This is a genomic window from Nocardiopsis sp. JB363 (genome assembly GCF_900143625.1).
Taxonomy (GTDB): Bacteria; Actinomycetota; Actinomycetes; order Streptosporangiales; family Streptosporangiaceae; genus Nocardiopsis.
Genome location: NZ_FRFF01000021.1, coordinates 56,631 through 99,593 on the forward strand (window position 1 = coordinate 56,631; position 42,963 = coordinate 99,593).

At 67.2% G+C, this 42,963-nt stretch carries 33 protein-coding genes and 3 tRNA genes; 8 read left to right on the forward strand and 28 right to left on the reverse strand.

Annotation, left to right across the window (positions count from 1 at the left end):
• Positions 1-137: 137 nt before the first annotated feature.
• Positions 138-785, forward strand: a complete 648-nt coding sequence (gene cofC / locus BQ8420_RS04655) for a 2-phospho-L-lactate guanylyltransferase (RefSeq protein ID WP_087096567.1) — start codon at positions 138-140, stop codon at positions 783-785.
• 161 nt (positions 786-946) lie between these two features.
• Here the strand turns inward: cofC and BQ8420_RS04660 are convergent, their stop codons facing one another.
• The 3 genes from BQ8420_RS04660 to leuC all read right to left on the reverse strand — a co-directional run bounded on the left by BQ8420_RS04660 (position 947) and on the right by leuC (position 3,612).
• Positions 947-1,228, reverse strand: a complete 282-nt coding sequence (locus BQ8420_RS04660; protein ID WP_087096568.1) for an HU family DNA-binding protein — start codon at positions 1,226-1,228, stop codon at positions 947-949.
• Between the two features lie 359 nt (positions 1,229-1,587).
• Positions 1,588-2,184 carry a 3-isopropylmalate dehydratase small subunit gene (gene leuD, locus BQ8420_RS04665; RefSeq protein WP_087096569.1) on the reverse strand — a complete coding sequence of 199 codons (597 nt, stop codon included), beginning with the start codon at positions 2,182-2,184 and terminating at the stop codon, positions 1,588-1,590.
• 30 nt (positions 2,185-2,214) lie between these two features.
• Positions 2,215-3,612 (reverse strand): 3-isopropylmalate dehydratase large subunit, encoded by a 1,398-nt coding sequence (gene leuC, locus BQ8420_RS04670; RefSeq protein ID WP_087096570.1) that lies wholly within the window; start codon positions 3,610-3,612, stop codon positions 2,215-2,217.
• 172 nt (positions 3,613-3,784) lie between these two features.
• On the opposite strand from leuC, the gene BQ8420_RS04675 reads away from it, so the two are divergent.
• The gene (locus BQ8420_RS04675; protein ID WP_067602634.1) at positions 3,785-4,471 is read left to right on the forward strand and encodes an IclR family transcriptional regulator; all 687 of its coding nucleotides are present in this window, start codon (positions 3,785-3,787) and stop codon (positions 4,469-4,471) included.
• 156 nt (positions 4,472-4,627) lie between these two features.
• Here the strand turns inward: BQ8420_RS04675 and BQ8420_RS04680 are convergent.
• The 6 genes from BQ8420_RS04680 to BQ8420_RS04705 all read right to left on the reverse strand — a co-directional run bounded on the left by BQ8420_RS04680 (position 4,628) and on the right by BQ8420_RS04705 (position 8,485).
• Positions 4,628-4,700: transfer RNA gene (locus BQ8420_RS04680), tRNA-Glu, on the reverse strand.
• Positions 4,701-4,814: 114 nt separating this feature from the next.
• Positions 4,815-4,887 (reverse strand) — tRNA-Glu (locus tag BQ8420_RS04685).
• Between the two features lie 51 nt (positions 4,888-4,938).
• A tRNA-Gln gene (locus tag BQ8420_RS04690) sits at positions 4,939-5,010 on the reverse strand.
• A 132-nt stretch (positions 5,011-5,142) separates the two neighbouring features.
• Positions 5,143-6,591, reverse strand: a complete 1,449-nt coding sequence (gene gltX, locus BQ8420_RS04695) for a glutamate--tRNA ligase (protein ID WP_087096571.1) — start codon at positions 6,589-6,591, stop codon at positions 5,143-5,145.
• Between the two features lie 98 nt (positions 6,592-6,689).
• Entirely contained in the window at positions 6,690-7,598 is a 909-nt protein-coding gene (locus BQ8420_RS04700) for a GDSL-type esterase/lipase family protein (RefSeq protein WP_087096572.1), read from the reverse strand.
• 86 nt (positions 7,599-7,684) lie between these two features.
• Positions 7,685-8,485 carry a fumarylacetoacetate hydrolase family protein gene (locus tag BQ8420_RS04705; RefSeq protein WP_087096573.1) on the reverse strand — a complete coding sequence of 267 codons (801 nt, stop codon included), beginning with the start codon at positions 8,483-8,485 and terminating at the stop codon, positions 7,685-7,687.
• Positions 8,486-8,681: 196 nt separating this feature from the next.
• Between BQ8420_RS04705 and BQ8420_RS04710 the strand changes: the two genes are divergently transcribed.
• Positions 8,682-9,491 (forward strand): DUF3152 domain-containing protein, encoded by an 810-nt coding sequence (locus BQ8420_RS04710; protein ID WP_087096574.1) that lies wholly within the window; start codon positions 8,682-8,684, stop codon positions 9,489-9,491.
• Positions 9,492-9,653: 162 nt separating this feature from the next.
• On the forward strand, positions 9,654-10,055 hold the full coding sequence (locus BQ8420_RS04715) for a Rieske (2Fe-2S) protein (protein WP_369825468.1): 402 nt from the start codon (positions 9,654-9,656) through the stop codon (positions 10,053-10,055).
• An 89-nt stretch (positions 10,056-10,144) separates the two neighbouring features.
• On the opposite strand, the gene BQ8420_RS04720 is transcribed toward BQ8420_RS04715, so the two are convergent.
• The 14 genes from BQ8420_RS04720 to gatB all read right to left on the reverse strand — a co-directional run bounded on the left by BQ8420_RS04720 (position 10,145) and on the right by gatB (position 31,024).
• Positions 10,145-11,545: an ABC transporter substrate-binding protein gene (locus tag BQ8420_RS04720; RefSeq protein ID WP_087096576.1), complete on the reverse strand. Its 1,401-nt coding sequence runs from the start codon at positions 11,543-11,545 to the stop codon at positions 10,145-10,147.
• A 30-nt stretch (positions 11,546-11,575) separates the two neighbouring features.
• Positions 11,576-12,463, reverse strand: coding sequence for a carbohydrate ABC transporter permease (locus BQ8420_RS04725; protein WP_087096577.1), 888 nt, complete (start codon positions 12,461-12,463; stop codon positions 11,576-11,578).
• The gene (locus tag BQ8420_RS04730) at positions 12,460-13,407 is read right to left on the reverse strand and encodes a carbohydrate ABC transporter permease (RefSeq protein WP_087096578.1); all 948 of its coding nucleotides are present in this window, start codon (positions 13,405-13,407) and stop codon (positions 12,460-12,462) included. Before BQ8420_RS04730 ends, BQ8420_RS04725 begins: the two co-directional genes overlap by 4 nt.
• A 344-nt stretch (positions 13,408-13,751) precedes the next feature.
• Positions 13,752-15,377 (reverse strand): citramalate synthase, encoded by a 1,626-nt coding sequence (gene cimA, locus BQ8420_RS04735; RefSeq protein WP_087096579.1) that lies wholly within the window; start codon positions 15,375-15,377, stop codon positions 13,752-13,754.
• 446 nt (positions 15,378-15,823) lie between these two features.
• Complete coding sequence (locus BQ8420_RS04740) at positions 15,824-16,939, reverse strand: branched-chain amino acid aminotransferase (RefSeq protein WP_087096580.1); 1,116 nt, start codon at positions 16,937-16,939, stop codon at positions 15,824-15,826.
• Between the two features lie 219 nt (positions 16,940-17,158).
• Entirely contained in the window at positions 17,159-18,223 is a 1,065-nt protein-coding gene (locus BQ8420_RS04745; protein WP_087096581.1) for a 3-isopropylmalate dehydrogenase, read from the reverse strand.
• 493 nt (positions 18,224-18,716) lie between these two features.
• Positions 18,717-19,916, reverse strand: coding sequence for a hypothetical protein (locus tag BQ8420_RS04750; RefSeq protein ID WP_087096582.1), 1,200 nt, complete (start codon positions 19,914-19,916; stop codon positions 18,717-18,719).
• A gap of 133 nt (positions 19,917-20,049) precedes the next feature.
• Positions 20,050-21,639 carry a phosphoglycerate dehydrogenase gene (gene serA, locus BQ8420_RS04755; protein ID WP_087096583.1) on the reverse strand — a complete coding sequence of 530 codons (1,590 nt, stop codon included), beginning with the start codon at positions 21,637-21,639 and terminating at the stop codon, positions 20,050-20,052.
• Between the two features lie 175 nt (positions 21,640-21,814).
• Positions 21,815-22,810 (reverse strand): ketol-acid reductoisomerase, encoded by a 996-nt coding sequence (gene ilvC / locus BQ8420_RS04760; RefSeq protein ID WP_200815795.1) that lies wholly within the window; start codon positions 22,808-22,810, stop codon positions 21,815-21,817.
• A gap of 35 nt (positions 22,811-22,845) precedes the next feature.
• Positions 22,846-23,370, reverse strand: coding sequence for an acetolactate synthase small subunit (ilvN, locus tag BQ8420_RS04765; RefSeq protein ID WP_087096585.1), 525 nt, complete (start codon positions 23,368-23,370; stop codon positions 22,846-22,848).
• Positions 23,371-23,387: 17 nt separating this feature from the next.
• Positions 23,388-25,163, reverse strand: coding sequence for an acetolactate synthase large subunit (locus BQ8420_RS04770; protein WP_255404814.1), 1,776 nt, complete (start codon positions 25,161-25,163; stop codon positions 23,388-23,390).
• A 391-nt stretch (positions 25,164-25,554) separates the two neighbouring features.
• A complete protein-coding gene (locus BQ8420_RS04775) occupies positions 25,555-26,442 on the reverse strand; it encodes a hypothetical protein (RefSeq protein WP_200815796.1) in 888 nt (295 codons plus the stop codon).
• A gap of 78 nt (positions 26,443-26,520) precedes the next feature.
• Positions 26,521-29,226 carry a bifunctional diguanylate cyclase/phosphodiesterase gene (locus tag BQ8420_RS04780; protein ID WP_087096587.1) on the reverse strand — a complete coding sequence of 902 codons (2,706 nt, stop codon included), beginning with the start codon at positions 29,224-29,226 and terminating at the stop codon, positions 26,521-26,523.
• A gap of 286 nt (positions 29,227-29,512) precedes the next feature.
• A complete protein-coding gene (gatB, locus tag BQ8420_RS04785; protein ID WP_087096588.1) occupies positions 29,513-31,024 on the reverse strand; it encodes an Asp-tRNA(Asn)/Glu-tRNA(Gln) amidotransferase subunit GatB in 1,512 nt (503 codons plus the stop codon).
• Between the two features lie 248 nt (positions 31,025-31,272).
• On the opposite strand from gatB, the gene BQ8420_RS04790 reads away from it, so the two are divergent.
• From BQ8420_RS04790 to BQ8420_RS04805, 4 genes are all read left to right on the forward strand, one after another.
• Complete coding sequence (locus tag BQ8420_RS04790; RefSeq protein ID WP_087096589.1) at positions 31,273-32,439, forward strand: thioester domain-containing protein; 1,167 nt, start codon at positions 31,273-31,275, stop codon at positions 32,437-32,439.
• A 320-nt stretch (positions 32,440-32,759) separates the two neighbouring features.
• Positions 32,760-33,965 (forward strand): thioester domain-containing protein, encoded by a 1,206-nt coding sequence (locus tag BQ8420_RS04795; protein ID WP_087096590.1) that lies wholly within the window; start codon positions 32,760-32,762, stop codon positions 33,963-33,965.
• A 211-nt stretch (positions 33,966-34,176) separates the two neighbouring features.
• Entirely contained in the window at positions 34,177-35,394 is a 1,218-nt protein-coding gene (locus BQ8420_RS04800) for a thioester domain-containing protein (protein ID WP_087096591.1), read from the forward strand.
• Positions 35,395-35,578: 184 nt separating this feature from the next.
• Entirely contained in the window at positions 35,579-36,742 is a 1,164-nt protein-coding gene (locus BQ8420_RS04805) for a thioester domain-containing protein (RefSeq protein ID WP_235005921.1), read from the forward strand.
• 100 nt (positions 36,743-36,842) lie between these two features.
• Here BQ8420_RS04805 and gatA read toward each other — a convergent pair whose 3' ends face one another.
• The 5 genes from gatA to BQ8420_RS31290 form a co-directional block, all read right to left on the reverse strand.
• Complete coding sequence (gatA, locus tag BQ8420_RS04810; RefSeq protein ID WP_087096592.1) at positions 36,843-38,342, reverse strand: Asp-tRNA(Asn)/Glu-tRNA(Gln) amidotransferase subunit GatA; 1,500 nt, start codon at positions 38,340-38,342, stop codon at positions 36,843-36,845.
• Positions 38,343-38,642, reverse strand: coding sequence for an Asp-tRNA(Asn)/Glu-tRNA(Gln) amidotransferase subunit GatC (gene gatC / locus BQ8420_RS04815; RefSeq protein WP_087096593.1), 300 nt, complete (start codon positions 38,640-38,642; stop codon positions 38,343-38,345). It lies immediately after the preceding gene.
• 81 nt (positions 38,643-38,723) lie between these two features.
• A complete protein-coding gene (locus BQ8420_RS04820) occupies positions 38,724-39,791 on the reverse strand; it encodes a PQQ-binding-like beta-propeller repeat protein (protein WP_235005922.1) in 1,068 nt (355 codons plus the stop codon).
• Positions 39,792-40,023: 232 nt separating this feature from the next.
• The gene (locus BQ8420_RS31285) at positions 40,024-42,402 is read right to left on the reverse strand and encodes a hypothetical protein (protein WP_143847104.1); all 2,379 of its coding nucleotides are present in this window, start codon (positions 42,400-42,402) and stop codon (positions 40,024-40,026) included.
• A gap of 42 nt (positions 42,403-42,444) precedes the next feature.
• Positions 42,445-42,780, reverse strand: a complete 336-nt coding sequence (locus tag BQ8420_RS31290; protein WP_143847106.1) for a hypothetical protein — start codon at positions 42,778-42,780, stop codon at positions 42,445-42,447.
• Positions 42,781-42,963: the final 183 nt, after the last annotated feature.

A 42,963-nucleotide genomic window follows, 5' to 3' on the forward strand; every position in this document is an offset into this window, starting at 1 on the left:
GACACAACCGATTCAGTCTAGGGTGTCCGCGCCGCGCCGTTCCCCGAACATCTACCCTCGTCACTGTCGTCGCCGTATCAAGTTCCGGGGGAACCGTGACCGGCTGTGGAGAGCGAGACGGGTCCGTCCGTCCCGGGGTGCGCTGGTCCCTGATCGTCCCAGTCAAGCACCTCGGTCTGGCCAAGAGTCGACTGGCCCGGGCCGCCGGGGGGCTGCGCGAGGAACTGGCGCTCGCGATCGCCTGCGACACGGTGGCCGCCGCGCGCCTGTGTCCTTCGGTGGGGACGGTGTTCGTGGTGACCGACGATCCCCGTGCGGACGCCGCCCTGTCGGCCCTGGGAGCCGTGGTGGTGTCCGGAGAGCCCGGGGGCGGGCTGAATCCGGCTTTGGAGCACGGGGCGCGCACGGCGCGGACCCTCGCGTCCGGTCTCGGGGTGTGCGCACTGTCGGCGGACCTGCCGGCGCTGCGCCCGGCGGAGTTGGAGCGGGTCCTCACGGCGGCGGCCACGTACGAGCGGTCGTTCCTGGCGGACTCGCCTCGTGTGGGGACCACCCTGTTGGCGGCGGCGCCCGGCCGGCCGTTCGCCCCGGCCTTCGAGGGGGCCTCGCGCGCACGGCACCTGGCCGGAGGAGCGCGCGAGCTGTCGCCGCCGGGGGTGGAATCGGTCCGTCGTGACGTGGACACCCCCGAGGACCTGAAGTCCGCGACCGCCTTGGGCCTGGGTCCGCTCACACGCGCCTTGGTGGGGCGCATGGCAACCCGAGAGTCACAGAAGACCCCGTGAAGCGCTCTGCGTCCACCTGAGCGCCGTCCAGAGCACAAGGGAACCGTCTCCTGGCCGAGGCTGGCCCCGAATCAGGGAGCAACGACCCTGGACAGCACTCCGCCCGGGCCCCCTTCGGAGGGAACCCGGGCGGGTACGTCCACTCGCCTGAGGCGAGAGGGCTACTTCTTGTCGCCGTTGACCAGGGCCTTGAAATCAGCGCCCGCGCGGAACTTCGGAACGAAGCTCGCGGGGACGTCGATCGTGGCGCCTGTGGCGGGATTGCGAGCGGTACGTGCCGCTCGCTCGGACTTCTCGAAAACGCCGAAGCCCGTGATGGCGACCTTGTCGCCCGACGCCACGGTGGCCTGAATGGTCTCAAGCACAGCGTTGACCGCTTCGGTCGCGGTCTTCTTGTCTCCGAGCCGGTCGGAGATCGCGTCGATCAGGTCACGCTTGTTCATAAGGTTCCTCCGGTTCCCCCTTGCTCGCACGAAATTAGGGGAAGCAGCGGCCCTTACACAAATACAAACGCCCGTGGGCAAGGCGTGTCGGGCCCTTTCCGACCTGCAAAGTCACGCTCCGCAACGAGTGGGGCGAAGGAGCCCGCACGGGAAGCGAGTCCTTTTTGCCCCCTTCTGTGGGCCTCAAAAGCCTACGTATAACCGGATTCCGGGCTCCATGGCCACCCACCTTAAGGACACAAAGTCTGTAAGCGAATGCTCACGTCAAGTAAAGGTAAAATTATTCGGGACCGAGGGTGCGCTGCGTCACAACGACCCTCGATCCCGTGTTTTCGTGGGGCTTTCGGCCCGGGCCGCGACTAGAGCGTGGCCGGCTTCCAGGCCGGTCGGGTGCCCTCGAAGACCGTGATGTCGTCCGTGTGACGGAGCGTCAGAGCGATGTCGTCCAGACCCTCCAGCAGCCGCCAGCGGGTGTAGTCGTCCAGCTCGAACGGCTCCACCACGTCAGCGGCCGGCACGCGCACCTGACGCTCCACCAGGTCCACGGTCACCTCGACGGTCGGGTCGGCCTCCACGGCCTCCCAGATCCGGTCGATGACCTCCTGGGGCAGCAGCACGGTGAGCAGACCGCCCTTGAGCGAGTTGCCGCGGAAGATGTCGGCGAAGCGCGGGGACAGCACCGTCTTGAAGCCGTAGTCCCGCAGGGCCCACACGGCGTGCTCACGGGACGAACCGGTGCCGAAGTCGGGGCCGGCCACCAGCACGCTCGCGCCCTCGTACTCGGGACGGTTGAGCACGAAGTCCGGGTCGGTCTTGCGCCACTCGGCGAACAGGCCGTCCTCGAAACCGGTGCGGCTGACCCGCTTGAGATAGACGGCGGGGATGATCTGGTCGGTGTCGACGTTGCTCGCGCGCAGCGGCACGGCCCGACCGGTGTGGACGTCGAACTTCTCCATGGGAGGACTCTCCTAAACGGGTCGGGGCGACTACAGGTCGGCCGGGGAGGACAGGGTGCCGCGGACCGCGGTGGCCGCCGCGACCTGCGGCGAGACCAGGTGGGTACGCCCGCCCCGGCCCTGACGGCCCTCGAAGTTGCGGTTGGACGTGGAGGCGCTGCGCTCTCCGGGCTTGAGCTGGTCCGGGTTCATGCCCAGACACATCGAGCAGCCCGCCTCGCGCCACTCGGCGCCGGCCTCCTGGAAGATCACTCCCAGGCCCTCCTCGTTGGCCTGCTCCTTGACCCGCATGGAGCCGGGCACGACCAGCATGCGCACGCCGTCGGCGACCTTGCGACCGCGGATGATCTCGGCGGCGGTCCGCAGGTCCTCGATGCGACCGTTGGTGCACGAGCCCAGGAAGACCGTGTCGACGGCGACCTCGCGCATGGGCGTGCCGGCCTTCAGGTCCATGTAGGCCAGCGCCTTCTCGGCGGCGGCACGGGCGGAGGGGTCCTCGTAGGAGGCCGGCTCGGGCACGGTGTCGTCCAGCGACACGCCCTGGCCCGGGTTGGTGCCCCAGGTGACGAACGGGCTGAGGTCGTCCGCGTTCAGGGTCACCTCGGCGTCGAACTCGGCGCCCTCGTCGGTGCGCAGGCTCTTCCAGTGCTCGACCGCCGTGTCGAAGTCCGCGCCCTGTGGGGCGTGCGGGCGGCCTTGGACGTAGTCGAAGGTGGTCTGGTCCGGGGCGATCATGCCGGCGCGGGCACCCGCCTCGATGGACATGTTGCACACCGTCATGCGGGCTTCCATGGACAGGGCCTCGATGGCCTCGCCCCGGTACTCGATGACGTAGCCCTGGCCACCGCCGGTGCCGATCTTGGCGATGACGGCGAGGATGATGTCCTTGGCGGACACACCGGGCCGGAGGCTGCCGTCGACCGTGACGGCCATCGTCTTGAACGGCTGCATCGGCAGGGTCTGCGTGGCCAGGACGTGCTCGACCTGACTGGTGCCGATACCGAAGGCCAGCGCACCGAACGCACCGTGGGTGCTGGTGTGGCTGTCACCGCAGACCACGGTCATGCCGGGCTGGGTGAGGCCGAGCTGGGGACCGACGACGTGGACGACGCCCTGGTCGATGTCGCCCATGGGGTGCAGGCGCACTCCGAAGTCCGAGCAGTTCTTGCGCAGCGTCTCGACCTGCTTGCGGGAGACAGGGTCGGCGATGGGCGCGAGGAGGTCCATCGTGGGGACGTTGTGGTCCTCGGTGGCGATGGTCAGGTCGGGACGTCGAACGGGGCGACCGGCCATGCGCAGGCCTTCGAAGGCCTGGGGGCTGGTCACCTCGTGGACGAGGTGGAGGTCGATGTAGAGCAGGTCCGGCTCGCCTTCGGCACGTCGAACGACGTGCTCCTCCCAGACCTTCTCGGCCATCGTGCGTGCCATGGGAGATCGCCTCTCTCGTGTCTTCTCGGTCTTCGGTCCCGCCGCGTCTCGTACGTTTCCGGAACCTTCGCGCGGATGATCGGCCCGACTTGCATTCCATATATCGAGACGGCAATATCAAGCCATGGACAACTCTAGCTCATCCAGCGGTGTCGGTGTCCTGGACAAGACCATGTCCGTCCTCGACGCCCTGGAATCGGGGCCCGCGTCCCTGGCCCAACTGGTCCAGATCACCGGCCTGGCCCGCCCCACCGCCCACCGCCTCGCCGTCGCCTTGGAACGTCACCGCATGGTGACCAGGGACAGCCAGGGTCGCTTCGTGCTCGGGCCGCGCCTGGGCGAGTTGTCGATAGCCACCGGCGAGGACCGTCTGCTCGCCGTGGCCGCCCCGGTCCTGGTCCAGCTGCGCGACCTCACCGGCGAGAGCGCGCAGCTCTACCGCCGCCAGGGCGACCTGCGCGTGTGCGTGGCCGCGTCGGAGCGCAGTAGCGGTCTGCGCGACACCGTTCCGGTGGGAAGCGAACTGCCCATGAACGCGGGTTCGGCCGCCCAGGTGCTTCTCGCCTGGGAGGACTCCGACCGCATCAGGCGCTCACTGGTGGGCGCGCGCTTCACCGCGGCGAGCCTCGCGCAGGTACGCCGCCGCCGCTGGGCGCAGAGCGTCGCCGAACGCGAGCAGGGCGTGGCCTCGGTGTCGGCGCCCGTCGCCGGACCGGGCGGCCGGGTGATCGCCGCGGTCTCGGTGTCCGGCCCGATAGAGCGTCTGACGCGTTCGCCGGGACGCATGCACTCCCAGGCGGTGGTGTCGGCGGCGGAGAAGATCAGCGAGTCCCTGCACACCTACGAGGGAGGACACTAGCGGCCCCCACCCTCTATCCCCTTTGATCCCCTGAGGGCGGCACCCGATCCGGGCGTCGCCCTCGACGCGTCCTACCGCACCAGAAGGCGTCGACCCCGGACAACCCCCGGAAACGACGAAAGGCCCCATCCGTATGGATGAGGCCTTCACTACTTGTACCCCCGAGCGGATTCGAACCGCCGTTACCGCCTTGAGAGGGCGGCGTCCTAGGCCACTAGACGACGGGGGCAGGACATGATCCGTGTGGACCGTGAAAACCATGATAACCACACGAACCGGACACCGATGGCGAGCATCGGCTCAGAAAGAAGGCTTCCACATCGTGGAAGCCGCTCCCTGCTTGTACCCCCGAGCGGATTCGAACCGCCGTTACCGCCTTGAGAGGGCGGCGTCCTAGGCCACTAGACGACGGGGGCGCACTTGTGGATCCGAGGATCCGTGCGTTCGACACCGAGACATCGAACTCGCTGGCCTACCAGGACTCGAACCTAGACTAACTGAACCAGAATCAGTCGTGCTGCCGATTACACCATAGGCCAATGCTTTGGGAGGACCCGGTCGCTTTCGCGTCCCTGTCCCCCTCGGCGACGTTGACAACTCTAGCGGACATTCGGAGTGCTCGCGAACAGGATTCGGGGTGGTGGGCCCCACAGGCCCCACCACCCCGGGGGTCAGCCCTCCTGGGCGGCCTTCTCCTCGGTACGCAGCTTCTCCAGCGCGGCCTCCAGACGCGCCTGGACACGCTCGCGGCCCAGCAGTTCCAAGGACTCGAACAGCGGCAGCCCCACGGTCCGACCGGTGACGGCGACCCGCACCGGGGCCTGGGCCTTGCCCAGCTTCAGCCCCAGGGCCGCGCCGGTCTCCTCGGTGGCGATCTTGAGGTCATCGGTGGTCCAGGACAGCTCGGGGTCGGCGAAGCGCGCCAGGGCGGCCTCCACCATCTCCTTGCCCACGCCCGGCTTCATCGCCTTCTTCCAGCTCTTCTCGTCCTCCACCGGCTCGCTCAGGAACAGGAAGTCGACGTTGGGGACGATCTCGCTCAGCACGGCGACGCGGCTCTGCGCCAGCGGGGCGACGGCGGCGAAGACCTCGGCGTCGTAGTCGTCGGCGTTCCAGGGGGTGTCCTCCCCGGTGAGCCACGGCTGACAACGCGCGACGAAGTCCTCGACCGACAGCGCGCGGATGTACTCGCCGTTGAAGGCGCGCAGCTTCTTCTCGTCGAAGAACGCGCTGGAGCTGTTGACGTCCTGGATGCGGAAGAGCGGCATCATCTCCGACCACGGCATGATCTCGCGGTCCTCACCCGGCGCCCAGCCCAGCAGCATCAGGTAGTTGACCATCGCCTCGGCCAGGTAGCCCTCCTCCTGGTAGGACTCCAGGGCGACCTTGTCGCGGCGCTTGGACAGCTTCTTGCGCTGCTCGTTGACGATGACGGGCAGGTGCGCCCACACCGGCGGGGTCAGGTCCAGTGCCTGCCACAGCAACTGCTGCTTGGGGGTGTTGGACAGATGCTCCTCGCCGCGGATGACGTGCGTGATACGCATCTCGACGTCGTCCAGGACGTTGGCCAGGACGAACAGCGGTGAGCCGTCGGCTCGGGCGATCACGAAGTCCTCGATGGCGGCGTGGTCGAACTCCACGTCGCCGCGGATCTGGTCGCGCACGATCGTGGGGCCGCCGGCCGGCACCTGGAAGCGCAGCGCCCGACCCGGACCGGCCTCCAGACCGCGGTCACGGCAGAAGCCGTCGTAGCCCAGGTTCGGGTTGTCACGGCGTTCCTGCACCTGCTCACGGGTGCAGTCGCAGTAATAGGCGCGGCCGGAGCGGTACAGCTCCTGCGCGGTCTCGCGGTGCTTGTCGACGTAGGCCGACTGGAAGTAGGGGCCCTCGAAGTGCGGGTCGTTCTCGTCGATGCCGATCCACGACATCGCTCGGATGATGCCCTCGGTCCACTCGGGCCGGTTGCGTGCGGCGTCGGTGTCCTCGATGCGCAGCACCATGCGGCCCTCGGGCCGCTGCTGGGCCAGAGCCCAGTTGAAGAGCGCGGATCGGGCGCCACCGACATGGAACATGCCCGTCGGGGACGGGGCGAAGCGGGTACGAATCGGAGTCTCAGTCACGGGCCCCAGGGTATCGGTGGCCCGGTCGCCCGATCGCGGAACGCCGATGCTCCCCGGCAGCCGGACACCACGGGACCGCCTCGGCGGTACGGGTCCGCTCAGGGAGTTTCGGTCCGCTCCCCGGGAGCGATGGGCAACGGCCTCGGGTATCCCGTCCCCAGACCGAAGACGCTCGACAACGCGTCGGCGAACCCCGCAGCGATCTTGATCTCACCGCCGTCGTTGGGATGGGTGCCGTCGTAGGTGTCGGCCTCCACGTCCCAGGACTCCGCCTCGGCCAGGTCGAGACTCACCACCGGAGAACGTTCGCTCGACAGTTCCAGGGCCAGCTTGCGGACCAGCTCGTTGTACACGTACAGACGCAGCGCGAGCCCCTGGTCCTGGGTGGCCATGGTGATGGGCAGGGCCTTCGCGAACAGGATGTGAATGTCCGGGTTCGCCTCGCGGGCGTCCCGAACGTAGGCGCGGATGTTCGTCTCCATCGCCTCGGCGGTGATCGGGTACAGCAGGTCGTTGAGACCGATCAGCACGCACAGCACGTCCGGTCGGTGTTCGGCCACGTCGGCACCGATCGTGGTGGCGGCGTCGGCCAGGGTGCGGCCCCAGCGGGCGTTGTGGTCTTGGTCGAAGTCGGGGTCCCGGTACTCGACGCCGTCGGTGTCGCCCCCGGCGGGCTCCGTGGGCTCGACCCCCATCATCTCCGGCGGGATGATCTGCTCCGGGGTGGCCGGCGCGTTGTAGGGGCCCACGAAGTTCAACCCGTCCACGTGCGGTTCCAGGTGGTTCCACAGGTGGTAGCGCCAGGTCCGGTCCCCGTCGGCGCCGTGGGTCATCGAATCTCCCGCGAGCATGAGCCGCACCAGGGCGCCACCGTCACCTTCGGGCTCTTGGTCGGGCTCGCCCGAGCTCCTGCCGAACATCCACAGTCCGGAGCCGATCAGGGCCAGGACGAGGGTGAGGGCACCGGTGAGGGCGAGGGGCACGATGCGGCGCTTTCGGGGGACCAAGGTCGGACCTTCCGCTCGGTCGGGGCACGTGGCTCCGACGGGTGGTCCGTGCGCGGGCGCCCCGCCCGCGCACGGTTCGCTCGGAGTCAGTCCCGATCGACCACCCGGTTGCTGATGGTGCCCAGACCCTCCACGGTGACGGCCACTTCCTGGCCGACCTGGACGGGACCCACACCGGCGGGTGTGCCGGTCAGGATCACGTCGCCCGGGAGCAGGGTCATGAACGAGCTGACATAGGAGATGATGCCCGGAATGTCATGGATGAACTGTGATGTACGTCCGTCCTGGCGCGTCTCACCGTCCACCGTGGTGGTGACCCGCAGATCCTGGGCCTCCTCGACGCTCAGCCCGGTGGTGATCCACGGGCCGATCGGGCAGAAGGAGTCGAACCCCTTGGCCCGCGTCCACTGCTTGTCCTTCTTCTGCAGGTCCCGTGCGGTCACGTCGTTGGCGACCGTGTAACCGAAGATGACGTCCTTGGCCCGCTCGCGCGGCACCTCGCGGCAGGGGCGGGAGATGACGATGGCCATCTCGCCCTCGAAGTCCACCCGTTCGGACACCGCGGGGTGGAAGATCGGGTCCTGCGGGCCGGTGACGGCCGTGGACGGCTTGAGGAACACCACCGGCTCGTCGGTGGTCTCCCCCGTGACGTCCTTCATCTCCTCGACGTGCTCGGCGTAGTTCTTGCCGATGCACACGACCTTGGTCGGCAGCACGGGTGACAGCAGACGTACGTCGGAGAGCTTTGCGCGCTCACCGGTGAGCTTGATGTCCCCCAGCAGCGGGTGGCCGCTCAATCGGGCGATGAAGTCCTCTCCACTGTCCGTGTCCGTCTCGACCAGACCGAAACCGACCTCGTCGCCGGACGCGAAACGTGCGATACGCACCTGAATCCTCCAAGCAGCCCACTTCGACTCACTGTCCGAGTGAAGCGTAACCGCGCCGGAGGATCGATCGTGTCCGCAAGGCCTCACCCTTGCCAGGCCGGAACTCTGGCATGCTGGGGTCCGACGACCGTCGAGAGGTGGAGGGACCATGGGTTCACGTGGCACCCGTGCCCGGCACCGCCGGCGTAAGAGCCCCATGGGGCTGGCGCTCGGCCTGTGCCTGGTCTCCGGCGCCTCCGCGGTGTTGATGCTGAGCGTCCCCGAGCCCGGAGACGAACTCGACACCACCGCGGAGACCGCCGCCGAGGGACCCGTCGGTGACGGTGACCCGGAAGGCAGCCGCCGACACCCCGCCGCGTCACCCTCCGAGACCGAGGATGCGGATACCGGCGCCGAATCCGACGCCTCACCCGACCCCGAGTCCTCCCCCGATGAGGAGGAGACCCCGGTGCTGCTGCGCTCGGTCGAGGACGAGGTCGACACCGCGGACGGCGACATCCGGGTCATGAAGGGCGAGAGCGAGGTATTGGGCGAGGGCCCGCTCACCACCTTCGCCGTGGAGGTCGAGAAGGGTCTGCCCGGCGATGACTCGGACTTCGTCGAGGCCGTCGAGCTGATCCTGGGCGACCCCCGCAGCTGGGGCGAGGAGGGCGATCGCTCCCTGCAACGCGTGGACGGCGACGACGCCGACATCCGGGTGCTGCTGGCCGCGCCCGACACGGTGGACAGCATGTGCGCGCCGCTGAACACCAACGGGTTCGTCTCCTGCGCCAACGGCAACCGCGCCATCATCAACCAGAACCGCTGGGTCGCGGGCGTGGAGGACTTCGAGGACGACCTGGAGACCTACCGCGTCTACGTGATCAACCACGAGGTCGGCCACACCCTGGGCCACGGGCACGTCGACTGCCCCGGCGAGGGCGAGGTGGCCCCGGTGATGCAGCAGCAGACCCTTGGCCTTCAGGGTTGTGAGGCCAACGGCTGGGTCGACCCCGAAGCCGACTGACGCCGCACGACCTTTCGATCACCTCGCGTGGTTTCGCTGACACGGAGCGTCTCGACCGTGTTCGATGGTCCCGGCCCCTCTCAGGGGGCTGTTCGACGTCGAGAGAGCGAGACCATCATGTGCGACCGTCGTGGGTCCACCACCGATACCGTCCACCCCGAGGTGTCCAGGCGATCCGTGTTCGGGGCCGCCGGGGGCGGCGCCCTGGCGGGAATGGTCACAGCCTGTGGTGGTGACGAAGGCGACGACGCCGGTTCCGGCGGCGAGCAGGCCACCGACACGCCCCTCATCACCACCGGCGAGGTACCGGTCGGCGAGGGCACGATCATCAGCGAACACGAGGTGGTCGTCACCCAGCCGGAGGAGGGTGTCTTCCGGGCCTTCTCCACCGTCTGCACCCATCAGGGATGCGACGTGGACGAGGTCTCCGGCGGGGAGATCCACTGCCCCTGTCACGGCAGCCGTTTCTCCATCGAGGACGGCGCCCCCGTGGAGGGCCCGGCGGACGCGCCCCTGGAGGAGCTGGAGGTCCGGGTGGACGGCGACGACATCGTGCTGGCCTGACCCCGTGCCGGCCCGGCCCCGGAACGCGGGCGGGGCCGCGGCGTCCTGCCGCGGCCCCGCGCCTCTCACCGGGCGGACCCGGCCGATGGTCAGTCCTCCACGGACTCGTTGTACTCGTCGATGGTGCCGCTCACACCCCGAGCGGCCTCGGACATGGCCTCCTCGGCGGTCGCGTCACTGGTCAGAGCGGCTTCCCAGCCCTCCTCGGCGGCCACGCGGGCCTCGGACATCACGCCCATCATGCAGCCGGCGGTGTTCTCGTTGATCTCGGAGTCGGCGAGCTGGCTCGCGGCCACGGAGAACTGCGGGGACTCCTCGGCGCGTTCCTGGGCCTCGGGGCCGTCGTATCCCTCGGTGTTGACCGCCAGGTAACCGGTGCCCGCGTGCCAGACCGACTGCGCCTCGGGGGTCAGCAGGTACCGCACGAACTCCCAGGACCCGCGGACCTCCTCCGGGGAGTGGCCCTCCCCGTTGACCCACAGGGAGGCGCCGCCGATGATCGAACCGCCCGGGTCGTCCGGGCCGACCAGCGGGAAGTAACCGGCGCCGACCTCGAAGTCGGACTGCTCGATGAAGCCGCCCAGGGAACCGGTGGACTCCAGGGTCATGGCGGCGCGACCGGAGGTGAAGGCGGCCTGGCCGTCATCGGTGTTGCGGCCGATCTGGACGGCGAGGTCGTCCTCGATCATCTGGTCCCACCACTCGACGAGCTCGATGACCTTGGGATCGTCGAAGAGCACCTCGGTGGCGCGGCCGTCGCGGCCGTTGGCGCCGTCGCAGTAGGGCACGGCGGCGCGCGCCATGAACTGTTCGATGAACCACCCGTACACCGCCGCGCCGAACCCGTACTGGACGACGGTGCCGTCGTCGTCGGTGACGGTGAGTTCCTCGGCCGCCGCACGGATCTCTTCGAGGTCGGTGGGCGGGGAGTCCGGGTCCAGGCCCGCCTCCTCGAACGCGTCCCGGTTGACGTACATCAGCGGGGTGGAGTTGTTGAAGGGGAAGGACCGCAGTTCGCCCTCGACGGTGAAGTAGTTGAGGAGGGCCTCCTCGACCGTGGAGGTGTCGTAGTCGTCCTCGTCGAGGAAGGACTGGGCGGGCACGGTCTGCCCCGAGTCGATCATGAACTGGGTGCCCAGGTCGTAGATCATGATGAGTTCGGCGGTCTCGCCCTGCTGGATGGCGGCGCGGTGACCGGCCAGCGCGGTGTCGTAGTCGCCCTGGAAGGAACCGGTGACCTCGACCCGGCCCTCGTTCTCGGCGTTGAAGCCCTCGATGAGCTCGTCGAGGACCTGACCGTTGGTGGCGTCCATGCTGTGCCAGAACTCGACCTGGACCGCCTCGTCGAGTCCGTCCAGTACGTCCGGGCCGGGTGCGGTGAGGTCGGAGCCACCGCCGCCACCGTCTCCGGAACAAGCGCTGAGCAGCAGGCCCAGGCTCGCGAGCAGGGCGGCGGCCTTGATGCCGCGCCCTCGGGGGAAGGTTGTCATCTCTCTCGTCTCCACTAGGTGTTTCGCGCCCTACTTGACCGCGCCCGCGGTGAGTCCCCGGACGATGAAGCGCTGTCCGAAGATCACGAGGGCGAGTGTGGGGAGGACCGACAGCGCGGCGCCGGCCAGGAGGAGTCCGGGGTTGGAGTACTCCCCCACCTTGAGGCTGTTGAGGCCGATCTGCAGGGTCTGCATCTCGGTGCTGCGGGTGATGATCAGCGGCCAGAAGTACATGTTCCAGCTGGTGATGAACACGTACATGCCGACGGCGGTCAGGGCCGGTTTGCTCAGCGGCATCAGGATGGTCCACAGGAACCGGAGGTGGCCCATGCCGTCGATGCGCGCGGCGTCGTACAGCTCGCGGGGGAACTGTTTGAAGCTCTGCCGCAGCAGGAACGTGCCGAAGGCGTAGGCCAGGAACGGCATGACGAGACCGGCGTAGGTGTCGCCCATCCCCCAACCGGTGATGGTGAGGTAGTTGGGGATGAACGTCGCCTCGGCCGGCACCATCAGCGTGGAGAGGAACAGCGCGAAGACGATCGCGTTGCCGCGGAAGCGCAGGAACACGAACGCGTACGCGGCCAGGGCGGAGGTGAACAGCTGGCTCACCGTGATGATGCCCGCCATGACCAGCGAGTTGCCGTACATGCGCAGTAGCGGCACCGCGTCCAGGGCGCCCTGGATGTTCTCCAGGTGGATGCCGGAGGGCAGCAGCCGCGGCGGGAAGGCCGACAGCTCCTGCGATCCCATGAGCGCCCCCGCGAACACGTAGTAGACGGGGAACATCACCGGGATCAGGAAGACGGCCAACATCAGGTACAGCAGGACGCGGCCCGCGATGTGCCCGGGTGTGTGCCGGTGCCTGGTGCGGCCCGACGCGGTACGGACGGGCGCGGTGTCACGTTCGACGGTCGTCATGAGTAGTGCACCTTCCGCTCGATGACACCGAACTGGAGCGCGGTGCACACCAGGACCACCAGCAGCAGGACGAGCGCCTGGGCGCTGGCCCGACCGAAGTCGCTGGTGCCGTAGGCGAAGGCGTCCTGGAAGATGGAGTAGACGAGGGTGGTGGTGGAGCCGACCGGCCCTCCGCTGGTGAGGATGTGGATCTGGCCGAAGCTCTGCAACGCGTTGATCGTGGAGATGACGATCAGGAAGAAGAGCTGTGGGCCGAGCATCGGGATGGTGACGTCCCAGGCCAGGCGCGGCCCGGTGGCGCCGTCGATGCGGGCTGCCTCGTTGACCTCCTTGGGGATGGAGCCGATGCCGGCGGCCAGCACCAGCACCCCGTAGCCCAGGTTCATCCACACGGTGGTGATGACGATGGACCACAGGGCCATCTCCTGGGAGGTCAGCCAGGGCACCTGGTCCAGGCCCATGCGGTACAGGATGCCGTTGAGCACGCTGTTGCCCGGGCTGTAGAAGACCGCGAAGATCACCGAGGCGCTGGCCACGGAGAAGGCGAACGGCACCGCGAAGGCTCCGCGCAGGAACTTCTGTCCACGGATCACGCCCTCCAGGAGGAGGACGATGACCAGCGCGCCGACCACCCCGGGCACGACCACCCCGACGCTGAAGACCACGGTGGTGATCAGCACCTGGACGTACTCGGGGGAGGCCATCTCGGTGAAGTGGCTCAGGCCGACGAACCGGTTGGGTCTACCGATGATGTCGTTGCCGTGCAACGACAGGTAGACGGTTCGACCCAACGGGTAGACGAGGAAGAGCGCGAAGATCACCACGGAGGGGCCGAGGAAGCCCCAGGCCATCAGGGCGTCTCTTCCGGCTCGGGCTCGTTTTCTGGGGGACTTGGGGGATGGCGGTGACACGACCGGTCGGTCGGTCCCCGAACCGGTGGTCACGCCGTTACCTCCACCCCGTGTGCGAATCGTGGGTGAGGACACGTCTCGAAGTCTTCAGGTGAGGGATGACCTGTGCTTCGCGGGAAGACGAACAGCGTGCCAACGGAGGGGCGCACCACGGTTTTGTTCGACATCTATCACCACTCGTCCATCGCGAACTTGCTGAAAGTTCGCAGTATCGAGTGGCCCAGGTCACGGTGGCTATGACCCGCCGGACAGGTCTTTATTACCTGTAAGTAAGTTTCAAGGCGATGACCTGCGCGGGAAGTCGAATCGGATCGGGTGGGTGACGGAGAACGTGACGATTCCGTCACCCACCCGATCGTCGAAACCGAGCGGAGGGGCTAGGAGGACACGACCTCATCCCGCGGGTAGCCCTGGCGCAGCAGCCCGTAGGTGAGGGCCTGCTCCAACGCCACCCAGGAGGCGTCCACGACGTTGGGGCCCACGCCCACCGTCGTCCACTCCCCCGAGCCGTCGCCGAAGGTGATGAGGATCCGGGTGATCGCGTCGGTGCCCGAAGCGCCCTCCAGGATGCGGACCTTGTAGTCGGTCAGCTCCAGGCCCGCCAACGCGGTGTAGGCGTTCTCCATCGAACCGCGCAGCGCCCGGTCCAGGGCGTTCACCGGGCCGTTGCCCTCCGCGGTGGCGATCACGCGCTCACCCTTGACCTTCAGCTTCACGGTGGCCTCGGTGAGGCTCACGTAGTCGCTGGACAGCGGGCTGGACCCGGCCGCCGGACGGCGTTCGGTGATCACCCGCCAGGACTCGGTCTCGAAGTAGCGGACGGGCTCGCCCAGCTCCTCGCGCATCAACAGCTCCAGGGAGGCGTCGGCCGCCTCGAAGCTGTACCCGGACAGTTCCAGGCCCTTGACCCGTTCCACGACCCGGCCGGACAGGCCGCGGTCACCGGACAGGTCCAGACCCAGCTCCTGGGCCTTGAGCTCCACCGAAGCGCGCCCGGCCATGTCGGAGACGAGCATGCGCATCCGGTTGCCGACCAGCTCGGGGTCGGTGTGCTGGTACAGGTCGGGGTCGACCTTGATCGCCGAGGCGTGCAGCCCCGCCTTGTGCGCGAACGCCGACACCCCCACGTAGGGCTGGTGGGTGTCGGGGGCCAGATTGACGATCTCGGCGATCGCGGTGGCCACCCGGGTCATCTCGCCGAGGCAGCCCTCGGGCAGCACCTCACGGCCGTACTTGAGGGTGAGCGCGCCCACCACGGAGAACAGGTTGGCGTTGCCCACCCGCTCGCCATAGCCGTTGGCGGTGCACTGCACGTGGGTGGCTCCGGCGTCGACGGCGGCCAGGGTGTTGGCGACCGCGCAGCCGGTGTCGTCCTGGGCGTGGATGCCCAGACGCGCACCGGTGGCCTCCAGCACCTCGGTGACCACGCGGCGGATGTCGCCGGGCAGCATGCCGCCGTTGGTGTCGCACAGGACCACCACGTCGGCGCCCGCATCCGCGGCGGAGCGCACCACGGACAGGGCGTACTCGGGGTTGTGGTGGTAGCCGTCGAAGAAGTGCTCGCAGTCCACGAACACACGCTGGCCGTGTTCGCGCAGGTGCGAGACGGTGTCGGAGACCATGGCGAGGTTCTCGTCGAGGGTCGTGCGCAGGGCACGTTCGACGTGGCGGTCGTCACTCTTGGCGACAAGGGTGACGACCGACGCGCCGCTGTCGCGCAGTGCGGCCACCTGTGGGTCGTCGGCGGCCTTCACACCGGCACGGCGGGTCGCGCCGAACGCGGTGAGTCGCGCGTGTTCCAGCTGGAGCTCTTGTGAAGCCCGCTGGAAGAACTCGGTGTCCTTGGGGTTGGAGCCGGGCCAACCGCCCTCGATGAACGCCACCCCGAAGTCGTCCAGCTGCTTGGCGATGGCCAGCTTGTCGGAGACCCGAAGGTTGATCCCCTCGCGCTGGGCTCCGTCGCGCAGCGTGGTGTCGAAGACGTGGAAACTGTCGTCCCTCATCAGTGGAACTCCCGAAGGTGGATGTGCACGGCGGCCCCGGCCAACAAAAAAGACCCCTCGTGGACACGAGAGGTCAGCGCGCTGGCAGGGTCCGGATTCTCTTCCCTGCGTCATCGCGGGAAGTCGTCAGCCAGCGCGCCCCTGAATAATCACGACCTGGGACGGCATGGGGCCAGTGTGCCATACCGACCCCGAAGAGTCGCACTTCGGGGCCGGTTTGTCTCAGTCCGCAAGACGGGAATTTCCCACTACGGACATCTTGGACTTAAGGGTTCACGGGGTCCGGGGTCTGCGGAACCACGGCGGACTCGGCCTCTTGGGTCATGGCGTCAAGCTCCTCCCGGGTGATGAGGGGCTCCATCGGCGGGCGGCCCTGCGGTGTGTTGAGGATCTCCCCGCCCGGGCCGCCCGGGACGCCCGGGACGCCCCTGGCGGCCCTCACCCGACTAGAACTTGGTGATCCAGCCGTACTTGTCGGTGCGCAGACCCGTCTGCAGGCCGACGAGTTCCTCGCGCAGGCGCATGGTGATCGGGCCCGGGGCGCCGTCGCCGATGGTGAACTCACCGTCGTCGCTCTTGACGTGACCGACCGGGGTGACGACCGCGGCGGTGCCGCAGGCGAACACCTCGGTCAGCTCACCGGACTCGGCGGCGGTCTTCCACTCCTCGATGGACAGCGGCTTCTCCTCGGCGGGGATGCCCAGATCCGGGGCCAGCTTGAGCAGCGACTCGCGGGTGATGCCGGGCAGCAGGGTGCCGGTGAGCGAGGGGGTGCGCAGGCGCGCGTTCTCGCCCTCGCCGAACACGAACCACAGGTTCATACCGCCCATCTCCTCGACCCAACGGTGCTCGCGGGCGTCCAGCCACACGACCTGGTCGCAGCCCTTCTCCACCGCCTGCGACTGGGCCAGGAAGCTCGCGGCGTAGTTGCCGGCGACCTTGGCGGCGCCGGTGCCGCCCGGGGCGGCGCGGGTGAAGTCCTTGGACAGCCAGACCGTCACCGGCTTGACGCCACCGGAGAAGTAGGAGCCCACCGGCGAGGCGATGATCAGGAAGACGTAGCTGCGGGACGGGTTGTTCACGCCCAGGCCGACGTCCGTGGCGATCATGAACGGGCGAAGGTAGAGGCTGAAGTACTCCTTGTTCGGAACCCAGTCGCCATCGTGTTCCAGGAGCAGCTCGATGGATTTGAGGAAGAGTTCCTCGGGCAGCGCCGGCATGGCCATGCGCGCGGCGCTCCGGTTGAAACGAGCGGCGTTGGCCTCGGGTCGGAAGGAGGCCAGCGAACCGTCGGGGTGACGGTAGGCCTTGAGCCCCTCGAAGATCTCCTGCCCGTAGTGGAGCGCGGCCGTGGCCGGGTCCAGGGACAGAGGCCCGTACGGTTCGAGCTTGGCGTCGTGCCAGCCCTCACCCTCGGTGTAGCGGATGCTCACCATGTGGTCGGTGAACACCTGACCGAACCCGGGGTTCTCCAGCAATGCCTCACGCTCCTGCGGGGTCTTCCGCCGGTCGGAGAGCTGGATGTCGAACGTCAACCCAGTGGTGGTGGTGTTGTTGTTCATGTTGTCGGTGGTCCTCTCGGGTGCATCGGGTCGGCAGCGCCGCCGACCTGGAATCCAGTGTGTCGGAAGAGCGCACCCGGTGCCAGAGCCGGCCTTGGACGACCGAACGGGCGACGGGCGCGCCGGATGTTCCGGACGCGCCCGTCGTGGGTCGTGAAGTGGCTGAATATCCCGCTACGGCCGCGCCCGCTGTTCGAGGCAGGGCCGAAAGCGGTCGCCTCAGCCCTGCTCGGCTACTCGCGCGGCGAGGTCGTCGCCGATCTGGGAGGTGGACCGGACCGCGTCGTTCTGGGCGCGGGTCTTCAGGTCCTGGGAGACCGCCTGCTCGATGCGGCGAGCGGCCTCGGGAACCCCCAGGTGGTCCAGCATGGTGGCGGCCGACAGCACGGTGGCGGTCGGGTCGGCCTTGCCTTGGCCCGCGATGTCGGGCGCCGAGCCGTGGACCGGCTCGAACATGCTGGGGAAGGTGTTGCCGGGGTTGATGTTACCGCTGGCCGACAGACCGATGCCGCCGGTGATGGCGGCGCCGATGTCGGTGATGATGTCGCCGAACAGGTTGTCGGTGACGACCACGTCGAAGCGGCCCGGCTGGTTGACGAAGAACATCGACGCGGCGTCGACGTGGCAGTAGTCCACGGACACCTGCGGGTACTCGGCGCCGACCTCCTTGACGGTGCGCTGCCACAGCTCACCGGCGAAGGTCAGGACGTTGTCCTTGTGCACCAGGGTCAGCTTCTTGCGGGGGCGCTCGGCGGCCTTGTCGAAGGCGTACCGGACGACGCGCTCGACCCCGAAGCGGGTGTTGACGCTGTCCTGGGTGGCGATCTCGTGCGGGGTGCCCTTGCGCAGCACGCCGCCGGCGCCCGCGTAGGGGCCCTCGGTGCCCTCGCGCACGACCAGCATGTCGATGTCCTCGGGGGACACGCCCGCCAGGGGGCTGTCCACGCCGGGGTAGAGCCGGACGGGGCGCAGGTTCACGTAGTGGTCGAAGTCGAAGCGCAGCCGCAGCAGCAGGCCGCGCTCCAAGACGCCGCTGGGGACGGAGGGGTCGCCGACCGCACCCAGGTAGATGGCGTCGTGCCCGCGCAGTTCGTCGGCGACGGCGTCGGGCAGCGTCTCACCGGTGCGGTGCCAGAGCCGGGCGCCGAGCTCGTACTCGGTGGTCTCGATGGCCAGGTCGTGCTGGGCGGCCACGACCCCCAGCACCTTGAGGCCTTCGGCGACGACCTCGGGGCCGATTCCGTCACCGGGGATGACGGCCAGTTTCACGGTGCGCGCTGCCATACGGACTGCCTCTAACTCAGACGTGACCGCGCCCGTGCTTCTCACATGACGAGATCAGATGAACAGTAGGTGAGACAACTGTACCGGCCCGAACGACCGGCACAGTCCCCCACCCGCGAATTCGTTCAGGCGCGACGGTTGATCGCGTCCTGGAGGGCGCGAGCGATCTCGTCGTCGGTGTCGGGCGTGGACGGGTACTCGATCATGTCGTACATGTGATCCTCCGGATGCGTTGTGTGACGACACCCGAGTGCGACGGGGCCATCACCGCGGAACGGCGTGGGCGACGGTGTCCACGAGACATGTGGGGGACAAGGAGTTCGCCCCGGCGGGATCGCCTACCGGATTCGCCGGAACGGGCCCCGGTGGGGGCGGGTTCGGCGTGGATCGTGGCGCTGGGCAGTGTGCCTACACCACTGACTCCTAGGACTTCAGACTATCGGATGTCCAACTATATGACCAGAACTTCTCACCATGTGAGACGCATATTGCATCAGTCCTGGTCAGGCGAACCTTCCATGTAGGGGGTCAGCTCCTCCATCAACGGTTCCAGGTCCTGATAGGCGGCCTCGGAACGGGTCTCGTCCCCGCTCTTCCCACTGAAGCGCCGCGAACCCTCACAGTTCCCGCCCACCGGATCACCGGTGGCCGACACCGTCGCCACGTGCCGGTGCGTCGCCGCTTCGTAGAGCTCGAACGTGTACCGCATCGCGTGGAACTCGGTGGTGAGGTGATCCCCCTTGGGGACCGGGCCGTCCGGCCCGGTCTCCGAACGGACGCACGTGTCGAAGACCTCGTCCTCGTACTCCGCGCTTCCGCAGGCGATCAGCGACGCGTTCGCCATGTCCGTGGGGAGGCCGCGTTCCCTCAGATACGGCTCCAGCCCCGGCTCCCCCTGCTCCTCCGTCTCCATGCCCCGCAGGACCTCGTAGGCCAGACCGTGCGGCCCCTCCCCCTCGTAGCGCGGAGCGTCGACGAAGGTCCTCTCCTGCTCGGCACAGAACCACGCGATGTCCGCTTCGTTCTGGGGCACCCCCGGCGGAGGTTCCGGCATCATCAGCGACACGTACAACACCCCCAGCAGCGCCACGTATCCCACGACGGCCGCTGATCGACGCAGCGTCGGAGCCCGGGTGGCGTCGCCCAGGAACAGAGCACGGCGCAGGGTTTCCGAGGAGCCGAAGTAGGTCAGGGGCACATCCCCCAGTAGGGAGTCCTCCGGCCGGAGCGGCCAGACCAGGTGGACCGGGGTCAGCGGGTCGGCCGGGTCCTCTCCCTCCGGCCAGGCCAGTGACGCGGGCACGCACACCACGGGGTCGCCCATTTCCGGCCTGATCCGCACCCCGTGTTCGTGCAGGTCCAACCGAACCCGACCGTAGTACGCCTCCACCGACTCCGCTTCCTTGGAAGCGTGCATGTACAGCATTGCGGGCAGAGCGGCGCAGAGGGGCACCACCACTGGGGCGACGTAGAGGAGCACCATCCCGAAACCGAATTCGGAGTTGCCCCATATGACAGCGGCGAAGAGGAGCGAGCTCAAGGCACCGCCCAGCCCCCCGACCTGGAGGATGTGGAGGAGTCGCACACGCGGCCGGTAGGTGCGTATGCGAGGGCCCGGATCAGCCTCCGTCCCGGCCCCGAAGAGGTCCGGATCCTCGGGCACCGCGCTCCGGTCGTACTCGAACACGGTCACCCTCGGTATCCACTCGGGGACAACTGGACCCGTGCACCTTAGTGTCCCAGGTCACTCCCTCACAAGCGGTCTACGCGCAAAGGGGCCGCGCCACCCGTCGGTGACACGGCCCCTGGGAGAAGAACCCGACCCGCTAGTTCTCCAGGTCGATCTGACGGACGATGTCCGCCTCGATCCCCGTGCCGATCGAGGCGAGGATCTCGTCCGGCACCGCGGAGTCGACGGTCAGCGCGATCAGCGCCTTGCCGCCCTCCTTGTCCCGGATGACCTGCATGCCGGCGATGTTGACGTCGGAGTCGCCGATCAGCGCGCCCACCTTGCCGATGATGCCCGGGCGGTCCTCGTAGGAGAGGAACACCATGTGCTCGTCGAGGCTGATCTCCATCGTGTAGTTGTTGATCTCCACCAGCTTCTCGGTCTGGCGGGGGCCGGTGAGCGTACCGGACACCGACACCCGGGTGCCGTCCGCCAGCACTCCGCGCACCGAGATCAGGTTGCGCCAGTCGCTGCTGTCGTCGCTGGTGACGAGGTTGACCTCGACCCCACGCTCCTTGGCCAGCAGCGGCGCGTTCACGAAGGTCACGGTGTCCTCGACCACGTCGGTGAACACACCCTTGAGCGCGGCCAGCTCCAGCACCTTCACGTCGTGCTGGGCGATCTCGCCCCGCACCTCGACGTCGATGCGGGCGGCGAGCGCGCCGGCCAACGACGTGAACACCCGGCCCAGCTTCTCGGTGAGCGGCAGCCCCGGCTTGATCTCCTCGGCCACGCCGGTGCCCTGCACGTTCACCGCGTCGGGCACGAACTCGCCGGACAGGGCCAGCTTCACCGAACGGGCGACCTGGGTGCCGGCCTTCTCCTGCGCCTCGGAGGTGCTGGCGCCCAGGTGCGGGGCCACCACGACGTTCTCGAACTCGAACAGCGGACTGTCGGTGGTCGGCTCCTTGGCGAACACGTCGATGCCCGCGCCGGCCACGCGCCCCTCCTTGATGGCCCGGTACAGGGCGTCCTCGTCGAGGATGCCGCCGCGAGCGGCGTTGATGACCCGCACCGAGGGCTTGACCTTGGACAGCGCATCGTCGCCGATGAGACCCAGGGTGTCCTTGTTCTTGGGCAGGTGGATGGTGATGAAGTCGGCACGCGCCAGGAGGTCGTCGAGCGTGGTCATCTCCACGCCGATCTGTGCGGCGCGGGCCGGCTGCACGAACGGGTCGTAGGCGATGACCTTGGTGCCGAACGCGAGCAGACGCTGGGCGACCAGCGCACCGATGCGGCCGAGGCCGACCACGCCGATGACCTTCTCGTACAGCTCCACACCCGTGTACTTGGAGCGCTTCCACTCACCGTTGATGAGGGCGTTGTGCGCGGGGGCGGTGTTGCGGGCGCTGGCCAGCAGCAGGTTGATGGCCTGCTCGGCGGCGCTGATGATGTTGGAGGTGGGGGCGTTGACGACGAGCACGCCGGCCTTGGTGGCGGCGTCCACGTCGACGTTGTCCAGCCCCACACCCGCACGGGCCACGACCTGGAGGCGGTCGGCCGCACCGACGGCTTCGGCGTCCACCTGGGTCGCGCTGCGCACGATCAGGGCGTCGACGCCGGTCAGGGCGGGAAGCAGCTGGGACCGGTCCGCCCCGTCCACATGGCGTACTTCGAAGTCCTCTTCGAGCAGCGCGATTCCGGCGGGCGAGAGCTTTTCCGCGACGAGTACGACGGGTTTGGGCACAACGGTTCCTTTTCGGGTGGTGCGACCCGATCGCGCAGATGGAGGCGCTGCCCGAATCGGGTGTGACGGCCGGACCAAAGTCTACCTGTGGGGTAGGGAAGCCCACTGGGCGAGGGGCAGAAAAAGGGGGGAAAGATGTCTCACCTTCCCCCCTCACTCACGAATCCCGCGAGCTTCAGGCCTTGAGCCAGCTCATCAGCGGACGCAGTTCGGCGCCCACCTTCTCGATCTGCTCGTTCTGCTCGGCCTCACGACGCTTGCTGAAGGTCGGCTGGCCGTTGTCGAACTCGTCCATGAGCTCCTTGGCGTAGCTGCCGTCCTGGATCTCGCCGAGGATCTTGCGCATCTCCTCGCGGGTCTGCTCGGTGATCAGACGCGGACCACGGGTGTAGCCGCCGTACTCGGCGTTGTCCGAGATCGACCAGTTCATCTTGGAGATGCCGCCCTCGTACAGGAGGTCGACGATCAGCTTCAGCTCGTGCAGGCACTCGAAGTAGGCGATCTCCGGCTGGTAGCCCGCCTCCACCAGGGTGGCGAAACCGGCCTTGACCAGCTCCTCCGTGCCACCGCACAGCACCGTCTGCTCACCGAACAGGTCGGTCTCGGTCTCCTCGGTGAAGGTGGTCTTGATGGCGCCGGCCCTGGTGCCGCCGATGCCCTTGGCCCAGGACAGGGCCAGGTCCCAGGCCTGTCCGCTGGCGTCCCTCTCGACCGCGACCAGGCAGGGCACGCCGCGCCCGGCCTCGTACTGGCGACGGACCAGGTGGCCGGGGCCCTTGGGGGCGACCATGGCGACGTCGACACCCTCGGGGGCCTCGATGAGGCCGTAGCGGATGCTGAAGCCGTGCGCGAAGAAGATCGCGTTGCCGGCCTCCAGGTTGGGGGCGATCTCGTTGGCGTAGAGGTCGCGCTGGATGTGGTCGGGGACCAGGATCATGATGACGTCGGCCTCACGGGTGGCCTCCGCGGGGGTGAGGACCCGCAGGCCCTCCTCCTCGACCTTGGCGCGGCTCTTGGAGCCCTCGGCCAGACCGATCCGGACGTCCACGCCCGAGTCCCGCAGCGACAGCGCGTGCGCGTGACCCTGGCTACCGAAACCGATCACGGCGACCTTCTTGCTCTGAATGAGCGTGAGGTCCGCGGTGTCGTCGTAGTACATCTGTGCTGCCACTTGGGGTTACTCCTTGTTTCTGCGTTCTTGAGGGCTCAGGCGCTGCGTTCGATCGCTCGTAGCGAGCGGTCCGTGATGGAACGCGGGCCCCGGCCCAGGGCGACCAGCCCTGACTTGACCAGTTCCCTGATTCCGAAGGGTTCCAGATTCTTCACCAGGGCATCGAGCTTCTCGGGGTCACCGGTGGCCTCGATGACGACGACGTCCGGGCTGACGTCCACGATGTGCGCGCGGAAGAGCTCGGCCGTCTGAAGCACATGGGTGCGGCTGGACGCGTCGGCCTTGACCTTGACCAAGAGCAGCTCGCGCTGCACCGACGCGGTGGCGTCCATCTCCACGATCTTGACGACGTTGATCAGCTTGTTGAGCTGTTTGGTCACCTGCTCCAAAGGGTGGAGGTCGCAGTTGACCGCGATCGTCATCCTGGACAGACCGGGGTACTCAGTGGTGCTGACACTGAGTGAGTCGATGTTGAACCCACGACGGGAGAAGAGTGCGGAGGCTCGGGCGAGGATGCCCGGGGTGTCCTCCACCAGAACGGAAAGCGTGTGACTGCTCATGCTTGTTCGGCCTTCTCCTAGTCCTGGTGTTCCCAGTTCGGCGCCATGTCCCGCGCGTACTGGATGTTGTCGTTGCTGACACCGGGGCCGACCATCGGCCAGACCATGGCGTCGTGGTTGACGGTGAAGTCGACGACCACGGGGACGTCGTTGATGGACATCGCCTTCTCGATGGTCGCGTCGATGTCCTCGGGACGCTCGCAACGCAGTCCGACACAACCGTAGGCCTCGGACAGGCGGACGAAGTCCGGGATGCGGACCTTCTCGTCCCGCGGTGAGGTCTGCAGGTTGGTGTTGGAGTAACGGCCCTCGTAGAACAGGGTCTGCCACTGGCGGACCATGCCGAGGTTGCCGTTGTTGACGATCGCGACCTTGATCGGGATGCCCTCGACGGCACAGGTGGCGAGTTCCTGGTTGGTCATCTGGAAGCAGCCGTCGCCGTCGACCGCCCAGACCACGCGGTCGGGGTCGCCGGCCTTGGCGCCCAGGGCCGCCGGGACGGAGAAGCCCATGGTGCCCAGACCACCGGAGTTGACGAAGGCGCCGGGACGCTCGTACTCGATGAACTGCGCGGCCCACATCTGGTGCTGACCGACGCCGGCCACGTAGGTGGCCTCGGGGCCCACGACCTGACCCAGGCGCTGGATGACGGCCTGCGGCGACAGGGAGTCGTCGTCGGGGACGTCGAAGCCCTTGGGATAGGTGGAGCGCAGCTGGTTCAGCCGGCGCCACCAGGCCTCGTAGTCGCCCTGGCGGTCCTTCTCCTGGTCGGCGCGCACGGCCACGACCAGGTCGGCGAGGACCTCGCGGGCGTCGCCGACGATGGGAACGTCCGCGTGCCGGTTCTTGGAGATCTCGGCGGGGTCGATGTCGGCGTGGACGATCTTGGCATCGGGCGCGAAGCTGTCCAGCCGGCCGGTGACGCGGTCGTCGAAGCGTGCGCCGAGGGCGACGATGAGGTCGGCCTGTTGCAGGGCGCCGACGGCGGCGACGTCGCCGTGCATGCCCGGCATGCCCACGTACTGCGGGTGGGACTCGGGGAAGACGCCACGGGCCATCAGGGTGGTGACCACGGGAACGCCGGTGAGTTCGGTCAGGACCCGCAGTTCGGCGGCGGCCTTGGCGCGCAGGACACCGCCGCCCACGTACAGGACGGGGCGCTTGGCATCGGCGATCATCCGGGCGGCCTCACGGACCTGCTTGCCGTGCGGTTTGGTGACCGGACGGTAGCCGGGCAGGTCCAGACGCTCGGGCCAGACGAACTCGGCGGAGGCCTGGAGGGCGTCCTTGGCGATGTCGACCAGGACGGGACCGGGGCGACCGCTGGAGGCGATGTGGAAGGCCTCGGCGATGGTGCGCGGGATGTCGCGCACGTCCTTGACCAGGAAGTTGTGCTTGGTGATCGGCATCGTGATGCCGCAGATGTCGGCTTCCTGGAAGGCGTCGGTACCGATCATCGGGGCGGCGACCTGCCCGGTGATGGCGACCATCGGGACCGAGTCCATGTGGGCGTCGGCGAGCGGCGTGACGAGGTTGGTGGCACCGGGCCCGCTGGTGGCCATACAGACTCCGGGGCGTCCCGTGGCGTAGGCGTAGCCCTCGGCCGCGTGCCCGGCCCCCTGCTCGTGGCGCATCAGGACGTGGCGCACCTTGGCGGAGTCGTAGAGGGGATCGTACGCGGGGAGGATGGCGCCGCCGGGAATCCCGAAGACAGTGTCAACGCCGACGTGCTCCAGCGACCTGATCAGCGATTGGGCGCCGGTCATCTGCTCGGTCATCTCAAGATCCTTCAGCGATGTCCCAGAGCGGCGGTGGGGCTCTGGAGGTGGTGGTTTCCGGACTCGTGGCCTGGTGCGGCAATAAAAAAACCCCCACCGCCCTGGTGGCGGTCGAGGGGTGGCGCGCAGCAGAAGAAACTCAGTGGGCTGCGCGCCGACCAAGTACGAGAATCAGGAGGTTGTTCTGCACGCTCACAACATTGGCCGAAAGAGCCCACGCGCGTCAACCGGTTCCAAATATTGTCTCACCATGCGAGACGTTGATTTCAGCATCCGGCGAGACGTCCACCAATGAAACCGCCCTGACCTGCATGGACATGAGCAAGGCCCCGACCGCATGTAACGGAGAACACGCAGCGGGGCCGAGGGAAACCACCCATAGCCGCACTCCACGGCCCATCCCGGACTACTCCTCGAAGAGGTCCTCGACCCGCTCGACATGTGCCGCCTTACGCAACATCACGTCCAGAACGGCGATGTCGGTCGTACCGGTGATCCGTTCCCGAGCCGCTTCGGACACCTCGATCTCGCGAGCCTCAAGGAATCCGAGCAGCGCCTCGACACGTCCCTCGATGCGGCCCTTCTCCTTCCCTTCCCGGAAGGGGCGCCCGATCAGTTCGGTCTTGAACTCGTAGTCCTTCAGCATGATGAGCTTCTCCAATACTGCGGGAGCCGCGACAGAGAGGGCCGCGAGCACATAGTCAGAGTACAGCGAACTGGACGAGTCATCGAGGCTGTTCAACGCCGCTACCAGCGCGTTCAACGCCGCCTCGTCCTCGGTCGGGTTGTTGGCCAAGGCCAGAATGGTCAACACCGGTCGGGCCGCGGCCGCCTCTGGATCGGTGACGGGGGTGAGGGTGTCCAGTGCCAACGCCAAGGGACGGACCTCGCCGCACCCCAGTTCGATCGGTTCGGTGAACCGCCGCGCCAAAGACGATGTGGGCGTGAGTGCGAGCAGAACCACCGGGCATTCCAGGCGTAGCCGGGTGTTGGCCACGTAGGCGGGCCATCGGTAGTACTTGCGGGCGTCCGGCCGGTTCTGCGGTTCGACGATGATCCCCAGAACCGGAACCGGGTCGTCCGTCTTCTCGTGAGGGTAGGGCGGCCGTTCGCAGACCACCACCGAATCCGAGGTCAGGTGGGTCAGCGCCGTGCTCGTGGCCTCGGCGGAGTCGCATCGGACACGGGTGTACTCCGGCAACGGTTTTCCGGTGATCTCCTTGAGGAGTTCGACCACCGACGCGGGATCGTTGCGGATCAGGTCGAGTGGGAACTCGTGCTGATGAGAGGGCATGTCGGAAAAGTAGCGGGCATCCGCGCATCTGCGCAGGTGAACGGCGCTATGTCCGGGTTGGGGATGCTTCGATCAGGGCTACAGGTTGACGCCGGCTTCGCCGCCGACGAGGGACTCCACGCCGCTCGCGGGCATGGGGCGGGCCACCAGGAAGCCCTGACCGTGGTCGCAGCCCATCACCCGCAACTGCTCCAGCTGCTCGGGGCGTTCGATGCCCTCGGCGACCACCTGGACGCCCAGGTCACGGCCGAGCTGGACGATCGTGTGCGTGAGCAGCGTGACCGTGTCGTCCCGGCCCAGGTCGGCGATGAACGACGGGTCGATCTTGATGGCGTCCACGCTCAGCTCGCGCAGGTGCGCCAGGGACGCGTAGCCCATGCCGTAGTCGTCGATGGCCAGCCGCACGCCCAGGGCGCGGAGCTCGCCGAGGCGTGCCACCGCGTCGCCCTGGTCGTCGAGAAGGACCTCCTCGTCCACCTCCAGGGTCAGCACCTCCGCCGGCAGTCCCGTCTCGGTGAGCACGCCCTCGACGGTGCGCACGAAGCGGGGTGAGAGCACCTGCTTGACCGAGAGGTTCACCGACAGGCCGATGTCCCAGTCCGAGACCCGCCACACGGCGACCTTCTCGCAGGCCTCCCGCAGGATCCACTCCCCCAACGGCACGATCAGCCCCGACTCCTCGGCCGCGCCGATGAACGCGTCCGGGCCGATGGTCTCGCCGTCACGGTCCCAGCGCACCAACGCCTCCACCGCGGTGACCTGGGACGTCCCCAGGTCCACGACCGGCTGGTACTCCAGGAAGAACTCGCCGCCGCTGAGCGCCCGACGCAACCGGATCTGCAACTCCAGCCGGGACACGACCATGTCGTGCATGTGGGCCGCGTACACCTCGACGTTGCCGGCGCCGCGCTCCTTGGCACGGGTCATCGCCACGTCGGCGTTGCGCAGCAGCTCACCGCTGTCGGTGGAGGGTTCGGCGAAGGCCACACCGATGCTCGCGGTCAGCAGGATGTCGCGGTCGGCCACCTGGAAGGGCTCGGAGGCGATCACCCGACCCAGACGTTCGGCCAGGTCCACCACGCGTTGGGCCTTGGGCACGTCCTCGACCAGTACCGCGAACTCGTCGCCGCCCCAGCGCGCCAGGGTGGCGTTGGAGCCCAACTCGCCGCGCAGTCGGCGCGCGGCCTGCCCCAACATGTGGTCGCCCCGTACGTGTCCGGCCGAGTCGTTGACCGCGGTGAACCCGTCCAGGTCCAGGAAGATCACCGCGAGGTCGCCGGTGTGCTCGTCGTTGATGGCCCGGTGCGCCAGCACGTCGTTGGCCCGCTCCTCCAGGTAGGACCGGTTGGGCAGACCCGTCACCCCGTCGTGGAAGGTCAGGTGCTCCACCTGGTCCTGTAGGGCCACCTGGGCGCTGATGTCGCGGGTGGTCACCAGCAGCCGGTCGGGTTCACCCGGCTGTTCGTACAGGGAGACCGTGGACTCGGTGTGCCGCCAGGTCCCGTCGGCGGCCCGCACCCGCAGTCGCAGGTGCACCCCCTGTCCGCTGCGTTGACCGAACAGGTCGAAGACGGCGTTGGTGCGCGACAGGTCCTCGGGGTGGATGAGTGTGGTCACGGGCGCGGCGAGCACGTCGTCCAGCCGGTAGCCGAACGCCTCGGCCGTCCCCGGACTGACGTAGAACACCCCGCCGTCGCGGTCCAGCACCAGGATGACGTCGCCGCTGTTGCGGGCCAGTTCGTTGAAGTGGCCCTCGCGGTTGCGGACCATCCGGCTGAGGGTGGCGTTCTCCTCCAGCATCCCCAGCACGCGGACCACCAGCACGACCACGGCGGTGCCCGCGGCGATCGGCAGTACCGCCGCCACATCGGACAGGCGCAGCGATCCCACGGTGAGCGCGGCGGTGGCGACCAGGACCGCGCCCAGGGCGGCGAATTCGGGGGCGAACCGGTACAGCCCGCGTCCGGTGATCCGACGCGGATCGGCGCCGGGCCGATGCTCCACCAGCCACGGAAGCGCGCCGAGTAGGGCGAAGCCGAGGAACCGCACCGGCTGATCGATCCCCCCGGCCACCGGCGGACCGGTGAGACGGGTGACCGCGCCGATCATGTCGGAGGCGGCGATGGCGATGAGCGCGCCCGTCGCGACCAGTACCGCGCGCCGAGTGCTGTGCGGCGACATGAACACCAGCGGTATGAGCAGGCACAACACCACGATGTCGGCCACCGGGTACACCAACGCGAACCCGAGCAGCCCCGCGCCCTCGCCCAGCTCCTCGTACAGCGGGGAGAACAGCAGGAGCCACACCACGGAGAACACCGCGGCGGCGCACACGTAACTGTCGGTGATGTGCCGGATGGCCGTGCGCAGCCCACCGGGCCAAGGCGCGAATTTTGTGAACCCGATCACGAAGAGCGGCAGCGCCGCCAAGGCGAACAGGTCCCCGAGGGTGAGGGAGAAGACCGAACCCGCGCTGAACGTCCGGGTGATGGCGTGGGTCAACGCGCCCGCGCACCAGCTCAGGGCCGCGAATCCGAGGAATCGCAGCGCGGCCGGGCCGTCCGCCCCGTCGACGTGCGCCTCCCGGTCGGCCCCGGTCCGAGCCCACCGCTTGGAGGCCAGCAGCAGGGACGCCCCCGCGGCGCCGGCGACCACGGCCCCGGGCCACTCGCCCAGGGTTGCCGCCAGTGTGTTCTCCCCCGCCGGAATCAACGTTCCCAGGAGGTAGAGGAGGAAGAGCGCGCCCAAACCGAACACGGCAAGCCGGCGTGCTTTGAGGCCCATCAGGTGCCTCCCCTACGCCTGGCTCTCTCCTCGGACATGGAGCACCCACCTCGTGTATTACTCGACTCAGGACGCGGTGGACCGCACGCACCCCCATGCGGGAACACCCTACGCAACCAAGGTCACACGGCGATTGAGGACCGGCTGAGAGATGGCGACGAAGCGACTACTCCCCGTCATCTCGGTTTCAGGTTTTCCCAGCTCCTGAAAAGGCACCGGCGTCGCGGGGCCGTCTTCTGCCCCACGACGCCGTACGGAGCCTGGAAGACCCCGGCTGAGCCATGGCTCAGCCGGAGAGCTTCTCCAGGATGAGTTCGCGGGCCCGTCCGGCGTCGGCCTGGCCACGGGTGGCCTTCATGACCGCACCGACCAGGGCGCCGGCCGCGGCGACCTTGCCGCCGCGCACCTTGTCGGCCGCGTCGGGGTTGGCGGCGATCGCCTCGTCGACGGCCGCACCGAGCGCACCGTCGTCGCTGACGACCTTGAGGCCACGGGCCTCGACCACGGCGTCGGGCTCGCCCTCACCGGCCAGCACACCCTCGACCACCTGGCGGGCGAGCTTGTTGGTGAGCGTGCCCTCGGCGACCAGCGCGATGATCCGGGCGACCTGAGCGGGGGTGATGGGCAGCGCGCCCAACTCCACCTCCTGCTCGGTGGCACGGCGCGAGAGCTCGTTCAGCCACAGCTTGCGGGCCTCCGCCGAGGGAGCTCCCTCGGCGACGGTGGCCTCCACCAGGACGATGGCGTCGGCGTTGACCAGGTCGCGCAGCTCGGTGTCGGTGAGCTTCCACTCGGTCGTGATCCGGGCGCGCTGGGCCGCGGGCAGCTCCGGCAGGGTGGCGCGCAGCTCCTCGATCCACTCCTTCGACGGAGCGACCGGGACCAGGTCGGGGTCCGGGAAGTAACGGTAGTCCTGGGCCTCCTCCTTGGAGCGGCCCGAGGTGCTGCGGCCGAGGTGCTCCTGGAAGTGGCGGGTCTCCTGGACCACGCGCCCCCCGTCGTCGAGCACGCCGGCCTGACGCTCGATCTCCGAACTCACGGCACGTTCCACCGAACGCAGCGAGTTGACGTTCTTGGTCTCGCTGCGGGTGCCCCACTCCGAGGCGCCGATCTCGTTGATGGACACGTTCACGTCGCAACGCATGGAGCCCTCCTCCATGCGCACGTCCGAGATGCCGAGGGAGCGGACCAGGTCGCGCAGCTCCGCGGCGTAGGCGCGGGCGACCAGCGGAGCGAGCTCACCGGTGCCGGGGATGGGCTTGGTGACGATCTCCAGCAGCGGAATGCCGGCGCGGTTGTAGTCCACGTTGGAGTGGCTGGCGCCATGGATCCGACCGGTGGAACCACCCACGTGGGTGGACTTGCCGGTGTCCTCCTCCATGTGCACGCGCTCGACCTCGATGCGGAAGTCGCGCGGGCCGTCGGGGGTGTCGACGGTGACGTCCAGGTGCCCGTCGACGCAGATCGGCTCGTCGTACTGGGAGATCTGGAAGTTCTTCGGCATGTCCGGATAGAAGTAGTTCTTCCGCGCGAACCGGCCCCACGGGGCGACGGAGCAGTTGAGTGCCAGCCCCAGACGGATCGCGCCTTCCACCGCCTTCTCGTTGACCACCGGCAACGAACCGGGGAAGGCCAGACACACCGGGCACACCTGGGTGTTGGGCTCGGCACCGAACGCGGTCGGGCATGAGCAGAACATCTTGGAGGCGGTGCCCAGTTCGATGTGGGTCTCCAGGCCGAGCACAGGTTCGTACTTGGTCAGTGCCTGCTCGAAGCTAGGAGTTACCGCGTGGGCCATCGCCGCAAACCCGTTTCAGTAGAGGACATACCTTCCAGGTCAGCCTACCGAGGTCGCGAGGCCCTCTGTGCCCGTTCCCGATCCTTGTGCCACCGACGGATGTCACAGCGAGCGCACGATTGGGCCGCTAACGAGGAGATCTACCGTCACTCAGGGTACCGGACCGTTAGTCTTGGTTGCCCGGGAACACGAATTCGCCGGTCGGGGCAGGGTCGCCCCAACCGCCCTCCGTACGGGAGAGCCTGAGCATGTCCGGCATCCTGCGTCGGTGCGCCGCGTTGCTGAGCGCGACCGCACTGATCGGCACCCTTTCCACTTCACCCGTCCACGCGGACGACTTCTCCCGCGTGGACCGCGACCCCATGGCGGGTGCCCCGGTCCTGCTCGAAGACGGGCAGGAACTGGAGACGGCCCTGTTCAGTCTGCGTGTGGCCGATGAGGACTCCGTCCGCGCCTACGCGATGATGGCGGACGAGGAGGTGCGTCCGCGCACCGCCTACGTCGAGTCGGCGTGGGCCGACCGCCCGGAGTGGACGGACACGACTTGGGCCACGGACCCGGCCGACCGCGCGAACTGGATCGTGCGTCACTCCTACCCGAACCTGCCGTTGACGTCGTTGGCGTCGGTGTCGGGACTGCCGGTGTTGGAGGAGCACACGGCGATCGCCGCCACCCAGGCGGCCCTGTGGCACGTGTTGGACGAGGTCGACCCGAGCCCGGAGGGCAACTCCGAGGAGCTCCTGCACCTGTTCGAATACCTGGTCCAGGGCAGCGCCGCCGCCGAGGGCGGCACGACCGCACGGTCGTTGGAGCTCTCTCCCTCCCATGTGGAGACGGTCGCGCCCGAAGGGCCCCTGGGCCCGTTGACGGTGGCCAGCTCGGGTGAGGTTCCGGTGCGGGTGTCGGTGCGCGGCGCGCCCGCGTCGTGGCTGGTGGACGCCGAGGGCCGGGAGGTCTCGCGTATCTCCGACGGCGACGAGGTCTACCTCGCCGTGGACCCGTCGGTGCCGGCCGGGGTGGCCACCCTGCACGCGCGCGGGGCGGGTGTGCCCCTCCCGGAGGGACGTCTTTTCACCGGCCGCGAAGGGGTGCGCACCCAGCCGCTCATCACCGCGGAACCGGGCACCGCCATCAGTTCCACCACCGCGACGGTGACCTGGCACGCCGAGGAGACCGCCGAGGCCGGCACCGAGGACGAGCCGGCGACCTCCGAACCGGAGCCGACGACCGCGCCCGCCGAGGAACCCGCGGACGAACCGGAAGTTGTGACAGAGGTCCCGAAAAGCGAAGACCGAAACCAAGGGTCCGGTTTGGCTCTCACCGGCACCTGGCTGTCAGGACTCCTGGTCATCGCGGGTGCCCTGGTGGTATCCGGCCTGCTCATCCTGGTCTTGGGCCGTAAGCGTCGGAATTAGGCACCCGGAACGGCCCCACCCCACCGACCTCGATCTATAACATCACGCCATAATCCGGGTCTGTCCTGCTCAGATTTGGACTTGCCCGTAATCGGCCACATTTTTCGCGAACCGGGTTGGAAAGCACGAACCGTCTCGCTAGTATCGGCCGGGCGATCGGCGACCCAGGGCTAACGCGGCCCGCTCCCGCGTCTGACGGCCCCCTCGGAGAGATCGCTCCCCCCAATGGCTCCACGCCCCCTGACCCCGACCGTGGCAGCCATTCACTTCCGCACCGGCGGATGATCCGGTTCACCCCTAATAAGACACCGGGAAACAACTTGAGTAACTTCTCCCTCCCCCGCATCGCCGGCCGCGCCGGTCTGGCGGCCTCAGCGGCCGCCTTCCTGGCCTTCGGCCTGGCCGCCCCCGCGGCCGCCGACGAGGTCGAGACCTACGAAGGTTCCGCCGAGGGCACCTACGTCGGCAACGCCGAGAGCGGCCCCAAGGTCCACATGGGCGGCAGCTCGGTCCCGACCAGCCTGTTCAACCTGCAACTGACCGACGGCAGCACCCTGACGATGTACTGCATCGACTTCCGGACCAACATCGTCGGTCAGGCCGAGTACAAGGAGGACGACTGGGCCGACTACCCGGGCAAGGGCGAGTTCGCCGAGCCCGGCAAGGTCCTGTGGATCCTGCAGAACGCCTACCCGAACACCGACGCCGCCGCCCTCGGTGAGGCCGCCGGTGTCGAGGGTCTGAGCAACGAGGACGCCCTCGCCGCCACCCAGGCCGCCATCTGGCACTTCAGCAACGACATGGAGCTCTCCGAGGGCAACAGCGAGAGCGTCGTCGCCGTCTACGAGTACCTGACCGCGAACGCCGAGAGCATCGAGGAAGAGCCCGGCGCCGCGCTGAGCATCACCCCGAACTCGGCCGAGGGCACCGCCGGTTCGACCGTCGGCGAGTTCGAGATCTCCACCAACTCGGCGGAGATCCCGGTTACCCTGGACGCCCCCGAGGGCGTCGAGCTGGTCGACGTCGAGACCGACGAGGCCGTCACCACCGTCGACAACGGCGACAAGGTCGGCTTCGCCGTGCCCGAGGGCACCGAGCCGGGCGAGGCCTCCTTCTCCCTGGAGGCGACCTCCTCCGTGGAGACCGGCCGCCTGTTCCAGGGCAAGTCCGCCAGCGTCCCCACGCAGACGCTGATCACCGTCGACGGTGACGAGACCTCGGTCACCGCTTCGGCCTCCGCCAACTGGGTCGCGGGCGACGAGCCCACCCCCGAGCCGGAGCCCGAGCCGGAGCCGGAGCCCGAGGAGAGCGACGAGCCGGAGCCGACCCCGACCGAGGAGCCGGAAGAGGACGACAAGCCCGCCCCCGGCAAGGAGGACGAGCCCACGCTGCCGGTGACCGGTGGCGCGCTGGCCGGCCTGGTCGCCGCGGGCGTCGCCGCTCTGGGCGCCGGTGGTGGCGCCATCTACCTGAGCCGCAAGCGCAAGGCCGACGCCGGTGACAGCGGTGAGGACGCCGACGCCTAACCGCCGACGCATCCCTACCAGTCGGTAGGCAGGAGGGGCCCGTTCCAAAGGACGGGCCCCTTCGGTATTATCGGACAGGAACAAACAAATCGGTACTGTTGTGTCACGGGGTTCAGCCGAGCCCAAATCCTCTCCGCCCACTCGGGCACCGCTTTCCCTCCCTCCCCGCTGTCGTATTCACGTGGCACAGCACCTAGCGACAGGACACGACTTGAAGCTCTCCCCCACTCCCCGCGCCCTCTCCCGCGCGGGTGTCGCGGCCTCCGCCGCCGCGTTCCTCGCCCTCGGCCTGGCGGCTCCCGCCGCCGCCGACAACGGCGACGTGGTTCGTGCCCAGCACGCCGGCAGCCACCAGTCCGGTACCACCGTCCACATGGACGGGCGCACCATCGGCACCAACCTGTTCAACCTCGACATCGAGGCCGGCGGTGAGCTCATCACCTACTGCATCGACATCGAGACGGGTATCCGTTCCGGCGCCTGGTACAACGAGGACGACTGGGCCAACTACCCTGGTCAGGGCGACTTCGCCAGCTCCGAACCCGGCAAGGTCCTCTGGATCCTCCAGAACGGCTACCCGGCCCTGTCCGGCGCGGACCTGGCCTCCGCCGCCGGCACCGACGTCCGGGTCAGTGACGAGGAAGCGCTGGGCGCCACCCAGGCCGCCATCTGGCACTTCAGCAACGGCGCCACCCTGGACAAGCGCAACAAGCCGGCCGTGAAGGCCGTCTACGAGTACCTGATCGAGAACGCCGAGGAGCTGGCCCAGACGCCGGCGTCCCTGAGCGTCACCCCGGACTCGGCCACCGGCAACGCCGGCGAGACCGTCGGTGAGTTCGAGGTCTCCACCACCGCTTCGGAGATCCAGGTCACCCTGGACGCCCCCGAGGGCGTCGAGCTGGTCGACATCGAGACCGGCGAGGCCGTCACCACCGTCGACAACGGCGACAAGGTCGGCTTCTCCGTCCCCGAGGACGCCGAGGACGGCAGCGCCTCCTTCTCCCTGGAGACCACCTCCACCATCCAGCGTGGCCGTCTCTTCAAGGGTGAGGACGCCCACAAGGCGACCCAGACCCTGATCACCGCCCAGGACACCGAGACCTCCGTCCAGGCCGGTGCCGGTGTCGAGTGGGCCGCGGTCGACCAGCCCGAGCCCGAGCCGGAGCCGGAGCCCGAGCCGGAGCCGACCCCGGAGGAGACCGACGAGCCGGAGCCGAAGCCGACCCCGGAGGAGACCGACGAGCCGGAAGAGGACGACAAGCCCGCCCCCGGCAAGGACGACGAGCCCACGCTGCCGGTGACCGGTGGCGCGCTGGCCGGCCTGGTCGCCGCGGGCGTCGCCGCCCTGGGCGCCGGTGGTGGCGCCATCTACCTGAGCCGCAAGCGCAAGGCGAACGCCGGTGACACCGGTGAGGACGCCGACGCCTAAAGGTTTTAGGTAGGGCCTACGGCCCGAAGTCGACAGGGGTCCGTTCCCGTGCACGTCACGGGGGCGGACCCCTGTGGTGTACCCGTGGTTGTCCGCATGGCTGATACCGGCCAGTTCGTGATGGATCCGTTGTCCTGTGTGACGCTGTGTGAAAGCCTCTCTCCGCCCCCTCCCAGGAAGAGAAGTGACGCACGTGTTCCGCCGCGCATCCTCCGTTCTCCTCGCTCTCGCCCTGCCTCTCGTCCCCCTCTCCATGACCGGCTCCGCCTCCGCCGAGCCCGCCCCCTACCGCGGCTCGGTCGAGGGGCAGTACACCGGCGTCGTCGAACACGGGCACGCCGTCACCATGGCGGGCGAGCCCTACACCACCACCGCGACCTTCGACGTCCACCTGGAGGAGAGCGACCAGCGGCTCACCACCTACTGCATCGACGTGCGCACCGGACTGGTCGAGGACGCCTGGTACCGCGAGGACCAGTGGGAGAACTACCCGGGGCAGGGCGACTTCGCCGACCCCGGCAAGGTGCACTGGATCCTGAAGAACTCCTATCCGGTGGTGGACGTCGCGGACCTCCAAGAGGAAGCGGAGATGGCCCGACTCACCGAGTCCGAGGCGGTCACCGCCACCCAGGCGGCCATCTGGCACTTCAGCAACAGCGTGGACCTGGACCGGGTCGAGCAAGGCCCCGAGCTGGACACGAACGTCAACGCCGGCAACGTCACGCACCTGTACCACCACCTGACCGAGAGCGCCGAGGAGCTGCCGAACGAACCGGCCTCGCCCCTCACCATCAGCCCCGACGTGGACTCCGGTCTGGCCGGGGACACCATCGGCGAGTTCACGGTGGAGACCAGCGGCGAGAGCATCCCGGTGACCGTGGAGGGCCCCGAAGGGGTCGAGGTCGTGGACGCCGACAGCGGCGACACGGTCGAGGAGGTCGTCGACGGGGACGTGGTGGCGTTCTCCGTGCCGGCGGACACCAGCGCCGGCGAGGCCACGTTGGTTCTGGAGACCACGGCGGCGGTGGAGACCGGCCGCCTGTTCAAGGGCGAGGACTCCGATGAGCCCACCCAGACCCTCATCTCCGCCGAGGACAGCGAGATCGTCATCGGTGAGACCGCCACGATCGCGTGGGACTCCGCGGGCGGCACCCCGCCGGAGGTGGAGTCCACCGTCGACCCCAGCCCGTCGCCGGTCGCCGACCAGGCCGCCGCACCCACCGACGGCGGTCTGGCCTTCACCGGCAACGCCGTGATCTCCCTGGTCGCGGCGGCGTTGGTCGCGATCGCCGGTGGCGCGGCCGCCGTGTACCTGACCCGCCGCCGCAGGGCACGAACAGGCGAGTAGGTCGTACTCGTTCGGCACACGACGAGGGCCCCGCACCGTTGAACGGTGCGGGGCCCTGGTCTGCCCGACCGGGCGCCGGGCCCTCTTGCTCGGGTCTTCGTTACGCGACCGCGTAGGGGCTGCGGGCGATCAGGGAACCGTCCCGCTCGGTCAGGGCGCGCTCGACGGCGGCCGCGACCCGGTAGGTGCGGTCGTCGGCCAGCGGCGGCGCCATGATCTGGAAGCCGACCGGCAGGCCGTCCTCCGGGGCCAGGCCGCACGGCACCGACAGCGACGCGTTCCCGGCCAGGTTGGACGGGATCGTGCACAGGTCGGCCAGGTACATCGCCATCGGGTCCTCGGAGCGCTCACCGATCGGGAACGCCGTGGTGGGCGTGGTCGGCGATACCAGCACGTCCACCTTCTCGAAGGCGGCCTCGAAGTCGCGCTTGATGAGCGTGCGGACCTGCTGTGCGCTGCCGTAGAAGGCGTCGTAGTAGCCGCTGGAAAGCGCGTAGGTGCCGAGCATGATCCGGCGCTTGACCTCCGGACCGAAGCCCTGGGCCCGGGTCAGCGACATGACCTCCTCGGCACTGCGCGTACCGTCGTCGCCCACCCGCAGGCCGTACCGCATGGCGTCGAAGCGGGCCAGGTTGGAGGAGGCCTCGCTGGGCGCGATGAGGTAGTAGGCGCTCAGCGCGGCGTCGAAGCTGGGGCAGGACACCTCGACGACCTTGGCGCCCAGGGACTCCAGCGTCTCCACGGTCTCGCGGAAGCGCTGGTGCACACCGTTCTGGGTGCTCTCCTTGTGGTCGAGTTCCTTGACCACACCGATCGTCATGCCCTGGATCTCTCCGGACCTGGCCGCTTCCACGACCGGGGGCACGGGCGCGTCCACGGAAGTGGAGTCGCGCGGGTCGTGGCCGGAGAAGGCCTCGTGGAGCAGGGCCGCGTCCAACACGTTGCGCGCGAAGGGGCCGGCGGTGTCCAGGGAGGAGGCGAAGGCGATCATCCCGTAACGGGAGGAGCCACCGTAGGTCGGCTTGACCCCGACCAGACCGCACAGGGCGGCGGGTTCGCGGATGGAACCACCGGTGTCGGTTCCGGTGGCCAGGGGGGCCTCGAACGCGGCGACCGCGGCGGAGGAACCACCGGAGGAACCGCCCGGGATGCGGTCGGTGTCCCACGGGTTGCGGGTGAGCTGGTAGGCGGAGTTCTCCGTGGAGGAGCCCATCGCGAACTCGTCCATGTTGGTCTTGCCCAGGATGACCATCCCGGCCTCGCGCAGGCGCGCGGTGACCGTGGCGTCGTAAGGCGGCTGCCAACCCTCCAGCATCTTGGAGGCAGCGGTGGTGGGCATGTCCTTGGTGGTGAACACGTCCTTGTGCGCGACCGGCACCCCGGCCAGGGGACCGAGTTCGGCGCCCTCGGCACGCTTGGCGTCCACCGCGCGAGCCTGCTCCAGCGCGGCTTCACGGCCCACGTGCAGGAAGGCGCCGATGTCGCCGTCGACCTTCTCGATCCGGTCGAGGTAGGCGGTGGTGGCCTCCACCGAGGAGACCTCGCCCGCCTTGATGGCCACGCCGAGTTCGGCGGCACTGAGACGAATGACGTCGCTCATCTACTCTTCCTCCCCAAGGATCCGCGGGACCCGGAATCGCTGGTCTTCCACCGCGGGGGCGCCGGCCAGGGCCTGCTCGGGGGTGAGGCCGGGCCTGGCCTCGTCGGGGCGGTAGACGTTGGTCAGCGGCATGGCGTGCGAGCTCGGCGGGATGTCGCCCTTGGCGACCTCCTGCACCTTGGCCATCGCGGTGAGGATGTCACCGAGCTGGGCAGCGAGCGTGTCGTACTCGCTCTCGTCGAGCGCCAACCGTGACAACCGGGCGAGGTGCGCGACCTCATCGCGGGTGATGGCGGTCATCAGTTGAGAACCGTTTCTTCGGCGGACGGGTGATCAGCACAATCCTATTGGCCCGCGCCCGTGTCACGGCCCCGTTCCCCCTCACCTGAGTCCCATGACACCCGGTTCGCCGTCGGCCGTGTAGGAGACGGCCACCGCTCCGGGAACGTCCAGCGCCTCGTGCACGCTCAGCTCCTCCGCCTTGTCCCACACGAAGGTGGAGTCCCCGTCGAACCCGTCGAATCGTCCGAACCCCTCGGAAGCGGAGGCGTCCTCCGTCCATTCGTTCAGGTAGAGCACTCCGTCCTCCAGCCCGACCTTGTGCCCATCGACGACCATGTCCTCGCTCATGGAAACTCCGTCGCGCTCCAGAGTGCGCTCGACACTGCCCGAGCGGTCCTGGACCCGGTACTCACCGGTCTCGGTGTCCCACAGACCCAAACGGGAACCATCCCGAGAGGTCCACAGAAGGCTCTGCGCATCCGAATATCTCACCTCTCCCGTATCGATATCGAGCAGGGAAATTCCCAGATCATGGGATTCGGGGTAATTGACATATATGAGCCCACCTGGACGTGAACTGATGGTGCGCTCCAGGGAGTCGATGGGCATCCGCCCGATGGTGTGTTCGACGCGCCAGAGCTCCTCACCCGTCTCGGGGGAAAGCCCTACCAGCTCCGATGTGAAATCCCATCCCACTGTCCAGGCCACGGTCTCCTCGTCCTCAGGATGTTCGAAGCAGGTGGTGGCCGCCACCACAACATCCTTCCTCACCGTCAAGTCATCCACCTGACCCACATCGGAACAGTTCGGCACGTTCGACACGGACCACAGTCGTTCCCCGGTTGACAGGTCATAAGAGCTGGCCGAGTCCTCCCAACGAACAATCCAGGTGTCATCGGTGATGCCGGCCATGGCAGGACGCAAATGGCCGAAAGAAGAATCATGGGTATAATCGATACCCGTCAATTCTTGCGTGTACTCATATGCAATCCTCCCCGTATCGCTCTCAAAGAGCACTACCTGTGACTCCTCTTGGTCGTAAAGGACGACATACTCACCCCCACTCGCGACATTTCCAATGAACTCCCGGCTTCGATCATGGTAAGACCAGAGCTCCTCGCCCGTTTCACCGGATAGAGCGACGGCACCAGTCTCGAAAAGAACCACGACTCCCTGATCTATGCTGCGGACGACCAGACCATCTACACCCCGGGGAGGCTCCCAGGTCCAGGCGACCTCACTAATCGAATCCCTGAACTCTGGAGACCGCCCCGGCTCATGGATACTGTGGGAGGGACCAAGAACAGAACAGCCGCACACAATGGCCAATACAACCAGGAAAGAGGCGTGATGCAATATAAGTCGCCCAGGGCGCCCGCAAAGGCGATGCCAGGAAGGTTTATTCATCTTCCCCATTCACCTTTTCTCCAGATTCATCCACGATATGCTTTTCCCACTTCGACGCCGTGCGATCAAAGGCGCCAATAAAATCCTCAACGGCGTCTCTAGTGTCACTTTCACCGTCGGGCCAATCTCTTTCATCGATTCGATGATAATGGTCGGAAAGAGCACTTTCAGATCCAGAAATCTCCCAATCAACATGGTCAGGAGGGACATAAATATCTCCGGACCCATCCTTCTTCGCAATACCCTCTTCTTCGAGCACTGCCATGAGCTCTGGATCCTGCTCCGCCGCAACACCAAGGGCGTACCCCATCATACGTTCGGATTCCACCCACTCACCGTTCACTCCCACATGGGGTTTCCCTGACTCGTCAGAGACCGCAAACGCCTCACCCGCAATAGCCTTGCCGATCTCCACGATCAATCCGGAGGCTCCCTTATCGCCGGCGGCGCCGCCAATAAGGTTGATAGCGGCAGTGTTTACCTTGTTTCGATATTCGGCAAACTCCTGGTCATTCGCCTCACGCATTGTGCTCTCGTTCAACAAAGCAACCTCAACTAGCGCCTGGAGACTCGCAGCAGAGTGAGCCGGTCCGTGTGTCCTCTCTCCGGTGTTGGTTGCATACTCCTCCATAGCTTCAGCCGTGGTGAGCAGAGATTCTCCGTATATCTTGGCCGCCGCATCAGGATCTCCCACCGCGAACCGAGTAAAAGCCATCCGAGCTTCATCAGTAATTTCGATCCCCTCACCTAAACCTATTTCAACGTTACCTGGAATCCCATCAGTATTGGCGAAATCATCCTGGAAGGCGATGAATATATCGGCGAAACTATCTGCCAATTCTGAATTCAGATGACTGGCCGAAACATTATGCCAAGTGACATCGCCATCGTCTACGTGGCTTCCCGTGTTGAACAAAGAATCTTCGAATTCACTGTCCACCATAAGTTCCATCAAGGCCATCAGGGCTGTCTCACGATGCTCACCTTCGGTGTCATCATCACCGGCCGCAGGGCCATCTGCTATCCAATCGGTGATTTTACGGACCGCCGCCCCATCGTCCCCCCATTCATGGGTGTAAAGGTGCTCCAGTGCCTTTTCCCTTCTGCTATCCGCGGATGATCCTTCCCAAGGAAGATCAACATCTACGCCTTCGGGATACTCTCCTGTGAGGAGTGCATAGTTCGCATCATCATTGCGTGTAGCCACATCAAGAAGTATGGACATATCATTGTCATCCTGCGTGTGGCTGGTCGCAAGATTACTAATACGATCCACTTCTCTTGAAACGGTATCGATCACACGAGCGGAGAACTCTGCCCCACCCTCCAATGTTTCATCAGAATGAACAAGCAACTCACCCAGCCCCTCGGCCTGGTCCCGCCAATTCTGGAGAATATTTAGGGCACCGCGCCCAGATTGATCGGTACTGAAATCCGGACCCTCAAGAACATATTGGATACTTGCAGGGACGGAATCGTACCCACCTCCGACAGCCTCATCGGAGAGCACCAGCAGACCGTCACCCAAAGTGCCGAGAGCTTGCTCTCTTTGCTCGTCACTCAGATTCTCATCATCGAACTGCCCAGGAAGTTCGACAACCCCACCCTCAACCTCCTCTTCTAGGGACGCGTAGAATTCCTCCAAATACTCGAGTTCATATCCCCGCGGATGCTCACCATTGCGTTTTGCTTCTGCAGCGAGAGCAGTGAGCGCCGCCAATTGCTCCAAGAGGCGATAGTATTCGTCATCCAACTCCTTTTCGCCAGTCAGATAATCGGCCATGTTCTCAGCGTCTCTCGTTCCGGTATCGAACGTGGACGGGTAGTACATGATCTGCCGGGTAGAGTTATAGGCCGCGAATCCTAGGACTCCGGAGTCAACCAGTTCACGAAGGTTGGATACTGTGGGACCACCCTTCAAGTTGTCAGAGTTATCCTCTGCTTCTCCTTCTAGAGTTTCCCAATGACCTTGTGCTCGATCGTTGAGGGCTCCTGCTAATGCTCTACGCGCTTCAATCCCACCGGCATCATCCTCTGGAAAACCGAAGTTGTTACCAACTGCCGCATCCCATTCTTCTTGGAGGGAAGCGATCCTGGCCTTATAGCGCTCGACGTCACCACTCCACTTGGTCACCACCCCCCAAACGTGCCAGCAGGTGGTCAAGGCAGAGGTCCACGCCGAATGGTTTTCATTCGCGGTGGACTGGAGGTTCTCGGCGATCAGATCAGAGAACTCTAGTGCGGCAGCTGTGAAGAGTGACTCCAGATCTCCACTTTTCCCGGTGATCCGGCCCACGATCTCAAGCATATCGTCAGCAGCTTGGTCGAGTTTTCCGGTATCGATTTCGCAAGGTGTGGGGGAAAAATACACAGGTCTTCCTTGGATTCAAAGAGACGGTGGCGAAAGAGGGGGCTATTTGATGTTGACCGGTCGTGCCATCGGCACGTCCGTGGAATTGTATACTTCTGATGCCTGGGAATCGACATTAGCCGTTTCGGACGCGCCGCCTTGGACATTTTCCGCCAGCGAAATACCGTGGTTCTCGACTCTGGCTATAGCCTCGGCCTGCTCTTCCCCGTAATCCGACCAACCACCGACCTTCGGATCGTCGGCGCAGGCGGCCGAAGCCGAAGAAAGGACATCGTTGAAGTCGTCGTGCAGACCATTGAACGCTGACGCGTACTCTTCGGCCGAGGCACCCGCTCCATAGGCGTCATGAACGTTGACACCCACCTCGTGCAGAGACATAGGGATAGTTCCTCAGTCATAACCAACAAAAGGGGACGCGGTTCAAGTTATCACCCGCGCACCCTTTGTGATCATGCTGCCCGCCCTCATCCCCGCGAGTCTGGAACCCATGTCCCACATGAGCTGGGGTTCCATTCGTCATCGGTTCCCATGGCCACAATTGGTCAGGGTCCTCAGTGGGGG

Excerpts from the sequence above, each read along its gene's own strand:
- BQ8420_RS04660 (WP_087096568.1), bottom strand. The coding sequence starts at position 1,228 with ATGAACAAGCGTGACCTGATCGACGCGATCTCCGACCGGCTCGGAGAC.
- leuD (WP_087096569.1), bottom strand. The coding sequence starts at position 2,184 with ATGGAGAAGTTCGACGTCCACACCGGTCGGGCCGTGCCGCTGCGCGCG.
- leuC (WP_087096570.1), bottom strand. The coding sequence starts at position 3,612 with ATGGCACGCACGATGGCCGAGAAGGTCTGGGAGGAGCACGTCGTTCGA.
- BQ8420_RS04675 (WP_067602634.1), top strand. The coding sequence starts at position 3,785 with ATGTCCGTCCTCGACGCCCTGGAATCGGGGCCCGCGTCCCTGGCCCAA.
- BQ8420_RS04710 (WP_087096574.1), top strand. The coding sequence starts at position 8,682 with ATGGGGCTGGCGCTCGGCCTGTGCCTGGTCTCCGGCGCCTCCGCGGTG.
- BQ8420_RS04720 (WP_087096576.1), bottom strand. The coding sequence starts at position 11,545 with ATGACAACCTTCCCCCGAGGGCGCGGCATCAAGGCCGCCGCCCTGCTC.
- BQ8420_RS04725 (WP_087096577.1), bottom strand. The coding sequence starts at position 12,463 with ATGACGACCGTCGAACGTGACACCGCGCCCGTCCGTACCGCGTCGGGC.
- cimA (WP_087096579.1), bottom strand. The coding sequence starts at position 15,377 with ATGAGGGACGACAGTTTCCACGTCTTCGACACCACGCTGCGCGACGGA.
- BQ8420_RS04740 (WP_087096580.1), bottom strand. The coding sequence starts at position 16,939 with ATGAACAACAACACCACCACCACTGGGTTGACGTTCGACATCCAGCTC.
- BQ8420_RS04745 (WP_087096581.1), bottom strand. The coding sequence starts at position 18,223 with ATGGCAGCGCGCACCGTGAAACTGGCCGTCATCCCCGGTGACGGAATC.
- ilvN (WP_087096585.1), bottom strand. The coding sequence starts at position 23,370 with ATGAGCAGTCACACGCTTTCCGTTCTGGTGGAGGACACCCCGGGCATC.
- BQ8420_RS04775 (WP_200815796.1), bottom strand. The coding sequence starts at position 26,442 with ATGCCCTCTCATCAGCACGAGTTCCCACTCGACCTGATCCGCAACGAT.
- BQ8420_RS04780 (WP_087096587.1), bottom strand. The coding sequence starts at position 29,226 with ATGGGCCTCAAAGCACGCCGGCTTGCCGTGTTCGGTTTGGGCGCGCTC.
- gatB (WP_087096588.1), bottom strand. The coding sequence starts at position 31,024 with ATGGCCCACGCGGTAACTCCTAGCTTCGAGCAGGCACTGACCAAGTAC.
- BQ8420_RS04790 (WP_087096589.1), top strand. The coding sequence starts at position 31,273 with ATGTCCGGCATCCTGCGTCGGTGCGCCGCGTTGCTGAGCGCGACCGCA.
- gatA (WP_087096592.1), bottom strand. The coding sequence starts at position 38,342 with ATGAGCGACGTCATTCGTCTCAGTGCCGCCGAACTCGGCGTGGCCATC.
- gatC (WP_087096593.1), bottom strand. The coding sequence starts at position 38,642 with ATGACCGCCATCACCCGCGATGAGGTCGCGCACCTCGCCCGGTTGTCA.
- BQ8420_RS31290 (WP_143847106.1), bottom strand. The coding sequence starts at position 42,780 with ATGTCTCTGCACGAGGTGGGTGTCAACGTTCATGACGCCTATGGAGCG.